The organism is Caballeronia sp. KNU42 (genome assembly GCF_053760385.1).
In genome coordinates, this window is sequence record NZ_CM132389.1 from 343085 (window position 1) to 400079 (window position 56995).

The window sequence follows — 56995 nt, forward strand, 5'->3', positions numbered from 1 at the left end:
CGCACCGCCTGCACCATCAAGTTGCCCACGCCCGGAAACGAGAAGATCATCTCGACGAGCAGCGCGCCGCCGAACAGGAAGCCGAACTGCACGCCGATCATGGTCAACGCGGGCAACGCCGCGTTCTTCAGCATGTGACGCCACAGGATCCGGCTCTCCGACACCCCGCGCAACCGCGCCACGCCCACATACGATTCGTTGCGCTGATCGAGCAGGCTCGAGCGCAGTACGCGGATCACGAGCGGCGCGAAACCAAAAGCGAGGGCCAACGACGGCAGCACAAGATGACTCGCCGCGCTCAGCCAGTCGCTGAATTCGCCCTTCACCAGGAAATCGATCAACAGGAAGCCGGTGAGATGCGGCATCGGAATGCCGTCTCCTACACGCCCCGAGAACGGCAGCACGGGTAAGTACACACCAAGCAGAGCGATCAGCAACAAGGCCCACAGGAACGACGGCACGGACTGCATCAACACCACGGCGAAGCCGACCGGCAACTCGCCGCGGCGATCGGTGACGGCATACGCAAACACGCCGCCTGGCACGCTGATGATCAACGAGATGACGAGTGCCGTGAGACAAAGTTCAAGCGTCGCCGGCAAGGTCGAACCGATCAGCATGGCGACCGGTTGCTGGAACGAAATCGATGCCCCCAGGTTGCCGTGCAGCGCATTCACGAGCCAGATCAGGAACTGGCTGGGAATCGGTTTATCGAGCCCGAGTTGATGGCGCAGCAGCGCCGCATCGGCGGGCGTGGCGTTGGGCGGCAGCATCATCGCGAGCGGGTCGGCCGGGATGAGCCTCAACACGACGAACACGATCAGCGCGAGCATCAGCAGCGTGGGGATCGCGGCAATGAGCCGGCGCGAGAGAACGGTAGAGATCAGCCGCAGCATCACAGCGCTCCAGTGGCGCTCAACGCGGCCGGCGCAGTGTCAACGAACACCTTGCCGGGGTTGAGCAGATTTAAAGGATCGAGGGCGCGCTTGATCGCGCGCATGGCGCCAATCGCGCCGGCGTCGCGGGTGTAGCTGAGATACGCGCGTTTCTTGCCGCCAACCCCATGTTCCGCGGACACCGCGCCATGCCATTCACGCGTGAGTTCGTAGACGGCGGCATCGACGTGTTCGTGGAGATCGGGCGGCGCATTCTCCAGATGGGCGATGACGTGCAGGTTGCCGTCGCCGAGATGGCCGTACACAAGAGTGCGCATATCGGGCCAGCGCGCATGCAGCATGGCTTCGCATTGCTCGGCAACCTTGCCGATATCCGCAATCGCAAAGCTGATGTCGAAGGCGATGAGACCCGGCAGGAGAATCGGGAATTCAGCGGGCGCGTCGCGGACAGCCCAGAAACGGGCGGCATCGGCGGCGGAACTGGCAAGCGATGCGTTCTCGATCACGCCGGCATCGAGCATCTCGCCAAGCATGGTTTCGAACTCTTCGGCTTGTCTTTCGGCATCGGAACCCATGCTTTCCAGCAGCACATAGAACGCATGCGTGGTGTCGAGCGGCGCGCGCACGGTTTTGATATTCGCCAGCACGTAGTCGTAGTAGCTCGGCCACATCACTTCGAACGCCGAGACCCCGCCGGACATCCGCGCGCGGGCATGCTGCAGCAAACGCGTGACGGCCGCGAAGTCAGGCAGTCCGCACCACGCCGTCGATACCCCCAACGGCTTCGGCGCCAGCCGCATGACCGCCCGTGTGATGACCGCGAGCGTGCCTTCGCTGCCGATCATGAGGTTCTTCAGGTCATAACCGCTGTTGTTCTTGATCATCTTGTGGAGGTCGCTGACCACGGTACCGTCGGCGAGAACCGCTTCCAGACCCAACACATGGTCACGCGCCATGCCGTATTTGATGACGCGATTTCCCCCGGCGTTCGTCGCGAGGTTGCCACCGATCGTGCAACTGCCACGCGCGCCGAGATCGAGCGGAAACATCATGCCGGCAGCATCGGCGGCTTCCTGCACGGGTTGCAGCACCGCGCCCGCCTGCACGGTGATCGTGCCCGAGACGGTATCGACTTCTTCGATCGCGCTCATCCGTTCCAGGCTCAGCACCACTTCGCCGCCGAACAGGTTGGCGCCGCCCGCGAGACCGGTCAGCCCGCCCTGCGTGACGACCGCTTGCCGGTTGGCGTGGCAGAACGCGAGCGCCCGCGATACCTCGCTGGTCGAGCGCGGCCGGATCAACGCGATGGGTTCAGCGCCCGGCGTTCCGCTCCAGTCCCGCACCCGCCGTGTGCCGAGATCGGCGCCGGGTGTTACTACGTCGGCGCCCAGCTCGGCCACCAATCGTTCGACGAAACCGCTCGTAGATGACGTCATGATCGGCTCAGTCTTTAAGGGCCGTGACGGCTTGTTCGAAGCCGGCGCGCACCACTTCAATGTCGCTTGCAGCCACGACGAAATCGAAGCCTTGCGCGCGAGCGGCAAGCGCGTCCTGCGTCGAGCCGGTGTAGATGCCGCAAGGAAGATGGTTCGCGCGGGCGGCTTGCAAGATGCGCGCGCAGTCCTGTGCGATCACGTCCGGCGCGACATCGCCTCGTGACAAGGACAGGTCGCCGGTGCCGATGAACAGGTATCCCAGACCTTCCACAGCGGCAATCGCTTCGACCTGCTCCACGCCCGCGACCGTCTCGATCATCACGCCAATCGAGATCCGCTCGCCGTCGTTTTTCATCGCTGCCATCCCGGCAATCAGCGGCCTCACGCCGCCCGCCGAACGCTGCCCGAAGGGCGGATAACGGCCAAAGGAGACGGCGCGGCGGGCTTCATCGGCGGATTCGATCAACGGAACCAGCGCCGACGCCGCGCCCGCATCCAGCGCTTCGGCAATCGCCTGAGCCGAGTTCTCGCCCACGCGCACGATCACCGGAACCTGATTCCGCACCTGACCGATCACCGCTTCGAGCGCGGTGCGCTCCCACAACCCATGCTGCCGGTCGATCACGATCAGATCCGGCGCGGCCGTCATGCCGATTTCCACCAGCGGCGTGCTGCCCATTGCAAACCACACACACGACAAAGCGCGTTTTTCCGCGAACGCTGTTTGCATCGACTGGGGCACCGGGCGGACATCGGGAATTTTTTGCATCGTATAGTGGCGAGGACTTCTTCAGAAACGGGGTTGGAACGCGTGGTCGACACTCGATCAATCACCTGACCTGAAACTGCGTTTACGACATTCTGAATTCAGATTATTGGGTTAAAAATTGGGCGTCAAGCGATTTCATCCTCCGGCCTCCATGTTCAGCACGATCCGGCCGCGCGAGACGTGGCCCGCTTCGAACTGGCGGTGCGCATCGGCCGCGGCGGCGAGTGGGAGCGTGGACATCACAGCAGGTGTTAGCACGCCTTCGGCAGCGAGTTGTGCGACGGCGTGGAGCGCTTCCGGTGCGTCAGAAATCATCGCGCGGGTGACGGTGACGCCGTATTTTTCGGCCTGGTTCTCAAACGACGCCGCAGTCAGGTAGACGAGCTGGCCACCCGCTTTCAGTACCTGATATGACCTCGCATGCGTCTCGCCGCCAATCAGGTCGAACACGACATCGATATCACGCAGCAAGCCGAAGTCATCGCGGTCGTAGGCCACTGCCCGATGCGCGCCGAGCCCCAGCACATAGTCGATATTTTGCGCGCGGCAAGTCGTTGTCACGTCAAGCCCGAGATGGCGCGCGAGCTGGATCATTTGCCCGCCGACGGCGCCCGAGCCGCCATGAATCAGCACGCTCATGCCTTCTGAAAGCATCGCGGTTCGGCACATCGAGAGCCATGCGCTGACGCCGGGCTGAAGCAATGCGGCGGCTTGTGCCGTCGATAGATTGGGCGGCTTTTTCACCACGCGTGTTGATGCACAAACAATCGCTTCGGCGTAGGTCCCGCTGCGTGTCGGATCGGCCGCGACGCACACCTCATCGCCTATGGAAAACCCTGCCACCCCCTCACCGATTTGATCGATGACACCTGCGCCGTCACGTCCCGGAATCTTCGGAAATGTCAGTGCAAAATGCGCTTGCAACGCACCGGAGCGCAGCTTCGCATCGATCGGCGATACCCCCGCGGCCTTCAGGCGAATACGGACTTCATTCGGTCCCGCGACAGGGTCGTCGAGCGTAACGAGTTCGAGGACATCCGGCGAGCCATAGCTTGAATAACGGATCGCTTTCATGCCGGTGCAGCGTCGCCGTCGCGGCCCGATTCAAGCAGCGCCCGGATCAGGAACATCTCGGTTTCGTGCGTCGAACAGATTTGCGCCCATGCGTCGTCGGATTGTGTGGCGAGCCGCCACGTGAAAAGCGTGACGACCGCCGTGCCTGGCGGATGTCCTAACGTCGGGCCATCGAATACGCGCGCGGCGTTGCGAAACCGCAGGCCGTCTTCATTGCCGCCGACTTCGTAATCGATCGTCAAGGCAACCGGATCCGCATGAATCCGGACCCAAGTGTCGGCGCCTGTGAAGACCGACTCCCCGACGAACGTCTGCGCCCCAACCGCTCTGCGCTTCCAGCTTCCCAGCGCCCATCGGCCTTGGCGCTCGCCGTCGGCCATCAGTAAAAATGCTCGCTGGGCGTCAGCCTGAACGCGAATGCTGCTGCTATGACAATGTGCGTCGATCACCTTGGGTTCCCGGACAGTTTTCACAAAATGGCATAAGTGCCAAAAATCAAGCTCAAAGCTTTTTGCAACATTCTGAATTCAGATTATTATCGGAAACAGGGTTCGTCAAGCGACGTTTCCAAGTTGTTTCAACCTGTCCAACCGGAAGCAAAACTCATGGATGTCTGCCTCTTTCTGATTGCGGCCGAGCGTGCCACGTCCGACGTGACTCAACCGGTCAACGCCCAAGGAATTCACGATCTTGCTGCGAGCTTCCCCGGCATCAGGCGCGCCGTGGTGCACGTGCCTGTGGAAGGCGGCGCGAACGACCCGTACCTGCACGCGGAGAAACCGCCGCGTTGCACGCTGCAGTTCTATTTCGACAGCATCGATGCGCTCGAAAACGTCTTGCGCGAAGGCGGCGGCGCCCATGTGCTATTGAACCTGACAGGGTTGAAAGAATGCGACCTGACGCAACAGGTCATGGCCGTGAGGCGCTTTCCGGTGCCCGACATCGGCACGCAACCGGCCGATGACCCTCGCTGCACCTACCTGGTCAGCTACGAGGGTCCTGCCGACGATTTGAACGCGTGGCTGGGTCATTACATCGATAGCCATCCGCCGATCATGGCGCGCTTTCCCGGCATTCGGGAGATCGAGATCTACACGCGGATGGACTATCGCGGCGCGCTGCCGGTGGCACGATCGAACGCGATGCAACGCAACAAGGTGGTCTTCGATTCGCCCGACGCGTTGAACGCCGCGCTGGCGTCGCCGGTGCGCCACGAGATGCGCGCGGACTTCAAGAACTTTCCGCCGTTCAGCGGCGCGAACCTGCATTTCCCGATGATCAGCGTCGCGCGTGACTTCAGGTGACTTCACGTGACTTCGCGAACGGCTGACCGGCGCGCGAGTGTTCCGATCGAACCGCACGCGTTCAGCAAGCAACCGGCGCCCTCGCCACCCGCGCCAGCCGATGAAAATCGCGATCGAAATAAATCAGGCCGTCGCCATCGTGGCGCACGACCATATCGGCGATTTCCACGAACATCACCGAGTGCGACCCGACGGTCTTGCGCTCGACAATCCGCCCTTCCAGGCTTGCGAGCGCATCGGTCAGAACGGGCGTGCCAAGGAGCCCCGCGGTCCAGGCCTGCTGCTCGAAGCGGGCGGCCATCGGCAGCCTGGTCATGCCGGCGAAGTGCCGCGCCAGCTCCTGCTGATTGCCGGGCAGCACATTGATGCAAACCTGCCCATTCCCTGCGAACACCGCGTGCGCGGCGCTCGACTGGTTCACGCAGACGAGCATGGTAGGCGGGCTATCCGTTACCGAACAGACCGCGCTTGCCGTGATGCCGCAGCGGCCATGCGGGCCATCGGTCGTAATGATGTTCACCGCCGCCGACAGATGCGCCATGGCTTCGCGGAACAGCTTGCGGTTATCGACTTCGTTCATGCTGTCTCCCGGCTTACGGATACGGCGTGATCGTGGGCGCGATGCCCGCGAAAATGGCGCCGGCGCCGTCATAGGTCGCTTCGCCCAGAAAGGCGTGCTGCGTGACGACCATGGAGTCGCGAACGAGCTGCTGCATCCGGTGGTTCCGGTAGATTGCCGCGACACCGGCCAGCCGGTAAGCGTGCTGGACCACGTCCGCGCACACATGGGCGGCGTGCGTGGCGCTCAGGCGCAACAGGCTCGTTTGCTCGGGCGTAACCGGGTTGCCTGCGACGATCGAGTTCCAGGCATCTTCAGAAGCTTGATAAAAGAACGCGCGGGCGCTGCGCCATTGCGCTTCGGCGCGACCCAGCTCGATGCGGAAGTACGCGCGATCCGCCAGACGCGGCGCGCCGGTCGTGGTTTTCGTGCCGCCGGAAATCTCCGCGGCCAGGTCGAGCGCCGCGCGCGCCAGTCCGACGTTGACCGCGGCATGGACTTCCGCCTGATACGACACGGCCGGATATTTGTACAAGGGTTCATCGATCACCGCGCTGCCGCCGCGCACGAACGTCCACGCATCGGCGACGAATTTGTCTTTCAGGCGCAGGTCGTGGCTACCCGTGCCCTGCATGCCGACCACGTTCCAGTTATCGACGATCTCGACTTCTTGCGCGCGAAACACCGCCGTCAGCGGCTTGCCGGCGTTCGGACTATCGCTGCCCGCGGGCGCCCCGCCAATGCCCACGCCGATCCAGTCCGCGCCCTTGCAGCCGCTCGCGAAGTGCCATTGACCGCTCACGGTCCAGCCACCCGCGCCGGCGACGGCGGGTTGCACCGGGTAAAGACCGCCGGCGAATACCTGATCCGGGCCGTCAGCATAGATTTCACGCTGGATTTCAACAGGCAGCGCCGCGAGATAGACATTGGCCGAGCCGAACGCGGCCACCCATGCCGTGGATCCATCCGCTACCGCAATGCGTTCCAGCATGCGCAGGAAATCAGCGGGTGCGAGCGCGTCGCCGCCAAAACATTTAGGCGTGCTGGCGCGGAAAATCCGGGCGCGCTTCATGGTCGCGATCATGTCGCGCGGAACATGCGAGAGCTGATCGAATTCATCGCGGCGCGCGGCGATTTCCGCGATGACATCGTCCAGCGCGAGCGGATTGGCGATTGCGCTCGATGCGCGGGTAAGGGTCGCAAGCTTGGGATCGTCTACGAGGTTCATCGGGGCTCCGGCGTGTGTTGGTATCGGTGAAATGGCGTGTCATCAAGATAGAATCACCCCACCCATGCGTCAAATTCGCACCAATAATGGATGCCATGAACCAGACGAATAGCGGCCTCACCGACCTCAACCTGCTGCGCGTATTCCTGGCGATCTGGGACTTGCGCAGCCTCACCGCGGCTGGCGAACGGCTTGGTTTGACGCAACCTGCCGTGAGTCATTCGCTGCGCCGCCTGCGCACGCTGTTCGACGATCCCCTGTTCGTGCGCACGCCGCAAACCATGGTGCCGACGGAGGCGGCGATCCGCCTTCATGGTCCGCTCGATGAAGCGTTCGGCATCATCAGCCTCGCGATGCAGGCGCACGGTCACTTCGATCCCGCCACCGCGTCACGGGTGTTCAAGATATCGATGTCGGATATGTCGGAGTTCTACTTCTTGCCGCCGTTACTCGCCGCGCTGGAAAACACGGCGCCGAAGGTTCGCTTCGAGATCGTGCAACTCGCGTCCGAGTCCGCGGGCGCGGCCATGCGTGCGGGCGAGATCGATCTCGCGCTCGGCTACGTGCCGGGGCTTGAAGAAGGCTGCATAGGCGACACGCTGTTTTCCGACGAGCACGTGTGCCTGGTTCGCGCGGGACATCCGCTGAAGGGGAAGAAGGCGTCGAAGCAGGATCTGGCCGGGTTGCGATACGTCTATGCAAGCACGAACGCCACCGGGCACCGGATGATCGAGCAATGGCTCGCGGAACTCGGCATGGAGCGCGAGATCGTGCTGCGGCTGCCGCATTTCATCGTGGCGCCGGAGATTGTCCGGACCACGGATCTCGCGGTGATCTTTCCACGCAGCATTGCCGAGCGCTTCAATCGTGGTCATGCGTTCCGGCTGCTGGCGTTGCCGTTCGATTTGCCGGCCATCGAAGTGAAAATCCACACGCATGTGCGTTTCTCAAGCGATGCCGGCATCCAATGGCTGCGCGATGTCCTCATGGATATGTTCGCCGTGCAGCCTTGAGGGCTTGCTGCCGATAGCGTGTCTTCACCCCTTTTTGTAAAGAGGAGCGGCTATAAATCCACTGTCCGACCCAGGTCTTGCATGACAAACCTGTCGAGCAAGATTCAGCGATCGATGCTGCGCTGTTGCAAGTATCGAATCCTTAATGAGAACGCCGATGACTCGGGTCAGACGCTCTGTCGTACGGGAATCCTGCGGCAAGACAGAGGGAGAGGGAAATGAAACGTCTTTTGACCGTGACCTGCGTTGCATGTTGGTTGACAACTTTCGCGCACGCCCAAAGCCCCGACGACTACGACGACGGAATCGCAGCAGGGCAGTTGGGTACTGCTTTGTATAACTTAACGAATCCCGCCAGGCCGCTGCCAATGCCGATGCCCGCTGGCGACGTAGTGCAGGATCCCGGCGTTGCGCCGCGACCCGCCTCGGAACCCCGTTCAACCAGCTCCACTATCAAGCCAGCCGCACGCGTCGAACCTCGACATTGCGCACCGTGTAATTGAAGTGCTACTGAAAGCGGATACGCTGGGATGTCCGCGGCCAACGAGCCAGCTTGAACAATGTCTCCGTCCGTTCATCTGCCGTCCGGGCCGCGAAGCAAATGGCCGAGCCGTTTTAATACACGACGCACGGCGGACTGACTCTCGCCAATAGCACCCTCCTCCCCCGCTTCCAGGCGGTCTCAGTGGCTTGCCACGCCTACCCTGAATACACCCACGGCTTCGCGCAAGCTCTTGGCCTGGTCGGCCATTGCTTGCGCAGCCGCCGTTGCTTGTTCGACCAACGCCGCGTTTTGTTGCGTCACTTCGTCCATCTGCCCAACAGCAAGGCTGACTTGTTCGATGCCGGTGCTTTGCTCTGACGAAGCGGCCGAGATCTCGCCCATGATGTCGGTCACCTGTTTAACCGAGCTCAACAGTTCGTTCATGCTCTTGCCGGCTTCGGCGACCAGGCCCGAGCCCGTATCGACGTGATCGATCGACTCGCCAATCTGATCCTTCACTTGCTTGGCTGCGCTCGCGCAGCGTTGCGCCAGCGTACGCACTTCGCCGGCCACGACCGCGAAACCGCGCCCTTGCTCACCTGCTCGCGCAGCTTCAACAGCCGCGTTCAGCGCAAGGATATTGGTTTGAAACGCAATGCCCTCGATCAGCGTGATGATCTCACCGACTTTCGAAGCGCTAGCCGATATATCCCGCATCTTCGTCACCACGCGTTCGACCACCTGTCCGCCTGCCGTGGCCGCGTCCGACGCGCTCTGGGCAAGCATGTTTGCCTGTTTCGCGTTATCGGTATTCTGTTTAACCGTAGACGTCAGCTCTTCCATGCTCGCAGCGGTTTGTTCAAGCGACGCCGCTTGTTCCTCCGTGCGTTGCGACAAGTCGACGTTGCCCTGCGCCATTTCATTGGCCGCGACTGCGATCGAATCGGCGGATGTCTTGATCCCCGCGACGATGCTGCTAAGTTGCGCGCGCATCGTCTCGAGCGACGCCATCAAACTCCCGCTTGCGCCGCGTGCAATCACCACCGGCACGCTGAGGTTTCCATCCGCGATCTCGCCGGCTACACGTTGCGCTTCGCTGGGCTCCGCACCGAGTTGCTTCAGGATGCTGCGCGTGATCAGCAATGCACCGATCACGCCAACAATTAACGCGGCAAACGCGGCGCCGATCATCGCGACCCTGAGCTGCGCATAGCTGCTCTCGGCCTGGCTGGCCTTGTCGTGCATCGTGGTTTTCTCAAGCTCGATCAACGATCGAAGCGTGCCGCGCCATTGAGTTTGTTTGGGCACGACGTCTTGCAGCAAAGCCTTGCCGGCCGACGCTTTGTCATTTGCAAGAATGAGCTGAACGACATTGGCCATGAGCGGCAGCGTGGACGCTTCATCGTCTTTCAGCTTGGCGAGCAGTGTTTGCTCCGCATCCGTGATTGCGCCGCTCGACACAAAGATGTCATTGACGGCGCGCGACGCGTCCGCATAGATCCCTTCTTCGTGCTTTATTTTCTCCACGATGGCCTTGATGCCGGCGTCGTTATCGACCAGCATCATGTCGCGCAGCGCGATGGAACGTTGGTCGAGCGAGGAGCGCATGGTCTGGGCGAGCGTCATTTCCTCCGTGGTGCGGTCGACAATACTGGTTAGCGCCTCGTTGATTCTTGACATGCCGAACACGCCAACGACGGACACTACGCCAAGAAGGACTAGTAACGCACCGAAAGCGACCGACAGGCGGGTCACAACTTTGAACTGGCTCATCAAAATGACCTTGTAGATTGAAATTGATAACACGCGATTTCTGCTTTGGCGGACGATGCGACGACAAAGGAAATTCTTGATTGCGGTGCAAATTCGAGGTTGAACAGCCAGGCTTTCAAGCAGTCGGCAAGGTGTCCGCCTACGTGATGCAGCTTGCCCACCGTCCATTGGATTGCTTGCTGAATCGCTTGCCAGATGACGGTTGGAAGAAAAATGCAAACTTCCCCTATTTATCGGCGCACAGCGGCTTATCTTTAGGTGTTTACGCGTACCGATCGCCCGCCTCACTTGAAAACGACAACGCAAAGGTGCCGGGTACTCGCGATACCGGTATAGCCAGCGGACTGGCTGTGCCCCCGCTCACGCCGTAGGATCCGGGTTGAAGCCCGCCCGCTTGCTCACTTTGCGCCAGGCGGTTGCTGCGGCCTTCACGAAACCGCCGGACAACCCTCAACCGCCACGCTGACTCGGACAGAATGATGGACAAACAAACGGCAAGCGCCCGTCAAGACAATCCTTCGCAAGCGGAGGAGTTCACCCACTGGCGGCGCAACCTCATCGTCTGCGTGTTCGGATCGTTCACGACCATCGTGGCCATGACGCTCATGTTGCCGTTCTTGCCGCTTTACGTGGAGCAGCTGGGCGTCAAGGATCACGCCGCGATCGTCCAGTGGTCCGGCGTCGCGTACGGCGCGACCTTTTTCACCGCCGCATTGACCGCGCCGCTTTGGGGAAAGCTTGCCGACCTCTACGGCCGCAAGCCGATGCTGATCCGCGCCAGCCTCGGCATGGCCATCATCATGTCCCTGATGGGAATGGCGCATAACGTCTGGCAACTCGTCGGCCTGAGGCTTCTTGCAGGGTTGCTTGGCGGCTTTGCGTCGGGCTCCACCGTGCTGGTCGCCACCCAGACGCCGAAAGACCGATGCGGCTGGGCGCTCGGCGTCCTGTCTTCCGGCATCATGGCCGGCAATCTGGTCGGCCCGATCATTGGTGGATCACTGCCGCCGCTGATCGGCATACGGTCGACCTTTCTCGCCTCGGGCGCGCTTATTTTCATCACGTTCCTGGCGACCGTGTTCTTCGTCAAGAACGAGCGTCACCCGGGCTTGAACAAGAAGGGAAAGCGGCGTGGCAGTTGGGGAGAAATCGCGGACAAGCGGCCGACTGTCGCCATGCTGGTGACCGGCATGCTCCTGATGCTGGCCAACATGTCGATCGAGCCGATCATCACGGTCTACGTGGCGCAAATAGCCGATGTCCACCAGGTCACGTTTGTCGCGGGGCTGGTGATGTCGGCGGCGGCGTTGGGCAGCATTCTCTCGGCCTCGTACCTGGGTAAGCTCGCCGATCGCGTCGGGCATTGGAACGTGATTATCGGCTGCCTTGCGGTCGCGGGCATCCTGCTGATCCCGCAAGCGTTTGTCACGCAGGGCTGGCAACTGGTGGTCCTGCGCTTCCTGATGGGCCTGGCGCTTGGCGGACTGTTGCCTTGCGTTGCAAGCGTGATCCGGCACAACGTGCCGGCGTCGGTTGCAGGCAATATGCTCGGTTATTCGACGTCCGCGCAATATACCGGGCAGGTGGTCGGACCGCTTGCCGGCGGTTTCGTCGGAGGGCATTTCGGCATGCGCGAAGTGTTTTTCGGCACCTCGGCATTGATGATCGTCGGCGCGATTTACAACTGGATCCTGAGGACAAATATTGTCGATAAAGCCCCTGGTCCGTTGTCAAGCGGTGCGGTCAATCAAGCCGCCAAGGAACGTTGATCGGAAGGTTCAGCAACGGCCACGGCAGCGAATGCCGTGCGTTTAAGGACTTGAATCCACCGCGCGCCCATCAAGCACGCCATGCCGGCAGACGCCTTGTTTGCCGGTTCGCTCATTGACCATGCCACAATCACGGCCTGTGCGCCGGTGAAACGCGGGTGCCTGACATCTTCCATTGCAATCTTCGCAATATCGCTGGATCTTTAACCGTTTGAGGTCTGCATGGAGCTGCGACAACTCCGCTATTTCATTGCGGTAGCGGAAGAAATGAACATCACGCGCGCGGCCGGTCGTCTGCACATGACGCAGCCGCCGCTTAGCCGGCAGATCCAGCAGATAGAAGAAAGCGTCGGGTTGGCGCTGTTCGAACACGGTTCGCGGCCCTTGCGCCTGACCGAAGCGGGCCGTGTTTTCTACACGCAGGCAAAGCGCCTGATCGATGAAAGCGATGAGCTCGTCCCGCTTACGCGCAGGCTCGCGCAACTCGCGGAACGCATTGTGATCGGCTTCGTGCCGTCTACGCTTTATGGTGCGCTGCCGCAGGTCATCCGTGCATTTCGGGAAGCTGCTCCGCAGATCGAATTATCGTTGATCGAGATGTTCACGCTCGAACAACTCGGCGCTTTAAAGGGCGGCCGAATTGATGTCGGCTTCGGACGGCTGCGTTTCGACGATGTGCAACTGACGCGCGAAGTACTCGTCGAGGAACGGATGATTGCAGCGCTGCCGGAGGATCATCCGTTAGCGGACGCTTCGGTAGAGCTGACGCTTGCGGATGTGGCTCGCGAGACGCTGATCGTGTATCCGAGCTCACCGCGCCCGAGTTATGCGGACCAGCAGTTGTCCGCGCTGCGCGATCATGCGCTTGAACCCGCCGCCGTACACGAGGTGCGGGAGTTGCAGACAGCGCTTGGGCTCGTTGCGGCGCAAGTGGGCGTGTCGCTGGTACCGGAGAGTGTAGATGGGTTAAGGGTGCATGGCGTCGTCTATCGGCACCTGCCCGAACCGGGCCCCACGTCGCCGATCATCATGAGCCGCCGCCTTCAGGATGAAGGGCAGACGACGGCTCTTTTCTGTTCGATCGCGCGTGATCTGTTTCGCAGTAGCCAGGCTTTTACGAGTCGCTAGTCGATACGCTGCCGGCTGCGGAATAACCGGCGCGCAAAAAAAAGTCCCACCCTGGCGAGATGGGACTGAAGCACGACGAGGATCACCTTCGTCGCGGGACACACCCTCGAAAGGGTGACGCTAGTGTCACCGCATTCGCGCCGAAAGGAAATAACGCTGGCCTCGATTTGACAAAATTTGACGATTCGTCTCTGAATAGGCGCCCCGTGTCAAACGATGAATTCGCCCAAGGGCGCCGATGGCAACGTGATCAGGAACCGCGCGCCACCCGAAGCGGACTCTTCCAGCCGCACCTCGCCGCCATGCACCAACGCGACGCGCCGCACAATTGCCAGCCCAAGCCCGAAGCCGCCGGTGTGCCGGTCGCGGCTTGCATCCAGCCGATGAAACGGCTCAAAAATACGCGTCCGTTCCGCAAGCGGAATACCCGGACCGTCGTCGTCCACGATCAGCACGAGCGCGCCCGCCGGCCCCAGACACGCGCTCAGCGAAATGGCGCGCTGCGCGTAGCGGGTGCTGTTGCGGATCAGGTTCAACAACGCCCGTGCGACCAGTTTCGGATCGCACACATGGCTCGCCGGCGCGCCGGACGTTGTGACAGAGAGGCTCAGCCCACGGTCAGCGACGTCGTTGGCCATGCTTGCCGCCACGCTGTCCAGCAGTTCGCTCACCGATACCTGCATCAGCACCCTATGCGCCGCGCCTTGTTCAAGCCGGCTTAACGTGAGCAGTTCGGTGACCAGTTCATCCAGTTCACGCACGTCGCGGCGCAGCGCAAGTTGACGTTCGCGCTGGCGCTCCGGCGATTCGGGCGACTGCAACAAAGCGAGGCCGAATTCGAGCCGCGCAAGCGGTGTTTTCAGCTCATGCGAGATCCCGTGCATCATGTCGCGCTGATGCAAAATCGACGCTTCGATCTGCCCGGCCATTTCGTTGAATTGATTCGAAAGATCGTAGATATTCGATTTCTTCGATAACGCCGCGCGCGTCGACAACTGACCCCGGCCAAACGCGCGGGCAGCGGCCTCGAGCTTCCTCAAGTCACGCCAGTGATAGTGGACCCACAGGACGACGGACAACAGCGTCGCAAGCGCGACCACGGCATATGCCAGTGCCTTGATGTCCAGGTTGCCGGGCTCATCGGGGTGGGCGTGGACGATCGTGCCATCGGGCAACGGCAGGTAGTAATCCTTACCATCCATGCTGAGCACCAGCTTGCCGTCGCGCAGGTCGCGCAACTGCTCACGGTCGAGCAGCGGAATCACGTCTTTCATCGTGAGCAGGCTGAAACCCTCGTCGCCGTGTTTTTGCAGTTCGGCCAGCGCGGCTGCCCGCTGCTCACCGGGGTGGCGTTCCAGGTAATCGGTAAGCACGAACGCATACGCTTTCACGTTCTCGCGTTCGTTCGCGGTAACCCTCTCATGGAAGAGCTGCGAGAAGTACTCATTGACGAACACAATGGCGACGCCGCCGCCCAGCAGCACGATCAAATACAGGCGGATCAGTGAACGCAGCATTCAATCCTCCCACGCCGACGGGCTGAACAGATAACCGCGGCCCCAGATCGTCTTGATCTTGTGCGGCTCCGGCGACGCGTCTTCGAAACGCCGCCGCAGCCGCGAGATTCCCGAGTCGACGGTACGGTCGAGCCCGTCGAATTCGATGCCGCGCAATTGCTTCAGGATATCGTCGCGGCTGAGCACGGTGCCGGCGGCGCGCGCGAGGATCACGAGCAGGTTGAACTCGGCGGTCTTCAGGTCGATGTCCTCGCCGCGCCACGTCACCGTGCGATTCGGCGGTGAGATCACCAGTTCGCCGAACGTGAGCGTGCCGGCCGCCGCGGCCGGCGTCATGATTTCCTCAGCCGGCTGCGACCGCCTGAGCAGCGCACGTGCGCGCGCCACCAGCACACGCGGTTCGATCGGCTTCACGACATAGTCGTCCGCGCCGGTTTCCAGTCCCGCAACCTGGTCGAAGACATCGACGCGAGCGGTCAGGATCAACACCGGCACGCTCGAAAAACCGCGAATACGCCGGCACACTTCCATACCGTCCATGTTCGGCAGCATCAGGTCGAGGATCACCAGCGCGGGCTTGTGCTCGCGCACGGCGGCGACCGCAGTATCGCCTCGCCGCACGATAGTCACCGCAAATTCATAGCTGCCCAGATACTCCCCGATCAGTTGCGCGAGGCGATCGTCGTCCTCGATCAGCAACACGTTGTACTTGGGTGAGACCTCGTTCATTTGTTCTTCTCCGCACTTGGGGCAGCACTAGCAGCCGCCGATTCTATCCTCGCGCGCAAAGGTCGGGGCCGTGCGCAACACTCGCGGACACTTGAACACAATTGAGCACAATTTAGCGAAACTTCAAAACAGACACCGGTCAACCGCGTCCCTAGACTGCGGCTTCTCTCATAGAAAAAGACCTGACCGTGCGCAAACGCCTCTCCTATTTGTGTCTCCCGCTGCTTGCCCTGACGTGTTCCTCCATCGCTCATGGCGAGAATTTCTATACCTTCGGATTGGGCACCGGTGTTGCGCCGCGTTACCTCGGCAGCAAGGACTATCGTGGCCTGGTCGCGCCAGTCTTCTCCGCTGAGTTTTCCAACGGCTTTTTCATCAGCCCGTTCGAAGGCGCCGGGTACAAGAAGACTTTCGCGAACGGCATCTTCGTCTCGAGCGCGCTCGACTATGACTTCGGCCGCAGCGACAGCAATCGTGCAGACCTGCCCGGCTCCAACTACCTCAAGGGCATGGGCCGCATTCCCGGCTCGCCGATGATGCACTTCCAGGTCGGCGCCACGGTGTTCGGCGATACGACCATCAGCGTGACGCTCGACCAGCCGCTCACGCACACCACGCGCGGCGTCAGCGGGCATCTCGATGTGAGCACGCCGGTTCTGCACACCGCCACTAACGACATCAGCATCACGGGCAGCCTGCACGCCGGCAGCGGCCGCTATACGCAGACCTTCTTCGGTGTCACCGACGCGCAGTCCGTAAGCAGCGGCTTCCGGCCGTACTCGGTGAAAGCCGGCATCGACCAGGCAACGGTCTCAGCCGCGTGGATTTATTCCTTCACGCCGAAATGGTCCGTGCGGACATCGGGCGGCGTGACGCGAATTCTCGGCTCGTCGGCGGACAGCCCGATCGTGCAGAAGAAGAACGCTTTTTTCGCTACGACAGCAGTGATGTATCGGTACTAGATCCGGCGCTATTAAACCCGGTGATATCAGGCGCGTCGCGGGCGCGGCGCCAGCCGCTCCCCGCTGTTACCCGCTACCCATTTTTCTTCTGCACGGAGAACGCTATGTTTGCATGGCAAACCCCTTTGTCCACCGCCTGGCAAGACAGCCTCACGGCGTCCACGCGCATGCATGTGGTGGGCATCGATCGACTGGTGCTGACCGGTGCTACCGGTTTTATCGGCGGCACGGTGCTGGTGACGCTCATGAATGCCGGCCTGATCGAACGTCTCGTGTGTCTTGTGCGCGCGGCGAATGCGCAGCAGGCGCTGACCCGCCTGCGTGCCTCCGCCATACGTTGCGGCCTGCCGTATGTTCGCGCGCAACGGCTGACCGAGGCGAACGTGATCGTGGGCGAGCTGGGCGGCGATTTTACTGAAGCGGACCTCGCGCGATTGACGCAGGCATCGCATGTGATCAACTGCGCCGCCATGGCGTCGTTCTCCATGAACTCGCAAGTACTCGATATCAACGTACGCGACACGCTGCGTTTTGCTTCGCACTTTGCCGACAGTAAAGTGCTGCGGCGTTTCCTGCACGTCAGCACGGCCATGGCATGCGGTACGCAATGCAGTCCGGTCGTACCCGAGTCCGCTTTCGGATTTGGCGAGAACGAGAGCGGGAACGAGGACGGGAACGAGAGCGGGGACGGGAGCAAGACGAACCACCTCGTGCCCTATACGCAAAGCAAGCGCGATGTCGAGCGGCTCCTGCGCCTCTACTACCCGTCGCTGCCGCTGGTCGTGGTGCGGCCATCGATTGTCGTCGGGCATACGGTGCTGGGCACGTTGCCTTCGCCGAGCATCTTCTGGGTGTTTCGCGTGGTGCATGCCGCGCGGCGCTTCAGCGCAAAAGCGATGACCCGGCTCGATGTCGTCTCGGTCGACGATTGCGCCCGCGCGCTGGCCTTGCTCGCCGTCAAGCCGAAGCTGGCGTTCGACACCTACCACGTATCGGCCGGCTCGGAGGCGCCGACCATTGGCCAGATCATCGGCGCGATGGATGAGGCCACGGGTATATCGGGGAAACGCTACTCCATCTGCGCGCCGCGCGATTTCCGCAGGATCGCATGCGATGTGGTCGGGCGTCAGCACCGGGCCGCGGCGCGGTTGATCGAACATGCGCTGGGTATCTATGCCGGGTTCGCCAACCTGGACTACCAGTTCGATAACCGCCGCCTGCGCGACGAGATCGGCTTCGAGCCCTTGCCGTTTATCGACTATGTCGGCGAATGCGTGCGGACCTCGCGCGGCGTTGGCATCGTCGAGCAGATGCGCTGGGATTTTAAGTAAGCAGCGCACGCGCTTTCTTCGTCATCGCACAACGAACGCCGCCCATCGCGCGGCGTGTTCATCGTCAACCTCTGTTTCCGGCCAGTGCGCCCGCACTGTTGGCCCCGCCGAATAACGCAGTCAGATAGCTTGCATTGCTGCTCATATGCGCCATCAGCGTATTGAGTGCAGTGAACTGCGCGTTGTAACTGTTCGTCAGTTGCGTGGCGAATGCATCCAGCTTCGTGCCCTGGACCTTGATGTTGGCGAGGTCCTTGTTGAGCGACGTTGTCCTCGTATCGAGCAGGCCGTCTTTCTTGAGAAAGGTCGTGAGGGTTTTGTTCATCTCCGCGCCAAGACCGGATTTCGAATTGAACAGCGCGTTGACGGTGCCGGGCTTGTTGGCCAGCGCCGCGGTCAACGCGGTTTCATCGATCTTCAGCGTGTTGTCCTTTTGCAGCGTGATACCGATAGACCCCAGGTTCACCATCCCCTTGTTCCCGTCCGCCGCGCTCGGGACGCCCTTGCTGATCGCGGTTGCAAGCGCGTTCCTGACCGTGTTCATCATCGAGTCGCCGAGCAAAGGACCGCCTTGCGAACCCTTCGGTTGCGACGTATCGAACGAAGTCAGCGACGCAGCCATGCCAATGAAGTTGTTATACGCCGTGACGAAGGCCTTGATCGAGCTCTGCTGCGCGCTCGTGTCGGAGCTGATGCTCAGCGTCTGGGTCGTGCCCACGGACTCCGAGGTGAGGTTGATCGACAACCCCGCAATAGCCGATGTCACGCTGTTGCCCGGGCTGCTGACCTGCGTGCCGGCCACCGTCAGCAACGCGTCCTTGCCGGCCGCGGTTTGCTTCCAGTTCTCCGATGTCCCGATGCTCGTGTACGGCGCCACGGTCTTGTCCGGGTCCGAGGGGTCCACCGTCGATGTGGACGAGCTGACATTGAGCTTCGACAAGCCGGTGTTGTCGCCCTCGCCGCTCGGTGTGACCTCCACCGAAATACCGTTCGCCACACCCGTAGTCGACGAGTGCAGCACAAGATGCGCACCGTCGGTACCGGTGATCACCGTCGCGCTCACGCCCGGATTGCCGGAGGCGGAATTGATCGCGGCGGCAATGCCGCTCAGCGTGTTGTTCGACGAATCGATCTTGATCGACACGTCCGAGGCGCCCACGGAAAGTTTCAGCGTGCCGGCGCCGAGCGCTTCCTTGGCGCCGAACCCGCTGGAGGTGATGCTTTGCGATGTCGCGATGTTGGTGACCTGGATCGCATAGCTGCCCGCGGTGGTGCCCTTGCCTGCTGTAGCCGTGATGCCCTTGCCGTCGGCCTTGGCGGTGACAGCGGATAACGCGGTGCCGTCCGACAGCGACGCCAGCGCGCTTTGCAGCAGCGACATGACCGATTTCAACGAACCGACAGCGGTCAGTTGAGCGGTGCTGGTCTTCTGTTTTGCGGCGTTAGCCGCGTTAAATCCGGCCACCCGCGCGTTGACGATAGCCGCGACAAGCGCGGGTACGTCGGTGTTCTTGCCGGTCGAGCCGTTGATTAGAGATTGTCCCGCGGACTTGATTGCGTCAGACATGGAAACTGGAACTCCCTTGGTTTTTCTCCGGGTTGGGATGATCGGCATCTCTATTGTTACGATCAATTACCTTTATATTACGGTACGCCTACACAATACTTTAGAGAATATTTCAGTTATTTATCAGAGGAAAGCCGCACGCTTACCCGCTTTCGTATTAGCGCGCGCATCGCGGTATTGCCCCTCTTCCAGCCCGCTTAAAAAACTCAAAGATCGAGCGACGGATTTCCCGGAAGCGCGCGTTTAAGCACTCGAGAGCATTGGCATCGAGCGTCTTGAGCGTCTTATCTACTCCGGGGAACCGTCATGAAAACATCAAGAGGATGGGCTTCGCCCACGTTCGCGGTAAAAGCCGCTTTGGCCGTCGTCACCGCGCTGGCCGCGCTAGCCAGTGCTCCGGCATGCGCGCAAGCGGTCATCATCGCTCCGTCGGCGCCACCGCCGATGCGCACGGAAGTCGTACCCGTCGCGCGTCCCGGTTATGTGTGGGATGGCGGCCACTGGCGCTGGGCCGGCCGCGGCTACGAATGGGTGCCGGGCCACTGGAGGCCGGTACGGATCGGCGCACATTGGGTGCCTGGTCACTGGGTGCAACGCGGACCGAACTGGCGCTGGATCGAAGGTCACTGGGCACGCTAGAGCGGACCCGGCTTTGTTGACCATAGCACCACGTAAAAGGCAGGCACCCATGCTTAAAACTCTAGTCGCCATTGCATTTGCGGCCGCGGCACTTTCTGCGTGCGTCGTTTATCCCGCGCGGCCGGCTTATTATCGGCCGGCGGTCGTCGTGTATTGAGCAGTCCCCACGCTGGCGCGCCGGGCCGCAGGCCAACCCGGCGAGAAGCTGTTGAACATGTGCTGCGAGATCAGCGAGATCAAACACATTGAACGAAGAAGACCCGGACGCGGAGTTGCTCGCGCGTATCGATGGCAGGGAACCCGGAGCGGTTCGCGAGATGGTCGCGCGCAAGCTGCCGCGGCTGCTCGCGCTCGCGACCCGGATGCTGGGAGACCGTGACGAGGCGAGCGACGTGGCGCAGGAAGCGTTCGTGCGGATCTGGAAACAGGCGTCGCGCTGGCAGCGCGGCCAGGCACGCTTTGACACCTGGCTGCATCGCGTGGCGCTCAACCTGTGCTATGACCGTTTGCGGCGCCGTCAGGATGTCATCTCCGATGACGACGCCCCCGAACCCGTCGACCAGGCGCCGCTGCCGGAAGATCAACTCGACGAATCCGCGCGCAGCGAGCGCATTGCCGCTGCGCTCGCCGCGTTGCCGGCACGCCAGCGCGAGGCACTGGTATTGCAGTACTACCAGGAACTGCCGAACGTCGAGGCAGCGGCCTTGATGGGCATCAGCGTCGAAGCGCTGGAAAGCCTGCTTTCGCGCGCCCGCCGAACGTTGCGCAGCCGCCTTGCCGGCGAGCGCGGCGAGCATGTCTTTGGAAAGGAACGCCGATGACCCCCGAACGCTTTCGCCGCCTCACCGAGGCTTATGGCGCCATGCCGGAACACTGGCCGGCAGCCGAACGCGCAGAAGCCCAGGCGCTGCTCGACCAACGGGACCCGGCTGTCCTGGCCGCGCTGGCCGACGCCCGCTCGCTCGATCTCGTGCTATCGAGGCACAGCGTGGCCGTGCCCGAATCAGATCTGGTCCGGCGCATCCTCGCATCCGCGCCATTGGCGCCGCCACGTCAGGAATCCGTATGGAAGCGGCCGCAATGGTGGCTCTCGGGCGCGGGTCTCGTGGGGGTGGGCGTGGCTGGCATTGCCGCGGGCGTGCTGGCCATTTCGTTGACCGGATCTTTCTATAACTCGCCATCGAACCCGCCGAGCCTCTTCGATCAAACCGGTGAAAGCACCGTATTCAGCAGCGCGACGGCCGACTGGAGCGACCAATGACCATGCCGACAACCCGGCTCAAGACACTGCTGATCGTGTCGCTGGTGCTCAACATCTTCCTGCTCGGAGCGATAGCGGGCGGAACGTATCGATGGGTGGCGAAGCAGCGGGCCGACGTGCTCGCACAGCAACGCGGCTTGCGTTTCGCCGCGGCAGAACTGCCCAAGGATCGTCAGGACCAGCTGCGCCAGTCGCTGCGGCAGACACGCCGTGAGAGCCTGCCGTTGATCACGGATGCCCGCGCGGGCCGTATCGATGTGGTGCAGGCGCTCGCTGCGCCGCAATTCGATCGCGCCACGCTCGACGCTGCGCTCGCCCGTACCCGCGCAGCCGATGTCGCCGTGCGTGCACAGGTCGAAGCAACGGTGGCTGAGTTCGCCTCCACGTTGACGCCCGATGAACGGCTCAAACTCGTCGATGCCCTGGAACAGCACGGCCCGCTGCATGTCGGGCCGCCGCCCAAAAAATAAACTCGGGACGCGCCGACGGATTCACGCAGCCCCGCCGTTTAAGCAACATAGCAACTCGATTCGTGGGAACTGCCATGGCAGACGTGACATCTGTGACATCAGTAACCCCTGCCGCGATCGCGCTGAATCGCTTCGGACTCGGTGCCCGTGCGGGGGAAACAGCCCCGTCCGATCCAAAGGGCTGGCTCAAGAGCCAGCTCTCCGGTGCAAGTTATCAGGCGATGCCGCAAGCGTTAGGAGACCAACCTTCAAGCAGTGCGCTCGCGGCCGAATTCGCCGACCGCCAAAGCGCCATCCGCAACGCCGGCACCGACGACAAGCAGGCGGTGCGCAAGTCCTATAACGAAAAACTCCGCGATGTTTATCGCGCAGCGGTCAATGCGCGGTTCGTGAGCGCGCTGCAAACGCCCACGCCTTTCGTCGAGCGGCTGGTGGCTTTCTGGTCGAATCACTTCGCGGTATCGGTGGAAAAACCGCCCGTGGCCATGCTTGCCGGCTCGTTCGAAACTGAAGCCATTCGTCCTCATGTACTGGGCCGTTTCGAGGACATGCTGGTCGCGGTCGAACGTCATCCGGCCATGCAGATTTTCCTCGATCAGGCGCGCTCGGTGGGCCCCGATAGTCCGGCGGCCGAACGCGCCGCCATGCGCCACCCCGAGCGCAAGCCCGGCCTCAACGAAAACCTGGCTCGCGAGATCATGGAGCTGCATACGCTTGGCGTGCGCAGCGGCTACGATCAAAACGATGTCACCGAGTTCGCCCGTGCGCTGACGGGCTGGAGTATCGGTGCAATGGGCGGCATGGGCGCGGGCGCCCAGCGTAATGACGCCGCCGCGCCCGGACAATTCGTGTTTCGCCAGCCCCTGCACGAGCCGGGGACACGCACAATCATGAACCGGCAATACGATCAGCCCGGTGAGCAGCAAGCCCTCGCCGTGCTGCACGATCTGGCCGCTTCGCCCGCGACCGCGCAGCATATTGCGAGCAAGCTGGCCCGGCATTTTGTCGCCGATACCCCGCCGCCCGCGCTGGTCGATCGTTTGGCCGGCGTGTTCAGCGCGACGAACGGCGACCTGCCCAGCGTGTACCAGGTGTTGATCGATTCGCCTGAAGCGTGGTCGCCAGTCGACGCCAAGTTCAAGACGCCTTGGGACTGGACGGTATCGTCGCTGCGGGGGCTGGGCCTCAACACTTTAGGCAACATGCAGGTCGCGCCCTTGTTGACGCAACTCGGCCAGCCCGTGTGGCGGCCGGGGTCGCCCGCGGGCTACGACGACATAGCCGCAAGCTGGGCCGCGCCCGACGCGCTCGTGCGCCGGGTGGAGCTGGCACAGCGTTTTGCATCACGCGTCGGCGATACGCTCGATGCGCGCACACTCGGCAACCAGTTGCTCGCCGGGTCGCTGAGTGATGCTACGGCATCCGAACTATCGCGTGCGGAAAGCGCGCCGACCGCGCTCGCGCTGCTGCTGGTTTCCCCCGATTTCCAAAGGAGATGACACGATGACCACGCGTCGGAATTTCTTGTGGTGCGCCGGTGCAGGCGTCGGTGCAATGCTGGTCGGGCCACGCATGGCGTTCGCTTCGGTGGAGTCGGACCGGCGGTTTGTGTTTGTGATCCAGCGCGGTGCCGCCGATGGTCTCAACATCGTGGTGCCGTACGCCGATCCCGCTTATGCAAGCCTGCGCGGAGCGCTTGCTATCGATCCGTCTGCGGCAACGAAGCTTGACGGGACGTTCGCGCTGCATCCGTCGCTTGTCGAAACGGCGAAGATGTACGCCGCCCAGCAGGCGCTGTTCGTGCATGCGGTTGCATCGCCATACCGAGATCGCTCGCACTTCGACGGCCAGAACGTGCTCGAAACCGGTGGCGCTGCGCCTTACCAGATGAAGGATGGCTGGCTGAACCGGCTGGTGTCGATGCTGCCTGCCTCCAGGGCCAACGCGATCGCGCTCGCGCCCACTGTGCCGCTGGCGCTGCGCGGGAATGCGGAGGTGACGTCATACGCGCCGTCCGCGCTGCCGCAGGCGCCCGACGATCTGCTCGTGCGCGTCTCGCAACTCTATTCGGGAGACCCGCAGCTTCATGCGCTCTGGAGCTCTGCAATGGACGCTCGCGGGCTCGCTGCCGATGCCGGCGCGCGTCAGGACCCGGCGAGCCTTGGCAAGCTTGCCGCGAGCTTCCTCGGCCGTAGCGACGGCCCGCGTATTGCGATGATCGAGACCGGTGGATGGGATACGCATAGCGCGCAGAACCAGCGGCTCGGCGCGCAACTAAAGGCGCTCGACACAATGATGGCGTCCATGCGCGATGGTCTTGGCGAGCATTGGGCCAACACGACCGTCCTGGTTGCGACCGAGTTCGGGCGCATGGCAACGGCGAACGGCACGGGCGGCACGGATCACGGCACGGCGTCCGCCGCGATGCTGCTGGGCGGAGCGGTGAAAGGCGGCCGGATTCTGGCGGACTGGCCTGGGCTCGCGCCGTCGGCGCTGTATCAGGGACGGGATTTGCGGCCGACGCTCGGGCTCGACAGCCTGATTGCCGCTGCGGCAGGGGAGACCTTCGGTCTCGATCCGGCTCAGGTCAGGGCGACTCTGTTCACGCAGAAGATCGCGAGCCCGATGTCCAGCCGGTTGCTGCGGACTTAGCAGCGCAACGGCTGACAAGCAGTCACGTACCTAACTTCACCAGGGAAGAGTTAAAAATGAAACATGCATTAAGCATTGTACTACTTAGCGTTTTGCTGAGCGCTTGCGTAGTGGAACCCGCACGCCCACCGCGGCCGGAGCCGCTTGTTGAAGTGGTGCCGGCGCAACCCGCGCCGGGTTACCACTGGGTGAAAGGACACTACAGGTGGGCGGGAAACCAGTGGGTATGGGAGCGCGGGCATTGGGCAGCGTACTGATTTCGCCAGGGACGGTTGTTGTCCCCGCTTAAGCGCACACGGCCGCCCCTATCCTGCGAACCTGGGCTCGGGCAAACCTTTTACGCCCAGCCCGGTGATGGCGAACAAGCCGCCCTTGTCGCGCTCCTTCTGCGGAATGCCCCACATGGGCCGGCCCATGGTAGTGACAAACAAGATGTCCAGGTTCGGACCGCCGAACATCACGCTCGTCAGGTTGCGCACAGGAAACTCCACTACGCGATCAAGCTTGCCGTCTGGCGCAAATCGCAAGATCCGTCCGCCAAACACGAGCGCCGACCAGAGATAGCCCTCGGCATCGACCGTCGCGCCGTCGAACGTACCCGCCAGATCGTGTGCCGATGCAAACACCCGCCGGTTCGCCACCGCCCCGGTCTCGATGTCGTAGTCGTATGCGTACATCTTCCTGTCGTAGGAATCGGTGAAATAGAGGGTGCGGTTGTCCGGGCTCCAGCAAGGACCGTTCGAACACATGATGCCGCCATCCAGACGCGTCACCGCACCATCCGTATCCAGCCGATACAACCCGCCGCTGCGGGTCGGACGCTGGCCGCGATCGGCGTCATAGCGGTCGAAGTCATACGCCATCGTGCCGGCGATAAACCGCCCTCGCCGGTCCACCTTGCCGTCATTGAATCGCGTCTCGGGGTCGTCGCTCTCCGGGTCGGCAATGAGCTTGACCGATTGCGTCTCGAAGTCGTAGAAATGCAGGCCGTTCGCGAGCGCAACCACCGCACCGCCGCGCTCCCGCAACGCCATCGAACCAATGTGGCGCGGCACGAAATAGCGCCGTATGTCGCTGCCGTCGGCGCGGCAACTGCTGATTTCGGCAGCAGTGCTGTCGATCCAGTAGAGGCGCTGTTCCTTCACATCCCATAGCGGTCCCTCGCCGAGATGATTGTTGGCATCGACGATCAGGCGGGTTTCAATCATGGCTGTCTCCGGTTATCAACTGTTGTCGTCATCGGACTTCGACGTTGCGCGGCGATGCGCGAGCAACGCCATCAGCCGCCGGTCGCGCCAGTGGCTACGGTTTTCTATCTCGTCGAGCGGCAACGCCTCGCGACGCTCGGCATCGAGTCTTGCGATGCTGTCGGGCGACCAGTCGAACGGCACGCTGTCCTTCGTGAACGAGCGGTACATCGCGCCATAACGCGCGGCGTAATCCGTCACGCCGCCGGGCGCGTTCAGGTCAATGGTTTCAAACGGTCCCATGAACGACCAGCGCAGTCCGAGGCCGTCGCGCATCACGGTGTCGAGATCGGCGGCGCTTGCATAACCTCGTGCGTAGAGGCTCAATGCTTCGTCAAGCAGTACACCTTGCAGCCGGTTCAGCAGAAACCCCGGGATCTCGCGTGCAACGGTCACCGGCTGCTGACCAGCTTCTTCGTACAGCGCACGCGCACGGGCCAGCGTGTCCGGCGATGTCCACGGCGCCCCGCATAGCTCGACCAGCGGCACAAGCGAAGGCGGATTCACGGGGTGCGCCACAAGGCACCTCGCGCGGCCCTCCAGTCCTTCGGTGAACGTGGAGGCAGGCAAGCCGGAGGTCGAACTGGCCAGCAGCGTATCGGGACGTGTCAGCTTGTCGAGTTCGGCAAACAACGTGCGCTTGACCTCCACGATCTCCGCAATGTTCTCCTGGACCAGGTCGACATCGCTCACCGCGACCGCTAGCTGTTCACATGCCGTGATACGCGACACGATCTGTTCTTCCGGCTCGTCGATCAGCCCATATTCGGCGAAATCCGACACACTGCGGCGGATAGACGGAATCGCGCCGTCGAGCATCGCACGGTCGGCATCATGCAGCCTGACCTCGAAACCCGCACGCGCGAACACGATCGCCCACGCTCGGCCTATTCGTCCCGATCCAATCACTGCAATGCGTCTGGTCATGTGTTGCTCCATCGATGATCAAGCTTTTTTATCGCGCAACGTAATCACGGCAGCCAGTACGACAAGGCCGTTGATGATGTCGCGCACGGCCGGCGGCACCGTGGTGCCGGCGAGTAGCGTACCCAGCGCGGTCAGCAGCAACGCGCCGCCGAACACACCGAGATAATGACCCCGGCCGCCGGTGATCAACGCGCCGCCCACGACCACGACAGCAATGGACGGCAGCAGATAGGGATCGCCCATGCCGAGGAACGCCTGGCTGCTGAAGCCTGCAAGCAACAACCCCACAATGGCGGAACACAAACCCGAGAGGCAATACACCGCGATCAGGGTGGCGCCCACGCGTACGCCCGACAGCTTCGCCGCGACCTGCGAATTGCCGACCGCATAGATGCGTCGTCCGAACGCCGTGCGATGCAGAAGCAGTAACGCCAATGCAAGGAACAGCGGCACGCACCAAGCGGCAAGGGACAAGGGACCTACACGCCCGTTTGTGAAATTGCTGATCGCCGATGGTGCCCAGCCTTGCGGCGAACCGTTGCAATAGATCAGCGTGATGCCCTGCAGCAAGCCGTTCGCAGCGAGCGTGACCACGATCGGCGGCAAGCCCAGCACCACTACGCCCACACCATTGAACACGCCTACAGCCAAGCCCGCGCACAGCACCAGCGGCACGGCCCACGCCGCGGCTTCGTTGACGCCATGTGTCAGCCCGGTCAGCAACACGCCCGATAGCGTGATGAGCCAGGGCACGGAAAGATCGAGTCCGCCGGTCAGGATCACGGCGCCTTGCCCAAGCCCCAGAACAGCCAGGAACAAGGTCAGCGTCAGCAAGCTCGTATAGAAGTTGGCGCTCACGAGTACACCCGGCCCATAGACCAGGCCCGTGATCGCGACCACCGCGAAGAACAGCAGATACGCCGGCACGATGTACTTGACCCATTCGCGATTGCGTTCGATCCAGTCCCCCAGCACGCGCCCCTTGAGTTCCGTGTTTTCTATCGGACGGAAGTTCTCCACTTCGAACTTCACGCGCCGCGCGCCCTGGTCATTGCGTGCACGCGTTCCGGTGGTCCACGCGGTGAACCATCGTCCGGCGTAGCGCGCGCAATGATGCGCCGCCGACTGCTTGCCGACCGACGACCCGAGCACCGCCAGGATCAGGATCACCGCTTCAGCGATGGTCGTAAAAAACGCGGATACGTTGAGCACCAGCAGGATATTGACCGTGATCATCAGGGTCATCGCGGCGAACACCGTGCCCACGCAGCCGCCTCGACCGCCGCCTAGCCATGTGCCGCCCAGCACGACAGCCGTGAACATGGAGAGCAGCAACGGCCGGCCCACGAGCGGATCGGCGGAACCCGTCTGCGCCGATACATACAAGCCCGCTGCCGCGTAGAACATGCCGGCGAGCGCGTAGGTCGCGATCCGGTAGCCTCTGACAGGCATGCCGTTCGCATAGGCGCCGTCGGGATCACTGCCGAGCGCATAGAGGCCAACGCCGAAGCGCGTGCGTTTGACGAAGGTCCACACAAGCAGCGCGACGATCAGCACCGCCGCTGACATGGGGACTTTATCGGGCACGAGATCGGAGGTGATGAACGCGCCGAACTGATCGCCAATAGTTCCGCCCGGTTTGTTCTGGATCAGCAGCGTCAGGCCTTGCACCATGAACATGGTGGCAAGCGTAACCACGATCGACTGCAGCCGGAACCATGCGATCAACGCACCGTTGACGAGTCCGATGCCCCCGCCAATCGCAAGAATCAGCGCGACGCCTCCCCATTGTTCGATCGGCGTGCCCTGCACGAAGCGCACCGCGAGCACGTTGGACAACGAAACCACCGCCGACGCTGACAGATCGAAGCCACCGCTCAATACAACGATGGTCTGTCCAATCCCGGCGAGCGCAAGCGTCGTGCTGCTGGAGATCACCGAGCCGACGTCGTACAGCCCGACCGGCGTGGCGGACAGCGACACCCACGCGATCATCATCGCGAGCAGTGCGCCGATTGCGATGATCAAGCCACGATAATGATCCACACGCGCTCGAAAACCGACGTGCGCACCGGGCCGCACGACCTCGCTGTCGGGCGGCGCTATTGCAATTTTCATGATCGACCTCTGATTGCTTGAACTAGCCTCATACCGAACTTCATAAGCCCATCAAGTTGAAAGCATCTTGCGCATCACGTTCTCTTCGGTGAGCGTCTCGCCGGCCAGCTCCGCGACATTGCGCCCGCGATACACCACCGACACGCGGTCGCACACATTGACGAGTTCCGGCACGTCGGTGGAATAAAACAGTACTGAGCCGCCGGCCGCCGCGAACGCACGCATCAGCACGAAGATCTGGTGCTTGGTTCCCACGTCAACGCCGCGCGTGGGGTCGAACATGAGCCACACGCGGCTTTGCGTCAGCAGCCATTTCGCCATGGCGATCTTCTGCTGGTTACCGCCCGAGAAAGAAAGGCATGGCTTGTAGACCGCCCGCGGATTGACTTCCATTTGCGCGAGCGCCCGCTTGACGGCGGCCTGCTCGCGTTTCCTGTCGATCAGGCCGAAGCGCGAGAAGCGCTTGATGACCGGCAGCGAGATGTTCTCCCCACCCGGCAGCCGCAAGAACAAACCCTCGGTCTTGCGATCTTCCGGCAGGAAACTCGTCGATACCCCGGCCTTCAGCGAATCGGCGGTCGAGGTCAGCGTGACTGGTTTTCCATCGATCAGGATCTGACCCGCGTCGATAAACTCGGCTCCGAACAACGCCTCGAAAATCTCGCGCTGTCCCATGCCTTGCAGCGCTGCGACGCCATGCACTTCGCCTGCCTTCAACGTCAGGTCGAAGTCGTTGACCACGCCATCCACCTTGATGCCGCGGGCTTCCATCGCCGGGGTTTCCGAAGTTACCGGCGTGGCGATCTTCGGTGGATATTTGGCGTCCATCGAACGGCCGATCACGAGACGGATGACTTCGTCGTCCGAGATCGAATCGGTATTGAAAGCACCTACGTCACGGCCGTTTCTATACACCGTGAGGCTGTCGCAGAACTCGCGCACTTCCTGCATCCGGTGCGTGATGAACACAAAGGTCACCCCACGCGCCTTCAATTCCTCGATCCGTCGCGACAACCACGCAACGTCACGTCCGGAGAGCGCGGACGTGGGTTCATCGAGCAGCAGCACTTCAGGCTGGCGGACCAGCGCCTTCGCAATCTCGATCTTCTGGCGCACGGGTAACGCGAGATCGCGGATATAGGCGCCCGGGCGGATATCGCCCAGTTCGAGCTGTTCGAGCCATTGCGCGGCCTGCTTTTGTGATTCACGTTGCCGGATCCGGCCAAACCAGCCAGTCGGTTCGTAGGCCATCAACAGGTTCTGCGCGACGGTCAGGTCCCGCACCAGGGTCATCTCCTGGAACGCCGTCTGCACGCCCGCACGATGCGCATCCTTGGGACCGCGCATGTTCACGTTGCGGCCCATGATCGAGATGCTGCCCGCATCCGGCTGCATGAGACCTGACAACAGCTTGACGGTCGTCGACTTGCCGGCGCCGTTCTCGCCGAGCAACGCATGAACGGCGCCGCGCTTGACGCGGAACGACGCGTTGTCGAGCGCGACAGTAGCGCCGAACCGCTTGGTGACCTTCGAGAGATCGAGCGCCCAACCATGGCTGCCCGCGCTGCTCGCGTTTTCTGTCCCTGCACTCGACATGGCGTATTCCTCCACCCTTAGTCCGGCTTGCCGGTCAGCGCCGCATTGAAACCAACTTCAGTGGTCTCGGCCGAATAAATGTCCGCAAACCAGCCCGGCGGCACCTTGTCCGGCATGAACGCGGTGCATCCGTTCTTCAGTTCCTCGATGGAACCGGTCGCGCACAGTTTCGATTGCGACGTCAGGACCAGCGGCAGCTTGAGCGTCACGTGTGCCGGGAAGTCCTTGCCGTCGAGCTTGTCCACGGCCATCTTCAGCGCCAGCGCACCGGAATAAGGCGGCGAGCCATACGAGATGGACCGGTAGCCAATCGAGCGATAGCCCCCGTCGCCCTTCACCGTCCCGGGCGGCAGCATCTGCACGCGGTGCCCGTTCGACGATTCACCCGCGCACGGCTTCACCTTGTCGTCCGCTATGCCGGCTTCGAGCTGCATGGATGCCGCGGTGAAGCAGCCCACCTGCATCCATAAGCCGTCGATCTTGTCCCAGCTATTGGTGGCCAGGATCTTCGACAACTCCGTCTTGGCCGTTGCCTGACTCCACATGCCCGTGCCTTCCGCCACGATCTTGATCCCGGGATACTTCGCAAACACGGCCTTCGCGGCCTCGGTGCGCGCACGATCCACGGACGTGCCCGGCACGCCGTTGATCAGCACGATGTTGCCCTTGCCGTTGATGGTCTTCGCGAGCCATTCAGCAGTGACGGTACCGGCTTGCTTCTGGTCGATCGTCACGTTGTGGGCACACGGTTCGGTCACTTCGCCGTCATAGGCTGCCACCACCACGCCTTTGGAACAGGCGTTCTTGATGGCGCGATTCAACGCGGTCGGCGAGATCGGATAGATCACGATGGCCTTGGCGCCCGCCTGGACCATCGAGTTGATCTGCTGGATCTGCTTCTGGGCGTCGGTGCCGGCAACCTGTACTTCCAGGTCGACCTTGTCCTTCAGCCCCGGCGTGGCGGCCATCGCCTTGACCATGTTGGCGGCTTCGGTTTGCCAGTCATTGCCGACATAACTCATCGACAGGAAAATCTTGTATTTATCCGCCGCCGAGGCCGGTCCCGAGACGGCCAGCGTCGCGAGAAGCGCGGCGCCCAGCGCGAGCCGAGCTCCCCGACGGATGGTGTTCGTCAGTGCGTTCATGTCTTCCTCCGATTCTGCGTATGGTTATATGATTCGCTTCGTTCAACGCTCGTAGTACTAACCTTCCACGTGTTTCAGTCGTGCACTGGCGGGCAGTTCAATGCCCGCTGAACCCGCCACGACATTGGGGTCGTGGCCCGGAATAACAAAGTCGGCGATCTGCCGGATACGCTTAAGCGACGCCAGCTCGGCGGCCGTTTCATGGACAATCCCGACCGGCACCAGATCGACAATGTTTTCCATGCAGCTCGCGCAGTCGCCGGCAATCAGGACCACGCCATCGGCTGTATCGACGGCAACCGATTGATGCCCCGGCGTATGTCCCGGCGTTGGCACAACCCGCACGCCGGGCGCGATATCGGTGACACCGTGCACGAATTGCCATCGAAAATAGGCAAGCGGTTCACGGCCGATCAAGAACTCCTGATAGAACGTGGACTGCGTCGGCAAGGGCCGGCCCGCGTATTCCCACTCGCTTGCCTGGACTACGAAACGCGCGTTCTTGAAGAGCGTATTGCCGCCGGAATGGTCGTAGTGGAGGTGGGTATTGATGACGATATCCACGTCGTCCGCGTTCCAGCCCACATACTCTTTCAGCGCACGTTGAAGCCGCTCTTCCGGCGCCTGCTCACACGGACAGATGAAGCTCGACACCCAGCCCGGATCGTGAATCCCGGTATCGACCACAATCTTCTTGTCGCCGCCTACAATCGCCGTCGACCACACCGGGACCTTGATCTGCTGGCCATAGTAGCGGCCATAGATCTGCGATGAACGGTCGACAGTCAGCCAGCCCGTAGGCATTGCCACGACCTTGAGTTTCGACACAGCCACGATGGTCTCCACTGCCAAAGGTTGAAGGAGTTGCGTCCTTTAAGACACTTCAGAAATTCGTGTTGTCCGCGCCCTTGAGTCCGAGCATTGCACGCGCCTCGTCCGGAGTCGCAATATCCAGGGATAGGCCTTCGATCACCTGCCGAATCTTCACGACCTGCGCAGCGCTGGATTCAGCCAGCTTGCCCGCCTCAATCCACAGCGAATCTTCCAGCCCGACCCGCACGTTCGATCCCTGCGCCACGCCGAGCGTCGCCAGCGGAATCTGGTTGCGTCCGGCACCGAGGATCGACCAGACATAGTCGCTTCCGAACAGACGGTCGGCAGTGCGCCGCATGTGCATCAGGTCTTCCGGATGTGGCCCGATGCCGCCAAGCAGACCGAATACGCTCTGCACGAAGAACGGCGGTTTCGCGAGTCCTCGGTCAACGAAATGCGCGAGGTTGTACAAGTGCGAGATGTCATAGCATTCGTACTCGAAGCGCGTACCGTTCGCGCCGCATGACGTGAGGATGTATTCGATGTCCTTGAACGTGTTCTTGAAGATCAGGTCGCGACTATTCGCCAGATGCTGGCGCTCCCAGTCGTGCTTGAATTCCTTGAAGCGGTCGAGCATGGGATAGAGGCCGAAATTCATCGAGCCCATGTTCAGCGACGCCACCTCCGGCTTGAAATGGTGAGCCGGCTTTAGCCGCTCCTCCACCGTCATGTGCGGGCTGCCGCCGCTCGTGATGTTGATCACCGCATCGGTTTCAGCCTTGATACGCGGCAGGAATTGCTGGAACACGGCGGGATCTTGCGTGGGCTTGCCGTCGTTGGGATCGCGTGCATGGAGGTGCAGGATTGCCGCGCCCTCTCGGGCGGCAGCGAGTGCCGCGTCGCCGATCTCTTGCGGGGTAACCGGCAGATACGGTGACATCGACGGAGTGTGAATCGCGCCCGTGGGTGCACAGGTAATAATAACTTTACGCTTCGTTGTCATGCTGTAAGCCCTCGTCGGATAAGAAAAGCGTTCAGAGCACTTCGACGTTGCCGCACACGGAAATTGCCTGCCCCGAGATGCCGCTGCCGCCCGGTGAACACAGGAACAGCGCGGTCGCCGCCACTTCTTCCGGCGTGGTCATGCGGCGCAGGGAAATTTTCGCGAGGTACTCTTTTTCCATCTGCTCGTAGGAAAGACCCAACTGCTGGGCCCGCGCGGAGATCACCCGTTCAATGCGCGGCCCTTTCACAATGCCTGGCTGGATGGCATTGACGCGAATGTTGTCCGGTCCCAGTTCGATGGCAAGGCTCTTCGTCAGACCGACGACCGCCCATTTGGTGGCTGAGTACGGCGTGCGGTACGCGTATCCGAGCCGGCCCGCCACCGATGACAACGCAATGATCGACCCTCCGTCGCGCGCCTGGCGCAGCAGGGGCACCGCACGACGTGCGAAGTAGAACTGAGCATTGAGGTTCACGTCGACGGTCTGTTCCCAGTCACCCGTGTCCATCTCGTCAATACCGCCCGTGGGACCCGCGATCCCCGCGTTATTGATCAGTACGTCGAGGCCGCCGAGCTGCGCGTCCACGTCGTCGAATACACGGTCTACCGCCGCACGGTCCGACACATCCGCGAGCGTGTACGTGATCGCATTCATCTCTGCGCTTTGCTCGGCTTCGTTGAGCTCGTCGATAGCTTGCCGGCTCGAGTCGCAGACATGCACGCGCGACCCGGCGTCGACGAAAGCACGCGCGATCACAAGACCGATACCCGACGCGCCGCCCGTGACCAGCACGCGCAGCCCTGCGTGCGGTTTCAACATCTGTAGAACCGACATGTTTGTCTCCGTTGTTTTTTTGGTGCAGCTCACAGGCTTAAGTCACAACCTCAGGCCCTGGCCGCTTCCCTGCTCTGCAAGCGTTCCCGCAAGTCCGCAGCGGCGCCGCCGATGTCCTCCTCGATGCCCGCGCGCGCGCCTTCACCGTCACGCTTCCAGAGGGCATCCACAATCTTGCGGTGCGCCGCCATCGACAACCTCATATGCGGGATGTCCGGCGCTACAAGGTTCAGGAACGGGCCAATACGCATCCAGAGATTCTGGATCGTGGCGAGCGTCAGGTCGCTTGCGCCATGCGTGTAGATTGCTATATGGAATTCGAAATTACTGCGCAGGTACGCGGGGACATCCCCGGCTTCCACGTGCGCATCCATGGTGTCGAACACGGCTTGCAGCGCGTTCAAATGTTCCTTGCTCATCCGCGATGCCGCCCGCTTTGCCACGCAGCCTTCAAGGGCGATGCGCACGTCGCGCAGTTCTTCGAGCAGGTCGAGCGTCATGGGCGGCACCATCAGTGCGCGGCCCGGACCGTCGATCAACGCGCCCTCGGCTTGCAGCCTTGTTAGCGCGGCGCGCACCGGCATGGTCGATGAGCCGACTGCTTCGGCCACCCCGCGCAAGCTCAGCGCCTGGCCGGGTGCAAAGCGCCCTGTCATGATCGCCTCGCGCAGCTGGGCGTAGACGCGCCCCGCCATGGTCTCGCGCGCCACCAACTCGAGCGGCAGCGCGTCCGTGCTCGTTTCACGTGTTGCCAATTAAACAACTCCTTACGAGATGTGTGACCTGTGATCACACCGTAGGAAGAAGTTTGATTCCGATGCGGTTGTTAGTCAACCTTCGAGTCGTAGGGGAAAACGCGACTGGGGCGGCGGCGGCTTGAGTCTGACGCGCACCTGCTGCGAATGAGCGTGACGATTATCGAGCAGCCGGACAGCCCGCAAACATGGGAGGAACTGGTAGCGGCAGCGACGTGGTCGGTGCGGACCGCGCGTCGTCAGGGTCCAGAAGGGTCCGGAAAGGGCCGGCGCTGTCAGCCGGGCCGCTTAAAGTCCCACCGCAGCCGGATTCATTTCGATGTGCAGCACCACCAGCCACAACTTCGGACAATCGGGCGCGATCTTGAGCGCCGGGTTGGTCTTGTCCACGGGCGTGATACAGCCCTTCTCGCGCGCCAGCAAATACGCGCGCCTTGCATCTGACTGCAGCCATATGCTCACGAGACCGCACGTCAGGAAACTGAAAATGGTCGTGATGAGTGTGGGAGCACTCGGGTCCAACTGCTGCACCACATAGGCAAACAGGGTAGTCAGCACCTGGTTCGCCACGATAGCGACGCATACCACCTTCGCCGTGCCTCTGATCCGCATGGCCGTATGAAGCTTCAACACGATTTGTGTACTCTTGACTGAACGCTGATGAATGTTGGTTGGCTTATCGTTACGCTTACCTAATGAACCATCGTCACCGGTGTTTGCATGCTCCGCCACAGCTTGTTCATCACCCACCAGCGGGTAAGAAAGCCCAGGTGACTGGCATCGACCAGGACTATGTCCGAGCGTTTCTCAGCCGCACGCGCTGCGATGGTTCCCGCCATAGGCCCGAATACCCGCGACCAATGATAAGGCACGCCCGCATCGTCCAGGATCGCGCGGGTCTGGCTGAGCGCGCTCAGCATTGCGCGCTTTTCCTGCAAGCGCAACGCACTACGGGAATGAAACGCACTGACGCGCCCCTGGTCCGGAGGCTCGAGCACCTCCATCAACTCGACCTCGGACACGCAGTGCTCGGCGAAAAGAAATGCAGCATGCCGTGCGGCCTGAAGTGCGCCTTCCTTGCTTATCACCGGTATCAGTACCCGTAACATGAGCATCCCCGTTTCATCTGTCACTACAACTTGATTACAGCAGGTCCCGTGTTAAACCCGAGCAGAGTTTCGGGCCCGCCGTGTAAAAATTGTGTCAAGGCGACCCTGCAAGCGCGACCTTGGAGGCATCGTCAGAAGGCGTGTGCAGACTGGCCGAGAACTGCTTCATGCGAAAAGCCACGCGTTGGGCGTATCCCTTGCCGCCGCCGCTGTATCGTTTGAGCGCGACGCCCAAGTCGCCGCCCGACGCATCGAGATACTCACGCAGGATCGAAGAACCTATCCGCACATTCTCGGCGGGCTCGGTCATATCGTTGCCCGATGCAAATACCTGCGGATGCGCTGCCGGGAGGATCTGCATCAGCCCCTGTGCGCCGGCAACGCTGACCGCCTGCCGGTCGAACCCCGACTCGGTTGCAATGACCGCGAGCAATAGTGCAGGTGACATTGCATATTCGTTTGCCGCGCTGATGACCGCGCGCGCAATCAGCGTGGCCTCCTGCCGGGCCACTCGGAACTGCCGCCATAACACGCTCGCTACATCGGCCACCTGCGGCGATTCGCTGGATGAGGCTTCGATACTTGCCGGTATTTTCCCGTCAGGCACCGGCCGGTCATTGGTTGCATCGGTTGCATCGGCTGCGTATGCCGCGCTTGCGGCCATGAACGAAAATGCGCAGAGGGCAAGTTTCACCCGCGAGTGTCGTCTTGATGTCTTTAACTTGTTCTCATGCATCACGGTCCCTTCTCGTTTGCTTCCGGGAAGGCTACGCCGCGCGGCGTATCGATCGGGATAAAAGCTGACGATGCCGTATCAAGAACACGTCAAGAAGTGAGCGCTCAGCACCAATTTGATGAAAGCTATACGCTCTCCTATGCTATTTAAACACCGTCATTGCACGAGCCGGGCGACACTTTTGGTCTCCCTCAAGAGAGTCGACACCATGCACGCCCTGATGTTCTGGAAGCGCACTCCCGGACAAAACCAGCCGGATAACAAAGGCACACGATCGAACATCGCTGGACAACAAACGCGTCGGCGAACGCTGCTCGCCGTATCGCTGGGCGGTACGGTGGTTGCAGCGATCGCCATAACTTTGGGGCTGCCCGCGACCGGTCTGGCGGTTTACATCGCGGCTACGCTGCCGTTTGCGCTTTTCCCTTAAGCAGCGTTTGCGTCGCTAATGGTGCGCAGCGCTAGTGTCCTGAGTTAGAGATTCGCAAACAAAATCGTTCGATGCTGGCCATGATGTCGTCAGCAGATTTTGTCCACATGAAGGGCTGCGGCTCAGCGTTGTAGATGTCGAGATAGTGGCGAATCGCGTCTTCCAACTGGCGTGTTGAACGATGGGTTCCGCGCCGGATTTGTTTTTCAGTCAGTGTGGCGAACCAGCGCTCCACCTGATTAAGCCAAGAAGCCGATGTTGGAGTGAAATGGATATGAAAACGCGGATGACGAGCAAACCAGGCGCGCACGGTCGGTGTCTTGTGAGTCCCATAGTTGTCCATCACCAAATGCACGTCCAATTGAGGAGGAACGTTGGCTTCGATCGTACGCAGGAACTTCAGGAACTCAGTGCCGCGATGGCGCCGATGCAATTGGCCGATGACTTCTCCGGTGGCGATATCCAGGGCCGCGAACAACGTCGTAGTGCCATGGCGTTCGTAATCGTGCGTACGGCGCTCGGCTATGCCGGGGGCCAACGGCAGAATCGGTTGAGTCCGGTCCAGTGCTTGAATCTGGCTCTTCTCGTCCACACACAACACCATGGCCTTGGTCGGCGGATCGAGATACAAACCGACGATGTCACGCGTCTTGGCAACGAACTGCGGATCGGTGGACAGCTTGAAGGTTTCCTGACGATGAGGCTGCAGGCCAAACGCACGCCAGATCCGACTCACCGCCGTCTGCGACAGACCACTTTCGCGCGCCATGGTGCGCGTGCTCCAATGTGTCGCTTTGGTCGGTTGTTCTTCCAGCGTCTTGGCAATGAGTGCATCGACCCGAGCATCATCAATGGTGCGTGGCGCGCCTGGCCGGGGTGCGTCGAGCAATCCATCGAGTCGCTGCTTGAGAAAGCGCGCACGCCATTTCGTTACCGTCTGCGGCGTGACACCAAGCGTGTCGGCTACGACTTTGTTGCTGATGCCGCTGGCGCAGTTCAAAACGATGCGCGAGCGCAGGGCGAGCGCCTGAGCTGTCTTGCGCCGACGCGACCAGGCCTGCAACTGCTCACGTTCCGATTCACTCAACACCAACTCCGCTTTCGGTCGACCTCTCATCGCGCCTCCGTCGTATCGAACCAACTATACGACGGACAATGCGGCGATCGAAAAATTCCATGAATTTCTAACTCAGGACACTAGCGCACCATTAGCGACGCGCTACTGCGCACCCACAAGCCGGTAGCCAACCCCCGTCTCCGTCAAGATATGAACCGGCTGCGCCGGATCAAGCTCCAGCTTATGGCGCAGATGACCCATATAAACCCGCAGGTAATGCTGGTTCTCCACATAAGCCGGTCCCCATACTTCGCGCAGCAATTGCTGATGCGTGATCACTCGCCCGGCATGACGCACCAGCGTAGTCAGCAGCCTGTATTCGATCGGCGTGAGATGAATCACCGCACCGTCACGCGTAACGCGCCTCTCCGACAGATCCACCGATACCAGCCCAAACCGGACCTGCGGTGTCTCCTGCTGCCCGCCGCGATTACGTCGCCTCAGTTGCGCACGGATTCGCGCGAGCAGCTCCGACACACCAAAGGGCTTCGTCAGATAGTCGTCCGCTCCCGCATCCAGCGCAGCAACCTTCGCGTCTTCGTGGGTGCGTGCCGAGAGCACGATCAACGGTTGTTCGGTCCAGGTACGCAGTTCGCGAATCACATCGATACCGTCGGTGTCCGGCAAGCCTAAATCAATAACGATCAGATCCGGCAGCCGAAAAGCGGCTTCGCGCAAACCCTGTTGCCCGGTTTCGGCTTCGAACACAGTCATGCCCTGCGCTTCAAGCGTGCTTCTTACGAAACGGCGAATCTGCTTGTCGTCTTCTATGACGACAATGGTCAACGTAGGCTCGCTCATGGCGCATCCGTCTGCAAGTCGCCATCCTCCTCAGGAAGTGTCTCGAAAGGTGGCGCCTGATCAGCCGGCAACGTGAACCAGAACCTTGCGCCCAACACCTTCCCTTCACCATCCACCCTGTTCTCAGCGCCTATCTTTCCGCCATGCGCTTCCACGATCGCCCGGCAGATTGCGAGACCCAGGCCAATCCCCGGCATGGCGGATTCCTTCTCTCCGCGCGTGAATTTATCGAAGAGCGTTTGCTGTATGCCCGCAGGCAGGCCCGGGCCGTTATCGTCGACGCAGACCCTCACGTAGCGCTCGCCCGAAAGCTGCTCGACCGCTGCGTGGATCGACAGCGATGAATCGCGCGGCGTGTATTTCGCGGCGTTTTCGAACAGGTTGGCGAGCAGCCGTTCCATCAGGACCGCGTCCAGCTGGATCAACGGAAGATCGGCTGGAACGCGAACCTGCACCGTGTGCCCGGCGAGCGTGCGCCGGCATACGGCCAGCGCCGCGCCCACCACCTCTTCCAGCATCAACCACTGCCGGTTCAAACGGATGCTGCCCGCCTGGAGCCGGGCCATGTCGAGCAGGTTCGTCACCAGCCCGCTCATGCGCAGCGCTTCCTCGTGGATCGCGTGAACCAGCTCGCGGGCGCTGTCGGGCGAGCCGTTGGGAATGCGTTGCTGCTCCTCCAGCACCGAAGCGAATCCGACGATCGAGGTCAGCGGCGTGCGCAGGTCGTGCGAGATGGCCGACAACAGCGAGTTGCGCATGCGCTCCGACTCCATGTTGACCAGCGCATCCTGCGCGATCTCGACGTAGTGGACACGCTCAAGCGCGAGCGCGATCTGGGAAGCGAAGGTGTCGATCATGCGTTGCTGTTCAGGGACCGCCAGCTCGGCTGCGTGAGCGGTGATGATAGCCAGGACACCGCGTGTACGCATGGGCGCCTTGAGCGGCAGATACAGAGCATTGCTGGCCGGCAGCGTGTCCGTGCCGCGTCCTGCCGGTTTTTGTTGGTCGTATACCCATTGGCCGATGTCGAGGTCGAGACTGGCGGCATCGAGCGTGAATTGCGGATTCGGATCGTCGACTTTTTGACGGATCTTTTCCGCGCTGTCGGGCAGCAGGATCGCGACCTTGGCCTGGAAGATCTCGCCTACGTGACGAGTACCAATTTCGATGATCTGTTCGGTCATCAGCGCGCCGCCCAGTTCGCGCGTCATGGCGTACATAGCGCCCGTGCGCCGCTCGCGTAGCGAGGCTACCCGCGCCTGACGCCGAAGATTCGACGTCAGGTGGCTGATCGTGAGCGAGGTCAGCAACATCACGAAGAAGGTCAGCAAGTACTGCGTATCTGAAACGGAAAAGGAAAATTGCGGCGGCACAAAGAAGAAATCGAACGCCGCGACGCTCACAAACGAAAGCAGTACGCCAGGACCCCGTCCGAGCCGGACCGCGGCAAAGACGACCCCGAGCAAATACAACATCACGAGGTTCGTGAGGTCGATATGACGCGACAGCAAGCTCGCCAGCGCGGTGATTGCAACACCGATTGCAGCCGCATAAAAATATGCGTTGGGCGATGAGCGGGCTTCGTTGCGGACAGCCGCGAACACCGGCTTGCTTGCATCACGCTCGCGGCCTTCCTTTGCTGCTTTCACGCCCACCAGCGTCACGTCGATATCGTGTGCATGGTGCACCAGCGCTTCGGCAACGGGTCGGTCAAACACACGCCGCCAGCCGGGCGCGTCCGACGCGCCCGCCACGATCTTGGACACGTTGCGCATGCGCGCGTACGCGACCAGCGTGGCGGCCGCGTCGGCGCCGTCGAGGGTCACTGTCTCTGCACCCAGCTCGGACGCAAGCTTGAGCGCATCCAGGGTGCGTTTGCGCCATGCGTCAGGCAAGCGCTGCAGCTTCGGCGTTTCAACATAGACCGCGAGCCAGTCCGCCTTGAGGCTCGCAGCAAGACGCGCGGCGGAGCGCACCAGCGTGGCGCTTTCAGGCCCGGGCCCGATGCACGCGATCAGTCGCTCACGGGCCTGCCAGATCCGGCTAATGGACTGATCGGCACGATACTCGCGCATCTGCGCGTCTACACGATCAGCAGTCCGACGCAGCGCCAGTTCGCGCAACGCAATCAGGTTCCCTTTGCGGAAAAAATTCTTGACCGCGTTTGCCGCTTGCTGCGGCATATAAACCTTTCCGTCCCTCAACCGGTCGAGCAACTCTTCGGCCGGCAGGTCCACGAGCGTGACTTCATCGGCGAGATCGAACACGCGGTCAGGCACGGTTTCCCATACGCGAATACCCGTGATCTGCCCGACGATATCGTTCAGGCTCTCAAGATGCTGGACGTTGACGGTTGTGTACACGTCAATACCGGCATCGAGCAACTCGTACACGTCCTGCCACCGTTTAAGGTGACGTGCGCCCTGCACGTTCGAATGCGCGAGCTCGTCGACAAGGATCAGTTGCGGCTTGCGTGCAAGCGCGGCGTCGAGGTCGAATTCCGGCAGCTTGCGGCCGCGGTATTCATACAGCGTCAGCGGTACGGCGTCCAGCCCTTCCACCAGCGCAAGCGTTTCCTTGCGGCCGTGTGTCTCGACAATCCCGACGACCGTATCGATCCCTTCCTCACGGCGACGGTGCCCGGCCTGCAACATGGCATAGGTCTTCCCCACACCGGCCGATGCGCCGAAGAAAATCTTCAGCCTGCCACGCTGCTTTTTCTCCTCGTCACGCTGGATCTTGTCGAGCAGCTCGTCGGGATCGGGCCGGTCCATCAGCTTGCGGGCTTCATGTTGTCAAGCGCCAGGTTCAGCTTCAGCACGTTCACGCGCGGCTCGCCGAGAATGCCGAACTGACGGCCGACCGTTGCCTGTTGAACCAGCGCATCGACATCGTTGTGCGAGAGCTTGCGGGCCTTCGCAACACGGTCGATCTGATAGGCGGCGGCAGCCGGGCTGATCTCGGGGTCCAGTCCGCTGCCTGACGATGTGACCAGGTCGACCGGGATCGGCGCCGTATTCGTCGGGTCCGCATCGTGCAAGGCGCTGATGCGTCCTTTCACTTCATCGGCGAGCGCCGGGTTCGTCGGGCCAAGGTTCGAAGCGCTCGAACCTTGCGGGTTATACGGGTTCGGCGACGTGGCCGACAGACGGCCCCAGAAGTAGCCGGGGGCATCGAATTGCTGGCCCAGCAGTTCCGAGCCGATCAGCTTGCCGTCCTTCTCGATCAGGCTGCCGTTTGCCTGGCTCGCAAAGGCTGCATGCGAGACGGCGGTGACCACGATCGGATAAACCAGTCCGGTCACCACAGTCAATGCCGCGAACAGCACGAGCACGGGACGAAGGATATTTTTCATGATGATTCAATCCAGTTAGATTGTATTGAGACCCAGGGTGGCCGCTGCCGGGTATGCATCTCACATACCCGGCGCACGCTACGCGCAGGTCAGGCCCAGCCGCATGCCGTCAGAATCATGTCGATGATCTTGATGAACGGGAACGGCAACAAGATCCCGCCAAGGCCGTACACCAGCAGATTGCGGCGCAACAGCGCAGCAGCCCCCAGCGGCCGGTACTTCACGCCCTTCAGCGCCAGCGGGATCAGGAACACGATGATCAACGCGTTGAAGATCACGGCGGACAAGATGGCGGACGAAGGCGACGTCAGGTGCATGATGTCGAGCACGCGCAATTGCGGGTACGTCGATGCAAACGCAGCCGGGATAATGGCGAAGTACTTGGCCACGTCGTTGGCGATCGAGAACGTCGTCAGCGAGCCGCGCGTCATCAGCATCTGCTTGCCGATCTCGACGATCTCGATCAGCTTGGTCGGATTCGAATCGAGGTCGACCATGTTGCCGGCTTCCTTCGCCGCCTGCGTGCCGGTGTTCATCGCCACGGCAACGTCCGCTTGCGCAAGCGCCGGAGCATCGTTGGTGCCGTCGCCGGTCATCGCAACCAGGCGCCCTTCCGCCTGATAACCGCGGATGGTCGCGAGCTTCGCTTCAGGCGTAGCTTCCGCGAGGAAGTCGTCAACCCCCGCTTCAGCCGCAATCGCCGCAGCGGTCAGGCGGTTATCGCCCGTCACCATCACGGTCTTGATACCCATCTTGCGCAGCTCGGCAAAACGTTCTTTGATGCCGCCCTTGACGATGTCCTTCAGCTCGATCACACCCAGGACGCGCGCACCTTCTTCGCGCCGGTCGGCAACCACCAGCGGCGTGCTGCCGCGACGGGCGATTTCATCGACCGCATTCGATACTTCCTGCGGATAACGGCCGCCATGACGCTCGACGTAGGACTTGACCGCGTCGGCCGCACCCTTGCGAATCTCGCGATCGGGCAAGTCGACGCCGCTCATGCGTGTCTGTGCAGTAAAGCCCAGGAAGGTCGCGTGAAGCGATGCCATCTCGCGCTGGCGAATGTTGAAGCGCTGCTTGGCGAGCACGACGATGCTGCGCCCTTCAGGCGTTTCATCGGCCAACGACGAGAGCTGGGCAGCGTCGGCCAGGTCCTGCTCCGAGAGACCCGGAGCCGGCACGAAGCTGGATGCCTGACGGTTGCCCAGCGTGATCGTGCCGGTCTTGTCGAGCAACAGCACGTCGACGTCACCCGCAGCTTCCACAGCACGGCCGGAAGTCGCGATCACGTTCGCCTGCATCATCCGGCTCATACCCGCCACACCGATAGCCGACAACAGTCCGCCGATGGTCGTCGGGATCAGGCAGACCAGCAAGGCGGCGAGCGCGGTGATCGTCACCACGTGGCCGGCCTTCACTGCGGAGACCGAGAACATCGAGAACGGCAGCAGCGTGGCGGTCGCGAACAACAGCACCAGGCTCAGCGCCACGAGCAAGATGGTCAACGCGATTTCGTTAGGCGTTTTTTGACGCTTGGCGCCTTCCACCATCGCGATCATGCGGTCGAGGAACGCCTCGCCCGGATTGACCGTCACGCGCACCACGATCCAGTCCGACAGCACGCGAGTACCACCTGTCACCGCGGTAAAGTCACCGCCCGATTCGCGGATCACCGGCGCGGATTCACCCGTAATCGCAGACTCGTCGACCGATGCCACGCCGTCGATTACCTCGCCGTCCGCCGGGATCACGTCACCCGTTTCGATCAGCACGATATCGCCTTTGCGCAGCTCCGTTGCCGTTGTAATGCGCAACGGCGACTTCGGATTCGCGTTTTCCAGCTTCTTCGCCATCACGTCGCGCTTGGCGCTGCGCAGCGACGCTGCCTGCGCCTTCGAACGGCCTTCGGCCAATGCTTCGGCGAAGTTCGCGAACAGCACCGTGAACCACAGCCACAGCGAGACCGCGAGAATGAATCCTGCCGGTGCTTCAGCCTGGCCCGAGAGGGCCGCGAGCCACAACACCGTGGTCAGGATACTGCCGATGTAGACGCAGAACATCACCGGGTTGCGCAGTTGCGTACGCGGGCCCAGTTTCCTGAACGAGTCCGCGATCGCCGGTACGACAATGGCGGGGTCGAACATCGAACGGGCTGCCGAACGTGAATGGCCACCACTCGGTTCCGGTGTTTTTTCCGGCGCCTTGTTCGGCGTTTTCACTGGCGGTTTGACAATTGTGTTCATACTTTCCTCTGTATCAGTGACCGCTTATTTGCCCGAGAGCATCATCAGATGCTCGACCACGGGACCCAGCGCGAGCGCGGGCACATATGTCAGCGCGCCTACCAGGACGACCGTGCCGAGCAGCAACACGACGAACAGCGGACCGTGGGTCGGCAAGCTGCCGGCTGTCGTGGCAATACGCTTTTTAGCGGCCAGCGCACCGGCAATGGCCAGCACCGGGATGATCGAACCAAAGCGGCCGAACCACATGGCAATGCCGGTCGTGATGTTGTAGAACGGCGTGCTGACCGTGAGGCCCGCGAAGGCGCTGCCGTTGTTGTTGGCGGCCGAGCTATAGGCGTAGAGAATCTCGGAGAATCCGTGCGGCCCGGGGTTGGATATGCCCGCTGTACCCGCCGCCGTCAGCACGCCGATCGACGCACCGAGCAGCACCAGGAACGGCGTGAGCAACACGACGATCGCGACCATCTTCATCTCGTACGACTCGATCTTCTTGCCGATGTATTCAGGCGTGCGACCGATCATCAGGCCGGCGACGAACACCGCGAGCATGGCGAAGACCAGCATCCCGTATAAGCCCGAGCCCACGCCGCCGAAGATCACCTCGCCAAGCTGGATCAACAACAGGGGGACGAAGCCGCCCATTGGCGTCAGCGAGTCATGCGCGTTGTTCACAGCACCGCACGATGCAGCGGTAGTCGCGACCGTGAAGATGCCGGATTGCGCAATACCAAAGCGTGTTTCCTTGCCTTCGGTGTTGCCGCCTGACTGCATTGCGGATGCGCTTTGGTCCACATGCAGCGACGCGAACAGCGGATTGCCTGCCTGCTCGAATGAGATCTCACCCCAGCACGCGATGGCAAACGCAATAGTCATTGCAGCGAGGATCGCGTAGCCCTGCCGCTTGTCGCCCACCATGCGTCCGAACACCACGCACAACGCCGCCGGAATGACGAGCATCGCGATCATCTGGACGAAGTTGGAGAACGGCGTCGGGTTTTCGTACGGATGAGCCGAGTTGGCGTTAAAGAAGCCGCCGCCATTCGTGCCGAGCATCTTGATGGCTTCTTGCGAGGCAACCGGGCCCATCGCGATCGTCTGCTTGTCGGCCTTGTTGTCCACCATCACCGGGTTGCCCTTGGCATCCTTGACCGGATTGCCCTGCGCGTCCGTCTTCGGCGTCTGGTAAGTCGTCACCTGAAGCGTGCCGACGTCCTGGTACGACTGGAAGTTCTGGATCGCGCCCTGGCTCACGAAGACCAGCGCGATAACCGTTGCCAGCGGCGCAAGGATGTACAGCGTGATACGCGTCAGGTCCACCCAGAAGTTGCCGATGGTCGTGGCGGTATGCCGTGCGAAGCCGCGAATGAGCGCGACGACAACGGCAATGCCGGTAGCAGCCGACAAGAAGTTCTGCACGGTCAGGCCGGCCATCTGCGAGAGATAGCTGGCGGTCGACTCAGGCGTGTAGTCTTGCCAGTTCGTGTTGGTCACGAAGCTGACGGCCGTGTTGAACGCGGCGTCCGGGGTCATGGCGCCGAAAGCCTGCGGGTTGGACGGCAGCCACTGTTGCAAGCGCATGAATCCGTACACGACGAGCACGCCGAGTGCGTTGAACGCAAGCACGGCGAATGCGTAGTGCTTCCACGACATTTCCGACTTTTCGTCTACGCCGGCAAGCTTGTAAAGCAGCGCTTCGACCGGACGGCCGATGCGTCGGACCACGACTGACGAACCATCGAGCACGTTGGTCATGTATCGGCCGAGCGGAATCGCGAGCGCGATCAGCACGACGATATAAAGACCCGTTTGAAATAGGGTATTGGCGTTCATTCCAGATCCTCCGCACGCAGTAGTGCGTACACGAGGTACACGAACAAGAGCAGAGTCGAAGCACCTGCCAGCAACAGCATCCAGGTGGTCATGGGCGACCTCCCGGGGCGCGACGCAGCTTGTCGCAACCGATGGCAAGAGCCGCGCACACTGCCCAGAAGGCGATGATGCCGGCGATATATAACAGGTCCATTGTTTTGATCTCCCGTAGCGGATTCGGACGTGCTGAAGGTTAGTTGATCGCGCGTAAACGGCCGGAAAAGAGAACTGGCGGGGGTATAAAGAAAGTGTAAAGACGCGGGGAGCGACAGGTGGAGCGCGGGGGCGTGTGAAGGGCTTGCGGGTCTGCCGGCGCGTGGAGTCGCGTTTGGCTGGCAGCGCTCTTGTCAGGCGCGGCATGACCGATGAAGGCGCAAAGGAGGAACAAGACTGGCGTGGTAACTTACGCGTCGATAACCGTGTATGACCAGGGCGTCAGCCCATTGGGAGCAGTATGCAAACCGTCAATATTCACGACGCCAGGACGCATTTTTCGATGCTTGTCGATGCCGCGGCAAACGGCGAAGAAATTACCATTACGAAGGCCGGCAAGCCCGTCGCCAGACTGGGGCCCATTCAGGGTGACCGGGCTCCGCGCCGTTTTGGTGGTTTGAAAGGAAGGGTGAAAATAGCTGACGACTTCGACGCGCCCTTACCCGTAGACATGATTGCTGTTTTTGGGGGCCGTTGACGCTTCGCCGGGAAGGCTGAGTTTTCGCAGCCGGCTTAACCGGCTGCCCTTCGATCGGGAAGAACTGGCGCCATGTGAAAACAAGCCAAGCCGAATTAAAGCGCCTGGCATGGTCAGTCTGGATTCGGTGCGTACACCAGCACTTTTATACCCCGCGGCTGTGCGAATCCACAAAAATCAGATCATTTGATATCGAGTCAGCGACGGCCTGACTTCAAGGACATCCGCCGTATCCCTTAGCGCCATGCCAAGAAGAGCGGGACAACAACGACCCCTTCCCGAAAGCCTTCTGATTTCAGCACTAAGCATATTGAAAGAAATTAACAACGAGAATACCCAAAAAAGCTGAAACTGTGCTTTGATTGCTTAACGCGTTAATCTGCCGCCGAGTAAAGCAATTAATGCATTGCATGCGACACCGCCATGGCGACCGCAATCCGGTCCGCGCAAAGCGATCCATTTTCTCTAACGTATTGAGCCAAGCAATGGATGATCGCGTCCGTCCGGAAAACAGCCGATCAATGAGCGACAGTACGACTCTCGCCATGCGTGAGGTGCTGGAAGGCCGCCGCACGGGCTGGTCGGTGCTCCTGCCCTTTGCCGGACCGGCAGTCGTGGTCTCCGTCGCCTATATGGACCCGGGCAATTTCGCGACCAATATCCAGGCCGGCGCGCGATATGGGTATGCATTATTGTGGGTTGTGCTGCTGGCCAACATCATTGCGATGTTATTCCAGTCACTTTCCGCAAAACTGGGCATTGTCACCGGGCGCAATCTCGCTGAGCTATGCCGGGATCATCTGCCCAAGCCGCTCGTTTATGTCATGTGGGCAGTCAGCGAAGTGGCAGCCATGGCCACCGACCTCGCCGAGTTCCTGGGCGGCGCAATCGGCCTGAGTCTGCTTTTTCACATGCCCTTGTTGATCGGCATGATCGTCACGGCAGTCGTCACATATGGCTTGTTGTTCTTCGAGAAAGCGGGATACCGGCCCCTGGAGCTGATCATTGGCGCGCTGGTCGGGATCATCGGCTTGTCCTACCTCGCCGAGCTGTTCATTGCGCCGGTAGCCTGGGGGCAAGTCGGACTGCATCTGTTCAAGCCGGACTTGCCCGATGCGCAAGCGGTGACCATCGCGGTGGGTATCGTCGGGGCGACGGTCATGCCGCACGCACTCTTTCTTCATTCGGGACTCACCCAGGGCCGGCATCCCCCGAAGACTGAGGGCGAACGCAAAAGGCTGCTCACGTTCTCTAACCTGGAAGTGATCATTGCGCTGACCATTGCAGGCCTGATCAATATGGCCATGGTCATCATGGCGTCGGGCGCTTTTCACTCGGGTCATCCGGAAGTGGCCGAGATCGAAACCGCGTATCACACGCTGGCGCCGCTGCTGGGCATTGCGGCTGCGGGCATTTTCCTGCTGTCGCTGATCGCGTCGGGCATCTCCAGTTCGGTCGTGGGAACCATGGCCGGTCAAATGATCATGCAGGGGTTTGTCGGCTTCCGCATTCCGCTTTGGCTGCGTCGCGCGATTACGATGGTGCCGAGTTTCGTCGTGGTCTGGCTGGGTATGAATGCTACGCATGCGCTGGTGATGAGCCAGGTCGTGCTCAGTCTTGCGCTGCCGTTTCCAATGGCGGCGCTCGTGTGGTTCACGTGCCGCGAGGATGTCATGGGTTCGTACAAGAACCGGACACTGGTGAGAACCACCGCCATTGTTGCGGCCTTCGCCGTGCTGGCCCTCAACGCGATCCTCTTGCTGCAAACATTCGGCGTGGACATTCCTGGCCTGCCAAGCGTTTGAGCGGCTAAGGCCTCGCGTGGGGCAATACTTCTGCTCATATTCCAGTAGTGCAACCGAGAACGCTCACGTCAGGCACATTGATGCCGCATGACGATTATTGTGTTTTGAAGCGCCTGACAAGTGATTAACGCGTGGCATAATCGGCGCCATATCATCGACTGCCCGGTGTTGATCAGAGCATGTTCCGTCGTCGCTTACTGAAGATAGGAAGTATCCTGGGATTGCTAGCAATCCTGATGACTTCTATCGCGCCGACGGTCTCGCACGCGCTAGCCTCGCATGACCGGCTAGGCCAGGCGCTCAGCACCTATTGCTCGTCTGACCCGGCCTTCAGCGAAGCGGGTGACAACGAAGCAGGCAACGGCGACTCCTCCTCGCACTCCGGTGCACTGCATTGGCAGGCTTGCGGCTATTGCGGCCTGCTCGCTCATTTTCCCATCCTGACCGGTTCGACGGTGGCCTTTGCCGCCGCTGTGTCGGTGACCAGTGCCCCGCTTCCCGTGGTACGCGCAGCCGTTCGCGCAGTGCCGCTTTTCACCGCTGCCCAGCCGCGCGCGCCTCCCGTCGTTTCCTGACTCTTTCGTATCTATCGCTCGCACCGCTGACCGCGGCGCGATGCCGTCACGCGCCAAACGCGACGGCGTGCAATAGCGCGCTTAAAACGATCATGACAAAGGAAACACAATGCGTACGCTTCTAAAGCGGCATGCGGCGCCTGCACGCGCCGCGCTTATGTGGGCGGCTGGAGCCGCCTGCCTTGCGGGACCATCGCTTGCCTGGGCGCATGCGGTGGTCGGCGACCGGGTCTTCCCCGCGACGATGGCCGTTGACGATCCCGGCGTCGGCGATGAATTCGACTTCCAGTACGGCCACATCAAAAGCCCGACCGACGATGGCGACAACATGAACGTCAACACCGCCACGTTCGAATGGGACAAGCTGATTACGTCGAATCTGGCGTTCAGCATTGGCAGTGCCTACGTCACGCAGAATGCGCCCAACGGCGGTTCTGCGAAGGGCTTCGACAACGTCACGCTCGGCCTGAAGTATCTGGCTTATTCCAACCCGCGCCATGAGTTCATGGCATCGGTTGGCGTAAATGCGGAACTGGGCGGCACAGGCGCTCGCGCGATTGGCGATTCGTCGTCCACCATCACGCCGACGGTCTATTTCGGCAAGGGCTTTGGCGACCTTCCTGAGAGCCTCGGCTTCCTGAAGCCATTCGCGATCACGGGTGAAATTGGACCTAACCTGACGACGTCCCGATCGTCACCGAACTCGCTCGACTGGGGCACGACGCTGCAGTACAGCATTCCGTATCTGCAGCAGCAGGTGAAGGACCTCGGCTTGCCGCAGCCGCTCGCCAACCTGATTCCGGTGGTCGAGTTCCCGATGAACACCTGCACCGCGGGGCCGTGTTCCGGCCATACGACCGGCACGATCAACCCCGGTTTCATCTGGCTCAACCGCTATGGTCAGCTGGGTATCGAAGCGCAGATTCCGGTCAATCGCGCGACGGGCAGCCATGTCGGAATCCTGCTTCAGGCGCATCTTTACTTCGACGATATCCTCCCTAACTCTGTGGGCAAGCCCCTCTTCAAGCCATGAAAATCGCCCTTTTGAACCCTGCCACCGTGCGTACTTTGATCGCCGCAGCCGCTCTCGCGAGTGCGCAGCTCGCTCACGCGCATGCCTATCCACAACATCAGGAGCCAGGCGCCGGCGCCACGGTCTCGACCTCGCAAAAGGAAGTGGCGATCGAATTCGACGATGGACTCGAACCCGCGTTCAGTTCGATCGCCGTCACCGATGCACAGGGCAAGCCCGTCACCAGCGCAAAGTCAGTGGTTGATCCGGCGGACAAGAAGCACATGTCGGTCGCGCTGGATGCGTTGACGCCCGGTGTTTATTCGGTCGCCTGGATTGCCGTCGCCGACGACGGGCATCGCACCCAGGGGCATTACAAGTTCACGGTCAAGTAGGCCAGGACCGATCGCCATGGCGAGTCACGCAAGCGCGTGACTCGCGATCGCTTAACCGGACCGCGCTGCGATCACGAGCACGCGGCCAGATGCGGCTTTAGTTTTGCCCGACGCCCTTGAAGAACGTATAGCAAAACACGCCATCGTCTTGCGTGGTCCTATGCAGGTCCCTGATACCGTCATCGAAATCTTCCGGCTTGATCAGCCCGGCCGATATTGCCGATGCACGCACGCCCTCGATCATCGCGGTAAAGGTTTTTCTTGTGAATCCGTCCACCAGATCGGGCCGGCTCGAGTCTGCGTACACCATGCGCGGCGAGACGCGAACCTGATCGAAACCTGCCGCGTTCATCAGCGGATATAACTGCCTGCCGATAAGCGCATTGCCGCCCGCTTGCTGTTGCAACGTGATTTGGCACTGAATGGCAGCCCGGGCCGCAAGACTGTCCGGATGAAAATAGGTCGAGCCATGATCCCCTTCAATGACCGTCATCGTGCCGCCGGGCTTAAGCAAGCGCTTAAGCCGTATAAGCGCTTCCATCGGCTGCGCGAGATGCTCCAGCACGAAGCAGACAAAAACGTGGTCGAAAGACTCAGGTTCGAATGGCAGCGAAAAGATATCGGCTTGCCGGAACGTGACGTTCTTCAGTCCGGCAGCGCGGACTTTTTGTTGCGCTGCGTCGATAGACTGAGCACTGATGTCGATAGAAGTAAATCGCGCAGCCGGGCTGCGCGCGGCTAGCGTAACCGTCTGCGCACCGACGCCGCATCCGGCCTCCAGCACGCTGTGACCGGCGGGATAAAGCGTGTCGAAGTGGAGCAGGTCGGTTAGCGTTCGCGCCTGGTTTTGCAGGCGCTCGTTCTCGTTCCACTGATAACCGTGTACATACGCATCCATGAATCCAGACCTCCTTCAGGCAGGTGGCCCAGTGTCACGATTCACCCGTTGCGCGTCTTGAACGTTATTGCAGCGCACGCACGGCAGCTTTCTGCCATGCACCGGGCGTGAATCCAAAGTGACGGATAAAAAGCCGGGTCATGTGGCTTTGATCCGCGAAACCACAAGCCGCCGCCGCTTGCGCCAGGCTAAGTCCTTGGCGGATCAAACCTCGCGCCTGCTCGGCGCGCTGTAGCAGCAGCCAGGCATGCGGCGGTACACCATAGGTCTTTTCGAAGCGGCGCAGCACCTGGAATTTACTAAGGCCGGACATGGTGGCTAGTTCAGTGAGCGTTGGCGGATCAAGCAGGTCATCGCCCAGCCGTTCGCGAACCCGTCTCAGGTCGCCCCCGATCTCCTGGACCGGTGAAGTGGTGGAATGGACGTTCAACAAGAGCGCACAGGTCTGCACCAGGGATTCTTCACACGCAAGAACATGGGTGTTGGTCGAGTGTTGTCCGGCGCCGCAATTCTCCACGCGGTGAAACAGTTCCCGCAGCGCAGCACGGAGTCTCGCGTCTTCTATAACGGGACGCGTGAGCGCTACATCCGCAGCAGCGCGAGACTGAGGATCGCCCAACATGGAAGCGATCACCGCGGGCTCCAGGTACACCATGCGCCAGCGACGCGAAGCGCCGCCAATCGGCCGGCCGTCATGCACTTCACCGGGGTTGGTCGTGATCAGGTCGCCTGCGTAAGCCTCGACCTGTCCCTGACCGCTAGCGGAGCTCTGCGCACCGCTCTCCAGCAGCCCAAGGCCAAACGTTGCATGCCAGTGTTTGCCGTAGTGGCGAGCGCTGTTGATGTCCGTGCAATAGACATCCGCCCAGGGCGAGCCGAAAACGCGACAGGTGTGATCAGGATTGACCTTCATGTCCCGAAGACTACCGCAAGTCGGGCGGCAAGTTGAGCAGCGAGTGACAGCACAAATACGATAAAACCATCCGCTGACAGCCCTGAATCGATTTCAAGCCGGGTTTACCAGAAACGAAATGATAGTTACATCGAAAGATACGATCATCACATTTCAACGGTGTTCATCACGCCCTCACGCCCGTAAATGTTATTGACTCGCCATTTGGGTGATGAGAAGATCACAACATCGTTTTGCGATGAAGAGCAAAAAAATCGCAAAAACATAAAATAATTTCGTCATGCAGACGAAGGAGACAAGCGAGATGAGTGAGCCGGTTGCGGCCGCATCATCGCCTCAGGTTCCGTTGATCCGTGTCGCGGGCGTCACCAAGCGGTTTGGCGGCGTGCAAGCGCTTCGCGGGGTCAATCTCGAAGTACTTCCCGGAGAAGTCCATGCGTTGCTGGGCGAAAACGGAGCCGGGAAGTCAACGCTGATCAAGATCCTGAGCGGTGTTCATGCTTACGACGAAGGGTCCATCGAGATCGCGGGCGAGAGAGTCGCGTTCGACTCCCCGGCGCAATCACGCGCCGCCGGTGTTGCCGTCGTCTACCAGGACCTGAGCCTGGTCGAATCCCTGTCAGTCGGGGCAAACCTGATGCTGGGACGAGAGCCGCGCACGCGGCTGGGGTTCGTCAAGAAACGCCAGCTCATGGCTATGGTCACCGACTTTCTTCGGGCCCACGGCATTCCACTCGATGCACGAACGCCTGTGGGTTCCCTCCCCTTTGCTTATCGCCAGATGACGGAGATCTGCAAGGCGTTGATGGGAGACGTGCGCATACTGATTCTCGACGAACCCACCTCGGCGCTGACCGGTGGTGAGGAACAGATTCTCTTCGACGCCATCCGCACGGTCACCAGTCGCGGTGTGGGCGTCATCTACGTGACCCATCGGTTGAACGAGGTCTTTCGTATTTCGCAGCGCGTCACGGTTTTCCGTGACGGCATGAATGTCGGGATGTTCCCAACGGCGCAAACCGACATGAAGCAACTGGTGGCGGCAATTATCGGCCCCGGCCACGCGGCCTTGCATGCGCGGGAGAGGACCGCCGTGGGCTCGGCGAGCGATTTGCCTACCCAGGAGAAGAAGAACGTTGCCGTAGCCGCCCAGCCCGTCCTTACGTTGTCCAGAGTGTGCAACGACCGGCTTCGCGATGTGGACCTCACCGTCTGCAAGGGCGAAGTCCACGGACTCGCGGGATTGATCGGCAGCGGCCGTACCGAGATCCTGGAAACCGTCTTCGGACTCAGGGCGGTAGACACCGGCAGCATCGTGATCGACGATCAGGCGATGTCACGAATCACACCGGCCCAAGCCATCAAACTTGGCGTCGCGCTCGTGCCGGAAGACCGCCATGTGCAGGGCCTGGTTCTCGATCATTCCATCGAACGAAACCTCACTCTGCCGCGGCTGCCGCAATTTTCGCATTGGGGTTGGCTGCGCAGCCAGGCTGCCGTGCAGCAGGCGCAAAGCTCGATGAAAAAGCTCGCTGTCAAAGCACCCGGATCCTCCACGTACGTCAAGTTCCTGTCCGGCGGCAATCAGCAGAAAGTGGTTTTCGCCAAGTGGGATCACCCGCGTCCCAAGCTTCTGTTACTCGACGAACCCACGGTCGGCGTCGACGTCGGCGCGCGCGAGGAAATCTACGGCGTGGTCCAGGACGCCGCGCGGGCCGGAACAGGTGTTCTGGTCGTGTCGTCGGATCTCGATGAACTGCTGCGCTTGTGCGACCGGATCTCGATTGTCGTCGATGGCCGCATAGTCAATACCCTGGATCGCGCTCATCTCGGCAACGCCGAAGCGCTGCATCACCTGATTCAGCTTTCCCGTTCTACCAACGAGTCCCCCAAGGGGACTTCCTTCGGGGCGCACGCAACATGAACGACTCTGTCTCAACGCCCGCGACTGACGAGCAGGCAGCCCAACAGCGGCGCAGCCGCAAGTGGCAGTTAGTGCGGCTCCTGTTGCAAGGCAACCGGCCCTACGCGCTGTATTTCGCGTTTGCAATCTTGCTGGTCGTGTTCAGCTTTGCGTCGCCGTGGTTCCTCTCCATCGACAACTTCCTGAACATCGGCCGCCAGACCGCGCTTGTGTCCATCATCGCTATCGGCATGACGTTCGTGATCATCGCCCGGCAGATCGACTTGTCCGTGGGGTCCGCACTGGCGTTGTCCGGCATGTCCGCCGCACTCGCGATGGCTCATATTGGCGACAACTGGATCATCGGCGCCATAGCGGGCATTGGGACCGGCGCAATCGTGGGGGCGATCAACGGGTTCGTCGTCACAAGGCTGAATATTCCTTCGTTCCTGGTCACGCTTGGGACCCTCAGCGCGGCGCGCGGGCTGGCACTGCTGGTCACCACGACCCGGCCGGTCATCATCACCAACGACTCCTTCGTCTCGATCTTCGGCGAAGGTGACATCTTCGGCGTGCCGGTGCCGATCATCTGGACCTTGCTCGCCGTGATCGCCGGCATCCTGCTGCTTCACTACAGCGTCTTCGGCCGGCAGATCTATGCGGCCGGCGGCAATCCGACCGCCGCGCTTTATTCAGGGATCAACATCAGGCGCGTCACCACGCTCGCGTTCATCCTCACCGGCATGCTTGCCGGGCTCGCCGCGCTCGTCCTGTCCGCGCGCTCTCACGCAGCGCGGCCCGATGTCGTGCAGGGACTCGAACTCGATGTGATCGCCTCCGTGACGCTGGGCGGTTGCAGCCTGTTCGGCGGCAGGGGGTTCGTGCTCGGCACGCTGCTGGGCAGCCTGATTATCGGAACGCTGAATAACGGTCTTGTGTTGCTGGGCGTGAGTTCTTCGCTCCAGCTTGTCATCAAGGGGGCGATCATCGTCGCGGCGGTCGCCTTTACAAAGAAGTGACGCAGCAGGCAGGGGACGAAGTACATCAAAACCAACGGAGGAGAATCATGAAACATCGTCGTGGCTCAAGAATGGTGTTAGCGGGCATGATGGCAGCGGCAGGCGTTGCGGCCCTGTCTTCTTTGGACGCCAGCGCGCAGTGCGTGACCGGACTGCCAGTTGCATCGATAGGACCGAAGACAATCGTCGGGCAAGGACCGAACGGCGAAAAAGCGGCGTCGGTGGATACGGTGAAACTGAGCGATGCTGACGTAGCCAAGATCAAGGCCGGTAAATTCAAGGTCGGCATTTCGATGCAGACCATGAATCTCGACTGGTCGCAACTGCAGGTCCAGGGCATTACCGACACGCTGAAGAAATACGGCGTGGAGGTCATTGGCACGGCGTCGGCCGAGTACCAGGTCGACAAGCAGATTGCGGATATCGAGAACACCATTCAGCGCCATCCGGACGGCATCATCTCCATTCCCGTCGATGGAACTGCGACCGCCGCAACGTACAAGAAAGTGTCGCAGGCCGGCATCAAGCTGGTGTTCATGGACAACGTGCCGGCCGGCCTGAAGCATCCGGAACAATACGCGTCCATGATCTCCGCCGACAGCGAAGGCAACGGCCAGATCGCGGCGAAGGTTCTTGCATCGTGCGTAGCCAAAGGCTCGACCATTGGACTCGTGAATTTCGGCGTGGACTATTTCAGCACGAAGGAACGCACCAAAGCGGTCAACGACTGGATGGCGAAGAACCGGCCCGACCTCAAGATCAAGCAAGTGGACTTCACCGACCCGTCGAAAGTCGGGCAAATTGCGGGCGACTTCCTGACGGGTAATCCGGACGTCAAGGGACTGTTCGCCGTGTGGGATCAACCGGCGCTGGACACGCTGACATCGATGCGCGCGCAGGGCGTGAACATCCCGGTGACCACGGTTGACCTCGGCCTTGAATCCGCGATCGAGATCGCCAAGGGTGGACCGCTGAAGGCAACCGGTTCGCAGCGTCCCTATGATCAGGGCGTAGCCGAGGCAATGGCCATGATGAAGGCGCTCATTGGACAGACGCCGCCGGCATGGATCGGCGTGCAGTCGTTGGCGGTGGTTCAGTCCAACGTGCTCGAATCG

General features: G+C 61.4%; 54 protein-coding genes (2 of these 54 cut by a window edge). 22 read left to right on the forward strand and 32 right to left on the reverse strand.

What is annotated here, in order from left to right:
* From ACSOSP_RS20655 to ACSOSP_RS20675, 5 genes are all read right to left on the reverse strand, one after another.
* Positions 1–896 carry the 5' portion of an ABC transporter permease gene (locus ACSOSP_RS20655; RefSeq protein ID WP_455312767.1) on the reverse strand. Its footprint begins 124 nt before the window's first position, so the window shows 896 of its 1020 coding nt (coding positions 1–896); the start codon lies at positions 894–896; its stop codon lies off the left edge, out of view.
* Positions 896–2332 carry an FAD-binding oxidoreductase gene (locus tag ACSOSP_RS20660; RefSeq protein ID WP_455312769.1) on the reverse strand — a complete coding sequence of 479 codons (1437 nt, stop codon included), beginning with the start codon at positions 2330–2332 and terminating at the stop codon, positions 896–898. Before ACSOSP_RS20660 ends, ACSOSP_RS20655 begins: the two co-directional genes overlap by 1 nt.
* A gap of 7 nt (positions 2333–2339) precedes the next feature.
* Positions 2340–3062, reverse strand: coding sequence for an HpcH/HpaI aldolase family protein (locus ACSOSP_RS20665; protein WP_455312770.1), 723 nt, complete (start codon positions 3060–3062; stop codon positions 2340–2342).
* Between the two features lie 174 nt (positions 3063–3236).
* Positions 3237–4175: an NADP-dependent oxidoreductase gene (locus ACSOSP_RS20670; RefSeq protein WP_455312771.1), complete on the reverse strand. Its 939-nt coding sequence runs from the start codon at positions 4173–4175 to the stop codon at positions 3237–3239.
* Positions 4172–4624: a hypothetical protein gene (locus tag ACSOSP_RS20675; protein WP_455312772.1), complete on the reverse strand. Its 453-nt coding sequence runs from the start codon at positions 4622–4624 to the stop codon at positions 4172–4174. The genes ACSOSP_RS20670 and ACSOSP_RS20675 overlap by 4 nt, the downstream gene beginning before the upstream one ends.
* Positions 4625–4780: 156 nt before the next feature.
* Between ACSOSP_RS20675 and ACSOSP_RS20680 the strand changes: the two genes are divergently transcribed.
* Positions 4781–5479, forward strand: coding sequence for an EthD family reductase (locus ACSOSP_RS20680; RefSeq protein WP_455312773.1), 699 nt, complete (start codon positions 4781–4783; stop codon positions 5477–5479).
* Positions 5480–5540: 61 nt separating this feature from the next.
* Here the strand turns inward: ACSOSP_RS20680 and hpaC are convergent, their stop codons facing one another.
* Together hpaC and ACSOSP_RS20690 are read right to left on the reverse strand one after the other, a co-directional pair.
* Positions 5541–6059 (reverse strand): 4-hydroxyphenylacetate 3-monooxygenase, reductase component, encoded by a 519-nt coding sequence (gene hpaC / locus ACSOSP_RS20685; protein WP_455312774.1) that lies wholly within the window; start codon positions 6057–6059, stop codon positions 5541–5543.
* A 13-nt stretch (positions 6060–6072) separates the two neighbouring features.
* The gene (locus ACSOSP_RS20690; RefSeq protein WP_455312775.1) at positions 6073–7266 is read right to left on the reverse strand and encodes an acyl-CoA dehydrogenase family protein; all 1194 of its coding nucleotides are present in this window, start codon (positions 7264–7266) and stop codon (positions 6073–6075) included.
* A gap of 95 nt (positions 7267–7361) precedes the next feature.
* Between ACSOSP_RS20690 and ACSOSP_RS20695 the strand changes: the two genes are divergently transcribed.
* On the forward strand, positions 7362–8279 hold the full coding sequence (locus tag ACSOSP_RS20695) for a LysR family transcriptional regulator (RefSeq protein ID WP_455312776.1): 918 nt from the start codon (positions 7362–7364) through the stop codon (positions 8277–8279).
* Positions 8280–8961: 682 nt separating this feature from the next.
* On the opposite strand, the gene ACSOSP_RS20700 is transcribed toward ACSOSP_RS20695, so the two are convergent.
* Positions 8962–10536: a methyl-accepting chemotaxis protein gene (locus ACSOSP_RS20700; protein WP_455312777.1), complete on the reverse strand. Its 1575-nt coding sequence runs from the start codon at positions 10534–10536 to the stop codon at positions 8962–8964.
* 479 nt (positions 10537–11015) lie between these two features.
* Here ACSOSP_RS20700 and ACSOSP_RS20705 point away from each other — a divergent pair, with 479 nt between their 5' ends.
* Both ACSOSP_RS20705 and ACSOSP_RS20710 read left to right on the forward strand, forming a co-directional pair.
* The gene (locus tag ACSOSP_RS20705) at positions 11016–12305 is read left to right on the forward strand and encodes an MFS transporter (protein WP_455313737.1); all 1290 of its coding nucleotides are present in this window, start codon (positions 11016–11018) and stop codon (positions 12303–12305) included.
* A gap of 222 nt (positions 12306–12527) precedes the next feature.
* Positions 12528–13433 (forward strand): LysR family transcriptional regulator, encoded by a 906-nt coding sequence (locus ACSOSP_RS20710; protein WP_455312778.1) that lies wholly within the window; start codon positions 12528–12530, stop codon positions 13431–13433.
* A gap of 209 nt (positions 13434–13642) precedes the next feature.
* Here the strand turns inward: ACSOSP_RS20710 and ACSOSP_RS20715 are convergent, their stop codons facing one another.
* Entirely contained in the window at positions 13643–14950 is a 1308-nt protein-coding gene (locus ACSOSP_RS20715; RefSeq protein WP_455312779.1) for an ATP-binding protein, read from the reverse strand.
* Positions 14951–15679, reverse strand: a complete 729-nt coding sequence (locus ACSOSP_RS20720) for a response regulator (protein WP_455312780.1) — start codon at positions 15677–15679, stop codon at positions 14951–14953.
* A gap of 188 nt (positions 15680–15867) precedes the next feature.
* Between ACSOSP_RS20720 and ACSOSP_RS20725 the strand changes: the two genes are divergently transcribed.
* Both ACSOSP_RS20725 and ACSOSP_RS20730 read left to right on the forward strand, forming a co-directional pair.
* Positions 15868–16641 carry a MipA/OmpV family protein gene (locus ACSOSP_RS20725; protein ID WP_455312781.1) on the forward strand — a complete coding sequence of 258 codons (774 nt, stop codon included), beginning with the start codon at positions 15868–15870 and terminating at the stop codon, positions 16639–16641.
* A 104-nt stretch (positions 16642–16745) separates the two neighbouring features.
* Entirely contained in the window at positions 16746–17972 is a 1227-nt protein-coding gene (locus tag ACSOSP_RS20730; RefSeq protein ID WP_455312782.1) for an SDR family oxidoreductase, read from the forward strand.
* 64 nt (positions 17973–18036) lie between these two features.
* On the opposite strand, the gene fliD is transcribed toward ACSOSP_RS20730, so the two are convergent.
* On the reverse strand, positions 18037–19539 hold the full coding sequence (gene fliD, locus ACSOSP_RS20735) for a flagellar filament capping protein FliD (RefSeq protein WP_455312783.1): 1503 nt from the start codon (positions 19537–19539) through the stop codon (positions 18037–18039).
* Between the two features lie 306 nt (positions 19540–19845).
* Here fliD and ACSOSP_RS20740 point away from each other — a divergent pair, with 306 nt between their 5' ends.
* The 7 genes from ACSOSP_RS20740 to ACSOSP_RS20770 all read left to right on the forward strand — a co-directional run bounded on the left by ACSOSP_RS20740 (position 19846) and on the right by ACSOSP_RS20770 (position 24818).
* The gene (locus ACSOSP_RS20740) at positions 19846–20178 is read left to right on the forward strand and encodes a YXWGXW repeat-containing protein (RefSeq protein ID WP_455312784.1); all 333 of its coding nucleotides are present in this window, start codon (positions 19846–19848) and stop codon (positions 20176–20178) included.
* A 245-nt stretch (positions 20179–20423) separates the two neighbouring features.
* Positions 20424–20999, forward strand: coding sequence for an RNA polymerase sigma factor (locus tag ACSOSP_RS20745; RefSeq protein WP_455312785.1), 576 nt, complete (start codon positions 20424–20426; stop codon positions 20997–20999).
* Positions 20996–21439, forward strand: a complete 444-nt coding sequence (locus tag ACSOSP_RS20750; RefSeq protein ID WP_455312786.1) for a hypothetical protein — start codon at positions 20996–20998, stop codon at positions 21437–21439. Before ACSOSP_RS20745 ends, ACSOSP_RS20750 begins: the two co-directional genes overlap by 4 nt.
* Positions 21436–21909: a periplasmic heavy metal sensor gene (locus ACSOSP_RS20755; RefSeq protein ID WP_455312787.1), complete on the forward strand. Its 474-nt coding sequence runs from the start codon at positions 21436–21438 to the stop codon at positions 21907–21909. The genes ACSOSP_RS20750 and ACSOSP_RS20755 overlap by 4 nt, the downstream gene beginning before the upstream one ends.
* Positions 21910–21983: 74 nt before the next feature.
* Positions 21984–23408 (forward strand): DUF1800 domain-containing protein, encoded by a 1425-nt coding sequence (locus ACSOSP_RS20760; protein ID WP_455312788.1) that lies wholly within the window; start codon positions 21984–21986, stop codon positions 23406–23408.
* Positions 23409–23412: 4 nt separating this feature from the next.
* Positions 23413–24561, forward strand: coding sequence for a DUF1501 domain-containing protein (locus ACSOSP_RS20765; protein WP_455312789.1), 1149 nt, complete (start codon positions 23413–23415; stop codon positions 24559–24561).
* Positions 24562–24617: 56 nt separating this feature from the next.
* Positions 24618–24818: a YXWGXW repeat-containing protein gene (locus tag ACSOSP_RS20770; RefSeq protein WP_455312790.1), complete on the forward strand. Its 201-nt coding sequence runs from the start codon at positions 24618–24620 to the stop codon at positions 24816–24818.
* A 48-nt stretch (positions 24819–24866) separates the two neighbouring features.
* Here ACSOSP_RS20770 and ACSOSP_RS20775 read toward each other — a convergent pair whose 3' ends face one another.
* The 12 genes from ACSOSP_RS20775 to ACSOSP_RS20830 all read right to left on the reverse strand — a co-directional run bounded on the left by ACSOSP_RS20775 (position 24867) and on the right by ACSOSP_RS20830 (position 36806).
* The gene (locus ACSOSP_RS20775; RefSeq protein ID WP_455312791.1) at positions 24867–25769 is read right to left on the reverse strand and encodes an SMP-30/gluconolactonase/LRE family protein; all 903 of its coding nucleotides are present in this window, start codon (positions 25767–25769) and stop codon (positions 24867–24869) included.
* 15 nt (positions 25770–25784) lie between these two features.
* The gene (locus ACSOSP_RS20780; protein ID WP_455312792.1) at positions 25785–26735 is read right to left on the reverse strand and encodes a 3-hydroxyacyl-CoA dehydrogenase; all 951 of its coding nucleotides are present in this window, start codon (positions 26733–26735) and stop codon (positions 25785–25787) included.
* A gap of 18 nt (positions 26736–26753) precedes the next feature.
* Positions 26754–28853: an ABC transporter permease subunit gene (locus ACSOSP_RS20785; protein WP_455312793.1), complete on the reverse strand. Its 2100-nt coding sequence runs from the start codon at positions 28851–28853 to the stop codon at positions 26754–26756.
* Positions 28854–28904: 51 nt separating this feature from the next.
* Positions 28905–30449, reverse strand: coding sequence for a sugar ABC transporter ATP-binding protein (locus ACSOSP_RS20790; protein ID WP_455312794.1), 1545 nt, complete (start codon positions 30447–30449; stop codon positions 28905–28907).
* A 17-nt stretch (positions 30450–30466) separates the two neighbouring features.
* Complete coding sequence (locus ACSOSP_RS20795; protein WP_455312796.1) at positions 30467–31594, reverse strand: sugar ABC transporter substrate-binding protein; 1128 nt, start codon at positions 31592–31594, stop codon at positions 30467–30469.
* A 57-nt stretch (positions 31595–31651) separates the two neighbouring features.
* Positions 31652–32398 (reverse strand): N-acyl homoserine lactonase family protein, encoded by a 747-nt coding sequence (locus ACSOSP_RS20800; protein WP_455313738.1) that lies wholly within the window; start codon positions 32396–32398, stop codon positions 31652–31654.
* A gap of 79 nt (positions 32399–32477) precedes the next feature.
* Positions 32478–33410, reverse strand: a complete 933-nt coding sequence (locus ACSOSP_RS20805; RefSeq protein WP_455312798.1) for a 3-keto-5-aminohexanoate cleavage protein — start codon at positions 33408–33410, stop codon at positions 32478–32480.
* A 31-nt stretch (positions 33411–33441) separates the two neighbouring features.
* The gene (locus tag ACSOSP_RS20810) at positions 33442–34248 is read right to left on the reverse strand and encodes an SDR family oxidoreductase (RefSeq protein ID WP_455312799.1); all 807 of its coding nucleotides are present in this window, start codon (positions 34246–34248) and stop codon (positions 33442–33444) included.
* A gap of 50 nt (positions 34249–34298) precedes the next feature.
* Positions 34299–34943: a GntR family transcriptional regulator gene (locus ACSOSP_RS20815; protein ID WP_455313739.1), complete on the reverse strand. Its 645-nt coding sequence runs from the start codon at positions 34941–34943 to the stop codon at positions 34299–34301.
* Positions 34944–35291: 348 nt separating this feature from the next.
* A complete protein-coding gene (locus ACSOSP_RS20820; RefSeq protein ID WP_455312800.1) occupies positions 35292–35636 on the reverse strand; it encodes a hypothetical protein in 345 nt (114 codons plus the stop codon).
* A 59-nt stretch (positions 35637–35695) separates the two neighbouring features.
* The gene (locus ACSOSP_RS20825; RefSeq protein ID WP_455312801.1) at positions 35696–36112 is read right to left on the reverse strand and encodes a universal stress protein; all 417 of its coding nucleotides are present in this window, start codon (positions 36110–36112) and stop codon (positions 35696–35698) included.
* A gap of 94 nt (positions 36113–36206) precedes the next feature.
* The gene (locus ACSOSP_RS20830; protein ID WP_455312802.1) at positions 36207–36806 is read right to left on the reverse strand and encodes a lytic transglycosylase domain-containing protein; all 600 of its coding nucleotides are present in this window, start codon (positions 36804–36806) and stop codon (positions 36207–36209) included.
* 250 nt (positions 36807–37056) lie between these two features.
* Here ACSOSP_RS20830 and ACSOSP_RS20835 point away from each other — a divergent pair, with 250 nt between their 5' ends.
* Positions 37057–37278, forward strand: a complete 222-nt coding sequence (locus ACSOSP_RS20835) for a hypothetical protein (protein ID WP_455312804.1) — start codon at positions 37057–37059, stop codon at positions 37276–37278.
* A 31-nt stretch (positions 37279–37309) separates the two neighbouring features.
* Here ACSOSP_RS20835 and ACSOSP_RS20840 read toward each other — a convergent pair whose 3' ends face one another.
* The 7 genes from ACSOSP_RS20840 to ACSOSP_RS20870 form a co-directional block, all read right to left on the reverse strand.
* Complete coding sequence (locus ACSOSP_RS20840; RefSeq protein ID WP_455312806.1) at positions 37310–38395, reverse strand: IS630 family transposase; 1086 nt, start codon at positions 38393–38395, stop codon at positions 37310–37312.
* Between the two features lie 102 nt (positions 38396–38497).
* Complete coding sequence (kdpE, locus tag ACSOSP_RS20845) at positions 38498–39196, reverse strand: two-component system response regulator KdpE (RefSeq protein ID WP_455312808.1); 699 nt, start codon at positions 39194–39196, stop codon at positions 38498–38500.
* Positions 39193–41970, reverse strand: coding sequence for a DUF4118 domain-containing protein (locus ACSOSP_RS20850; protein ID WP_455312809.1), 2778 nt, complete (start codon positions 41968–41970; stop codon positions 39193–39195). Before ACSOSP_RS20850 ends, kdpE begins: the two co-directional genes overlap by 4 nt.
* Positions 41970–42551, reverse strand: coding sequence for a potassium-transporting ATPase subunit KdpC (gene kdpC, locus ACSOSP_RS20855; RefSeq protein WP_455312811.1), 582 nt, complete (start codon positions 42549–42551; stop codon positions 41970–41972). Before kdpC ends, ACSOSP_RS20850 begins: the two co-directional genes overlap by 1 nt.
* Before the next feature lie 89 nt (positions 42552–42640).
* Entirely contained in the window at positions 42641–44698 is a 2058-nt protein-coding gene (gene kdpB, locus ACSOSP_RS20860) for a potassium-transporting ATPase subunit KdpB (protein WP_455313740.1), read from the reverse strand.
* A 123-nt stretch (positions 44699–44821) separates the two neighbouring features.
* Positions 44822–46630, reverse strand: coding sequence for a potassium-transporting ATPase subunit KdpA (gene kdpA, locus ACSOSP_RS20865; RefSeq protein WP_455312813.1), 1809 nt, complete (start codon positions 46628–46630; stop codon positions 44822–44824).
* Positions 46627–46722 carry a potassium-transporting ATPase subunit F gene (locus ACSOSP_RS20870; RefSeq protein WP_035566418.1) on the reverse strand — a complete coding sequence of 32 codons (96 nt, stop codon included), beginning with the start codon at positions 46720–46722 and terminating at the stop codon, positions 46627–46629. Before ACSOSP_RS20870 ends, kdpA begins: the two co-directional genes overlap by 4 nt.
* Positions 46723–47123: 401 nt before the next feature.
* Here ACSOSP_RS20870 and ACSOSP_RS20875 point away from each other — a divergent pair, with 401 nt between their 5' ends.
* The 5 genes from ACSOSP_RS20875 (at position 47124) to ACSOSP_RS20895 (ending at position 51147) form a co-directional block, all read left to right on the forward strand.
* Positions 47124–47360: a type II toxin-antitoxin system Phd/YefM family antitoxin gene (locus ACSOSP_RS20875; RefSeq protein WP_455312815.1), complete on the forward strand. Its 237-nt coding sequence runs from the start codon at positions 47124–47126 to the stop codon at positions 47358–47360.
* Positions 47361–47845: 485 nt separating this feature from the next.
* Positions 47846–49165: an Nramp family divalent metal transporter gene (locus ACSOSP_RS20880; RefSeq protein ID WP_455312817.1), complete on the forward strand. Its 1320-nt coding sequence runs from the start codon at positions 47846–47848 to the stop codon at positions 49163–49165.
* A gap of 236 nt (positions 49166–49401) precedes the next feature.
* Positions 49402–49740, forward strand: coding sequence for a DUF2946 domain-containing protein (locus ACSOSP_RS20885; protein WP_455312818.1), 339 nt, complete (start codon positions 49402–49404; stop codon positions 49738–49740).
* A 109-nt stretch (positions 49741–49849) separates the two neighbouring features.
* A complete protein-coding gene (locus tag ACSOSP_RS20890) occupies positions 49850–50773 on the forward strand; it encodes a hypothetical protein (RefSeq protein WP_455312819.1) in 924 nt (307 codons plus the stop codon).
* Positions 50770–51147, forward strand: a complete 378-nt coding sequence (locus ACSOSP_RS20895) for a copper resistance CopC family protein (protein WP_455312820.1) — start codon at positions 50770–50772, stop codon at positions 51145–51147. Before ACSOSP_RS20890 ends, ACSOSP_RS20895 begins: the two co-directional genes overlap by 4 nt.
* A gap of 97 nt (positions 51148–51244) precedes the next feature.
* On the opposite strand, the gene ACSOSP_RS20900 is transcribed toward ACSOSP_RS20895, so the two are convergent.
* Together ACSOSP_RS20900 and ACSOSP_RS20905 are read right to left on the reverse strand one after the other, a co-directional pair.
* Entirely contained in the window at positions 51245–52045 is an 801-nt protein-coding gene (locus ACSOSP_RS20900; RefSeq protein WP_455312821.1) for a class I SAM-dependent methyltransferase, read from the reverse strand.
* Between the two features lie 64 nt (positions 52046–52109).
* Complete coding sequence (locus tag ACSOSP_RS20905) at positions 52110–52958, reverse strand: AraC family transcriptional regulator (RefSeq protein ID WP_455312822.1); 849 nt, start codon at positions 52956–52958, stop codon at positions 52110–52112.
* Between the two features lie 304 nt (positions 52959–53262).
* On the opposite strand from ACSOSP_RS20905, the gene ACSOSP_RS20910 reads away from it, so the two are divergent.
* The 3 genes in view from ACSOSP_RS20910 to ACSOSP_RS20920 are tightly spaced (at most 47 nt apart) and all read left to right on the forward strand, a layout consistent with a single transcriptional unit that may run on beyond the window.
* Positions 53263–54882: a sugar ABC transporter ATP-binding protein gene (locus ACSOSP_RS20910; RefSeq protein WP_455312823.1), complete on the forward strand. Its 1620-nt coding sequence runs from the start codon at positions 53263–53265 to the stop codon at positions 54880–54882.
* Complete coding sequence (locus tag ACSOSP_RS20915) at positions 54879–55880, forward strand: ABC transporter permease (RefSeq protein WP_455312824.1); 1002 nt, start codon at positions 54879–54881, stop codon at positions 55878–55880. Before ACSOSP_RS20910 ends, ACSOSP_RS20915 begins: the two co-directional genes overlap by 4 nt.
* Positions 55881–55927: 47 nt before the next feature.
* Positions 55928–56995, forward strand: the 5' portion of a protein-coding gene (locus ACSOSP_RS20920) for a substrate-binding domain-containing protein (protein WP_455312825.1). 78 nt of this gene lie beyond the right edge of the window; only the first 1068 of its 1146 coding nucleotides appear in the window; it begins with the start codon at positions 55928–55930; the stop codon falls past the right edge of the window.

Coding starts and splice junctions, on each gene's coding strand:
- ACSOSP_RS20660 (WP_455312769.1), bottom strand. CDS start 2,332: ATGACGTCATCTACGAGCGGTTTCGTCGAACGATTGGTGGCCGAGCTG.
- ACSOSP_RS20665 (WP_455312770.1), bottom strand. CDS start 3,062: ATGCAAACAGCGTTCGCGGAAAAACGCGCTTTGTCGTGTGTGTGGTTT.
- ACSOSP_RS20670 (WP_455312771.1), bottom strand. CDS start 4,175: ATGAAAGCGATCCGTTATTCAAGCTATGGCTCGCCGGATGTCCTCGAA.
- ACSOSP_RS20680 (WP_455312773.1), top strand. CDS start 4,781: ATGGATGTCTGCCTCTTTCTGATTGCGGCCGAGCGTGCCACGTCCGAC.
- hpaC (WP_455312774.1), bottom strand. CDS start 6,059: ATGAACGAAGTCGATAACCGCAAGCTGTTCCGCGAAGCCATGGCGCAT.
- ACSOSP_RS20690 (WP_455312775.1), bottom strand. CDS start 7,266: ATGAACCTCGTAGACGATCCCAAGCTTGCGACCCTTACCCGCGCATCG.
- ACSOSP_RS20695 (WP_455312776.1), top strand. CDS start 7,362: ATGAACCAGACGAATAGCGGCCTCACCGACCTCAACCTGCTGCGCGTA.
- ACSOSP_RS20700 (WP_455312777.1), bottom strand. CDS start 10,536: ATGAGCCAGTTCAAAGTTGTGACCCGCCTGTCGGTCGCTTTCGGTGCG.
- ACSOSP_RS20705 (WP_455313737.1), top strand. CDS start 11,016: ATGGACAAACAAACGGCAAGCGCCCGTCAAGACAATCCTTCGCAAGCG.
- ACSOSP_RS20710 (WP_455312778.1), top strand. CDS start 12,528: ATGGAGCTGCGACAACTCCGCTATTTCATTGCGGTAGCGGAAGAAATG.
- ACSOSP_RS20715 (WP_455312779.1), bottom strand. CDS start 14,950: ATGCTGCGTTCACTGATCCGCCTGTATTTGATCGTGCTGCTGGGCGGC.
- ACSOSP_RS20720 (WP_455312780.1), bottom strand. CDS start 15,679: ATGAACGAGGTCTCACCCAAGTACAACGTGTTGCTGATCGAGGACGAC.
- ACSOSP_RS20730 (WP_455312782.1), top strand. CDS start 16,746: ATGTTTGCATGGCAAACCCCTTTGTCCACCGCCTGGCAAGACAGCCTC.
- fliD (WP_455312783.1), bottom strand. CDS start 19,539: ATGTCTGACGCAATCAAGTCCGCGGGACAATCTCTAATCAACGGCTCG.
- ACSOSP_RS20740 (WP_455312784.1), top strand. CDS start 19,846: ATGAAAACATCAAGAGGATGGGCTTCGCCCACGTTCGCGGTAAAAGCC.
- ACSOSP_RS20750 (WP_455312786.1), top strand. CDS start 20,996: ATGACCCCCGAACGCTTTCGCCGCCTCACCGAGGCTTATGGCGCCATG.
- ACSOSP_RS20755 (WP_455312787.1), top strand. CDS start 21,436: ATGACCATGCCGACAACCCGGCTCAAGACACTGCTGATCGTGTCGCTG.
- ACSOSP_RS20760 (WP_455312788.1), top strand. CDS start 21,984: ATGGCAGACGTGACATCTGTGACATCAGTAACCCCTGCCGCGATCGCG.
- ACSOSP_RS20765 (WP_455312789.1), top strand. CDS start 23,413: ATGACCACGCGTCGGAATTTCTTGTGGTGCGCCGGTGCAGGCGTCGGT.
- ACSOSP_RS20770 (WP_455312790.1), top strand. CDS start 24,618: ATGAAACATGCATTAAGCATTGTACTACTTAGCGTTTTGCTGAGCGCT.
- ACSOSP_RS20775 (WP_455312791.1), bottom strand. CDS start 25,769: ATGATTGAAACCCGCCTGATCGTCGATGCCAACAATCATCTCGGCGAG.
- ACSOSP_RS20780 (WP_455312792.1), bottom strand. CDS start 26,735: ATGACCAGACGCATTGCAGTGATTGGATCGGGACGAATAGGCCGAGCG.
- ACSOSP_RS20785 (WP_455312793.1), bottom strand. CDS start 28,853: ATGAAAATTGCAATAGCGCCGCCCGACAGCGAGGTCGTGCGGCCCGGT.
- ACSOSP_RS20790 (WP_455312794.1), bottom strand. CDS start 30,449: ATGTCGAGTGCAGGGACAGAAAACGCGAGCAGCGCGGGCAGCCATGGT.
- ACSOSP_RS20795 (WP_455312796.1), bottom strand. CDS start 31,594: ATGAACGCACTGACGAACACCATCCGTCGGGGAGCTCGGCTCGCGCTG.
- ACSOSP_RS20800 (WP_455313738.1), bottom strand. CDS start 32,398: ATGCCTACGGGCTGGCTGACTGTCGACCGTTCATCGCAGATCTATGGC.
- ACSOSP_RS20805 (WP_455312798.1), bottom strand. CDS start 33,410: ATGACAACGAAGCGTAAAGTTATTATTACCTGTGCACCCACGGGCGCG.
- ACSOSP_RS20810 (WP_455312799.1), bottom strand. CDS start 34,248: ATGTCGGTTCTACAGATGTTGAAACCGCACGCAGGGCTGCGCGTGCTG.
- ACSOSP_RS20815 (WP_455313739.1), bottom strand. CDS start 34,943: ATGGCGGGGCGCGTCTACGCCCAGCTGCGCGAGGCGATCATGACAGGG.
- ACSOSP_RS20825 (WP_455312801.1), bottom strand. CDS start 36,112: ATGTTACGGGTACTGATACCGGTGATAAGCAAGGAAGGCGCACTTCAG.
- ACSOSP_RS20835 (WP_455312804.1), top strand. CDS start 37,057: ATGCACGCCCTGATGTTCTGGAAGCGCACTCCCGGACAAAACCAGCCG.
- ACSOSP_RS20840 (WP_455312806.1), bottom strand. CDS start 38,395: ATGAGAGGTCGACCGAAAGCGGAGTTGGTGTTGAGTGAATCGGAACGT.
- kdpE (WP_455312808.1), bottom strand. CDS start 39,196: ATGAGCGAGCCTACGTTGACCATTGTCGTCATAGAAGACGACAAGCAG.
- ACSOSP_RS20850 (WP_455312809.1), bottom strand. CDS start 41,970: ATGGACCGGCCCGATCCCGACGAGCTGCTCGACAAGATCCAGCGTGAC.
- kdpC (WP_455312811.1), bottom strand. CDS start 42,551: ATGAAAAATATCCTTCGTCCCGTGCTCGTGCTGTTCGCGGCATTGACT.
- kdpB (WP_455313740.1), bottom strand. CDS start 44,698: ATGTTCGACCCCGCCATTGTCGTACCGGCGATCGCGGACTCGTTCAGG.
- kdpA (WP_455312813.1), bottom strand. CDS start 46,630: ATGAACGCCAATACCCTATTTCAAACGGGTCTTTATATCGTCGTGCTG.
- ACSOSP_RS20870 (WP_035566418.1), bottom strand. CDS start 46,722: ATGACCACCTGGATGCTGTTGCTGGCAGGTGCTTCGACTCTGCTCTTG.
- ACSOSP_RS20875 (WP_455312815.1), top strand. CDS start 47,124: ATGCAAACCGTCAATATTCACGACGCCAGGACGCATTTTTCGATGCTT.
- ACSOSP_RS20880 (WP_455312817.1), top strand. CDS start 47,846: ATGGATGATCGCGTCCGTCCGGAAAACAGCCGATCAATGAGCGACAGT.
- ACSOSP_RS20885 (WP_455312818.1), top strand. CDS start 49,402: ATGACTTCTATCGCGCCGACGGTCTCGCACGCGCTAGCCTCGCATGAC.
- ACSOSP_RS20890 (WP_455312819.1), top strand. CDS start 49,850: ATGCGTACGCTTCTAAAGCGGCATGCGGCGCCTGCACGCGCCGCGCTT.
- ACSOSP_RS20895 (WP_455312820.1), top strand. CDS start 50,770: ATGAAAATCGCCCTTTTGAACCCTGCCACCGTGCGTACTTTGATCGCC.
- ACSOSP_RS20900 (WP_455312821.1), bottom strand. CDS start 52,045: ATGGATGCGTATGTACACGGTTATCAGTGGAACGAGAACGAGCGCCTG.
- ACSOSP_RS20905 (WP_455312822.1), bottom strand. CDS start 52,958: ATGAAGGTCAATCCTGATCACACCTGTCGCGTTTTCGGCTCGCCCTGG.
- ACSOSP_RS20910 (WP_455312823.1), top strand. CDS start 53,263: ATGAGTGAGCCGGTTGCGGCCGCATCATCGCCTCAGGTTCCGTTGATC.
- ACSOSP_RS20915 (WP_455312824.1), top strand. CDS start 54,879: ATGAACGACTCTGTCTCAACGCCCGCGACTGACGAGCAGGCAGCCCAA.